The following is a 57,671-nucleotide window of genomic DNA, read 5'->3' on the forward strand; positions in this document are numbered from 1 at the left end:
TTCAGAAGCATGTTTTTGTAATTTAGTAGCCACGGCCAAAATCCTTTTTATTTATTATCGGTATCCAAAGAAAAATAAATTGCGCCATCATGGTGAAACACAAGATTGGTATCGGCTATGATAATTGGATCTGACGCCCCCAATAAAAGATAAGCTCCCTCAGCTAGACACTGACTTAATTTTTTCATGATTTTAACAACCAAATCATTCTCAAAATAAATTAGCACATTACGACATAATATTAAATCGACCTGATAAGTACCATTAATAATGGAAGGATAACTATTATCACTTAAATTGAGGTATTTAAAACGTACCATGTCCCGAATTGTAGAAGAAAGAACGTAAGTACGCTTCTCTTTGGTAAAATAATTTTGCAAATACACCTCAGGAATGGAACGCATTGACCATTGCCCATAAATGCCAGTCATTGCTTTTTCGAGTGCTGCCAAATTAATATCAGTGCCTAATAACTGTAAATCCCAATGAGCAATATTAGGAATTAGCTTCAAAAGAAGCATGGCAATAGTATAGATTTCCTCACCTGATGAACACCCTGCACTCCAAATCTTTAAGGTACGTGTATCTTGTTTTTGTTGGATCAGATTAGGTAAAAGTTCTTTTTCTAATAATTGCATTTGCGTTTTATCACGAAAAAAATAACTTTCCCCAACAGTAATTTCTGCAACTAAGTCCGCTAATAATGAGGAACTACTTGAACAATGTTTCAACTTATCTAAATATTCGTCGGGCGAGAAATTAAATTTAGTGCACGTCGCGGCAATAATCTTCGGTAAATCCCTGGCTTGATTGATATGTGTCACCAGGCCAAATCGTTCATGAATTAATTTAATAAAAGCAGGTTCAAGAGTTTTTATTTTATCTATCAAGTTAGTCATGATCTGGAGAAACCTGGCCCATTTCTTCCGTCAGTTTCAATGCAAAGAGCGATGCAACATCCATCAGCAATGAAACCCCATTATTAATTGTTACCGCACCGTAAAATGGTGAATGACTGCGAGTAAATTCTTCGTGTATTTCAATTTTGTTTTTATCAATCTCACCAAGCCCAATCATTCTATCAACAATAAGACCAAGACGATGTGTTCCATCAGAACACAACAAAATAGGTATGCTCAAAGGATAAGTCTCCTCGCGAGTTAATCCAGCGCAAATCCGCAAATCAACAACAGGAATGCATTTTCCATGTAAATTCATCAACCCTACAAGATAAATCGGACTTCCAGGAATAGTTTCCAAGAGAGGCAAAGGAAATATTTTTTCCACATACTGCAAATCCAAGCAGCATCGTATGTCTTGTAATAAAAAATGCAAAACTTTAATACAACTCATTTCCTTACCAACCATTTTGCACCGTATAAATTAGATTTCTTATCGTTATAGTTATAGGCTGAATCGGTTAGGCATACAAGATAATTTTTAAGCACGTACCTGTCCTAAAATCGTAAGTAATAAATGGCGCTTGTGCGGCTGATAACGATGCTCATAAAGATAGATACCTTGCCATGTACCTAATGCTAATTTTCCATCATGCACGGGGATGGTAAGACTGGTTTGGGTCAAAACTGTACGAACATGTGCGGGCATATCGTCCTTACCTTCAATCACATGCTTGAATAAAGGATCTCCATCAGGAACCAAGCGCACTAAAAAATTTTCCAAGTCCGTACGAACCTGTTGATCATAATTTTCACAAATTATTAATGAAGCACTAGTATGCTGAAGAAACAACTGACATAAGCCTTGCTGGACTGTTGTGTTCGCTACAATAGCGGCAACTTCCGTAGTGATATCGGTAGTCCCTCTGCCGGAAGTATCCAAGTAAATCGAATGTTGTTCAAGATTCATTAATTTACCTCGCTAATCAAGAGTAAATCTTGAGAAGTGTTTATCTTATTCAAATCCCGAATAAAGTGTTCATTGATCTGATAAAGCAAAGAGTCATTAGGAAGCATTTGGATATACCCCAGATCTTCTAATTGATTTAAAAGAGGCATAATTTCTTCAGATAAATCATAACGTAAGCGAGGAATGGAGGAATTCATAATTGCCATTTTGTCTACAACAAAGAACTCTCTAATCTGTGCATTCACAGGGTCATTAATATCTTTTTTAAATTGCTCCATAAAATGAGAATGAGCCTGAAACAACTCATTTAATGCCGTTTGTTTTTCATTTTTCTTTATCGAACTTGTACCGCTACCACCTAAAAATAATTGCACACAATATTGGCCTATCGCACCAATCATGCAACCCATAACTAGTCCGGCTGAAAAAGAAGAAGTCATGATTACTGTTTTCCTTCGAACGTTAACTTACACTATAATAATTTAAAATAGGTGCCGATTAAATAAGTGAGGATACCAAATGAGTATCGAACGATTTATCCAGGCCCAGCAAGGACAAGACTTTTTCCCTACCTATCTAGAGGCATATAAAGAAATTGCCCAGGGTCGCAAAACCAGTCATTGGATATGGTACATATTCCCTCAGCTGCAATCCCTAGGACATAGTTCAACTGCAAAGCACTATGGCATTGTGGATTTGCATGAAGCCTGTAACTATTTACAAAATACCATACTTTTTGAGCACTATAATGAAATTATCCATTTGGTTTTAAAACAATTACAAACAATACCCCTGAGAACCTTAATGGGGGGCAGCATTGATACTTATAAATTAGTTTCTAGCGTCACTCTCTTTCGAAAGGCAGCGTTCTTACTTAGTGAGGAAGGAGAAACAGGCCAGGATTATAATGAATTAATTCGCTGCTGCGATTTGGTTTTGCGCAAAACAGCAGATCAAGGCTATCCACCCTGTCAACATACTTTGGAATTTACCTAGATATAAAGAATTATTCGCCGGTTGGGTGATAAACCCAACCGACAATCCGATTACGTCCCTTTCGTCAATTGCATAAACTGCTCCAACTCACACACAGTTCCACCACAAGCGGGGATGTTAACCGGCTTGCCGTTATAAGTAACCCTAACCGTATGAGAGCCTGCATCACTTTCATAAAGCGAAAAATTAAGATTAGAGGCGTACGGAGGAGCCTGCTCTAAGGGTGCTCCTAAAAAGCTTAATGAGCTGGCAATAGTCGTATCATGAGCCGACAATAAGACATATTTTAGCTTGGATTGATTTTGACTGCCCTTATTAAGATAATTAGCAATATTCGCCATTATCTTACTACTATAAACACGAGCAACCTGTAGGGGGCGCTCTTGCGCCATAAAAGCCCAGTTACATGCATTAATAATGTCATTAACGTCTTGGGAACTTAATCCTTCAGGCATTGGTGCATGATGTATTTGATGAATATATAAGGTGTCACCAAGTAATCCCAAATCCTGCAACTTATTAATTTGCATCCCCGTTAAAGCACTCCAACGCGGATATCTATCTTTCAGTTCATTATTTTTTTGTTGCCACTCTTTAGTTGGATAAACATACTGTTGCATTAACTTCTCATGCACACGAGGGCTTACAGGTTGTACAATAACATCATCAAATTTATATGGTGCACTAAAAACCGGTATGGGTTGAAAAGAATGAGGTAACGCAGGCAGGGCAGATTCTGAAGTATTAGGCCCTGTTCCTGGGGGATACAATCCCATCAACAAGGACTGAGCGCTCATGAGTGTACGATCATAATCAGTTGAGCGAACATACATAGTCCCCGCTTCATAATGTTCTGGTAATAGATGTGTCTGCTCGACGTACTTTTTACGAAATTCCGTACCCAAATTATGTTCTTGTTGCATCCCGTCTGCGGTTAACTGCCCTAAGCCTGAAGTCCACTCATAATTTAAGCCTGGAATAGAAACTATTGGTGTTCTATCCCCATGGCGAATAATGTCCACGGCAAAAATAAGTGTCTCTGCTGCAAATAGCAATGAGGGGATACTGAGTAGTAGTGCGAGTGTCAGGCAACGTTTATAACCCATTTTAGCTCCTTAATTTTAATCATGGATAAAGTAAAATGGATCATACCATAAAAGAACCATAACCAAGCAAACAATATGAATTAAAAATAATCACAATGAATCATAAAAATTCAATACTATGTCTTTATTCATCTACACCCCTGCCTCACGGCATTGATTACGCGCAGTTTCCGGACAAGCAGTAGCACAATTGATAGTTTTTGCTTTTTGGCAGTGTTCCATGCAACGAGAAACTGTTTTTTTAACACATAACTCTTGTACCTCTAATTGAGATGCATTTGTGGTTAGTGCTAAGAAAACCGATGAAATCAATATACTTAGCTGATATCTCCTCATGGCAAGCCCCTTTATTAGCCAAACTTACTATAAATCTAGCATATTTTTCTTGTTCAAACTGGACAGATGGAATAAAATTCACACAATCCGTTCGCTAATAAAAAAAAGTGTCACTTAAGACTCTCTTAATCTTAATAAGTTACACTGCAGCCACAAAAAATGTAGATACTTTAATTATGCAGAGAAACAACCTAAGCCCCCAAAAATTGACCTTACAGCAAAGCACGAAACATTATTGTCTTTTTAAATCTTATAGCATACATCCTGATTATCTATTGTTATTAACTTCCAGCAAAAGGGCATTCTCATGAAAAGCCAATTATACTCGATCTTAAGTAAGTATCCCTTTGTTCATATTGATAAAGTTGGGGAGCTTACGATACTTGTTCCATTAACAGGAGCCAGGACCGTTTCTGCTGATTTCGTAGCCGGTGCAGGAAAAGCAACTTCACTTTATCTTTTCGGTGATAATACCTGTAGGTCAGACATAGAAAGGAAGGAGTTCTTTAATCCACCACACCAAAGCAACAAGAGGAGTTTTGATACCTTATTTTCTGAGCTTATTACTGAATTGAATAGCTTAATGCGCCTACAAAGAGTGCAAAAAGACAAAGAAGTAATTCAAACAATCATAGATTCATTAAAAGAGCAAAAAAAGGCAGCAGATAAACATAAAGAACAGAATCCAGACACCAATAAAATGCGCACAGATCTATGTGTAAGTATGCAAGGCTTTGTTGCTAAAGGTGAGTTTATTGTTAGATCAGAAGATGGTGTTAGACATCTCAATTTACCCAATATATTAAATTTAATCAACAAGGACGCGGACAAGGAGAAAATGGTTCCTGCAAGTTTTGCTCGAGACCCTAATATTTTCAATATCTTAAATGCTATTCCCCATGCTAAAGACAAAAATGCCTTAGAAAAGAGTATTTGCACAATCATAAAAGACAAAGGCCTCAATGCTTGTCAACATGAATTAACTCAAAGCCCCACCCAATTTTTTAAAGAACTGTATGCCGAATTAAAAATAACGAGCTATCCCGAATTAATCACTCAACCTGAAAATTTTTATGAGGTCTTAACAGAGAACTTGCATTTGCTTAATGGCAGGTATGAAAACTACAGCTCATATACTTTAAACGAATTAGTCGATACGATTAAGAGCATTTTTAAACAAACCCTACTCTTTGATCAATCCGATGAGGCTCAAGAAAAAAGTTTCTCCGTGATTTATCAGCAAACACTCTCATCATTTGAAACAATAAATAGAGCGAATGCAGAAAAAACAACTTCATTCAAATTATTTAGCCTTCAAACCTTTCTTTTTTTATGCGCCCTTCAGCTACGGTTGAAAAATCTAGATAAGGCAAAAGAATTTCTTTCCGCACTCCAAGATCCCAAAAAAGCTAAAGCATTAATTACGCAATTGTGTACCAAAGAATCTGAGTTTAAGCAGATGCTGGAAACAAAATATGGTATTTCTACTGAAGAATATGGAGCACTTATTGACTCAGCCTTTGAAATAATCTCTGACCATGTTGATGCACCACATTTTGATGAGCTCCGAGTATCCTGTCTTGCAGAAGAATTGGAAAACACTCATTACCTAGTCTTAGGAGGACGTCTTTGCTGGAGTACCGCGGAAATTACCGAAGATGGAACCATCAATAGTGAACAACAAAAAAAGCGTAAATTTAAGGCTAATTTCGAACAATTTTTCAATCATAAAGAAGCTTATCTTGAGCGCCGCGAACACCTCACATTACTCGATGAGCTGTTGAATGGAGAGGCCGGATTTGACGAAATCGCTCTACAGTCGCTAGAATATAACGCCCAGTATTTCTCTTACTCTCAAAAGATAAGTCTTTTAGAAACTGCTATTAATAAGAAAAAATATAAATGCGCTGAATTTTTAGTTAATAATGGCGCTCATAATGAAAAACTATTTAAGCTAGCCTTTGATCAAAATCCTCCACATATGCCGTTAATTGGAAGTTTTGCTCGTGCTAATAATAACTACCTGGGGCATTTTGCCACTGCAGACCAACTAGCCAAAGCCATCCGTGAAGATCGACTAGAGTTCGTTAAAATTATTTTCATGCTAGCACCTAACTTATTGGAAACCAGAATCGGGAATGGATGTACTCCACTCCTATATGCTTGCCAGGAAGGCCGAACAAATTTAGTAGACTATTTCCTGTCGATAGGAGCTAATTTTCTTGCGACTTCTACCGTATTCCTCTCCACTATCAGAAACTATGCTACAAAGCATAGTAATGATAAAAGACTAACTAGCTTACTTAGTGATTATCACTTACGAGTAAGGGAGCAACTTAATTCAGGTGAAAGTTTTCCATTGCTTTCTACTCCTGAATATTTCTTAGAGGCTCTAAATCGAGAGGAAATCCAATTAGTCGATGTATTGCTAGAATTTTTTCCTAATTTGAGAAATGAAATTACACTCGAAACGTTAATTAAAGCCGTGACGAATAAATCGCTTTCACGAGTTCGGGCAATATTAGAATTAAAACCTGAGCTAATTAATGAGAGGGATCAACATGGGAAAACTGCATTATTTCATGCCTGCCAATTAAATAATGTACCGATTGCCCAGCATTTAATGGAAAAGAGGGCAAACCTTTTTATATCGGATAATCAAGGCAAATTACCTCGTGATGCGACAGCAGAAACCAGATTACGCGATTTATTTATCCCCTATTACAGATTACTGCCCCGATACTCTGAACATCACCAGGCTATATTCACGCATGATAACTTAAGATCGGCAATTTTCCAAAATGACTTCAGCTTAGCAGATTGCATCCTTCAACTGTATCCCGAGTTTATCAACGATATCACACATCATGATCTATTTGATGCCATACGACTTAGATCGCTTGATGCGGTGAAATACATTCTAAATCGTAAAGCTGATTTGTTAGACTATAAAGATCCAAGAAATAAAACACCTTTTTATTATGCCTGTGAAACTAATTGTTCAGAAATAGCTGAATATTTAATGATGCTTGGTGCGAATGTCCATGCAGGGGAGATTATTACAGTTAAACCTAGTGCAACCAGCTATTCAGCTTATACGATACGGAGAGCCCAGGACCTCAATATGTGGCCAAAAATCAAACACCTCTTCGATACTTATATTGACCGATTACCCAATGTTCCAGTTAAGAACATTAATGCAGGCCATATTATCGATGCGATTGATGCGCGAGATTTATCCTTTGTTACCTATTATTTGAATCGCTCTCCTAAATTAAAAGAAGGGCTTAATGATGTGGACTTACAACATATAGAACAACAAAGAACGCAGGCAAAATTACACAATCGCTATATGCAATTAATCCATGTATTAAATAGAAAACGCGATCAATTCTCGTATTCAAATCGAGGCGATAGCCCTTATCAAACCATGGAGAAACTCAGCCAGAAATTAAATAATGCTGGGACTCAATTCTTTAAAACTCATATTTCTTCGGAGACGTTGAAACAATTTGAATCCACGTGTACTGAGGCACTTGAAGTAGCAAATCATGTATTGAGTACTCATAGAGGGTGGCATGGCTTCCCTCTATGGATGAGAGCAATTATCGGGATTATTGCAACAGCAACCTTAATTCCAGCAATTACTGTTCAAGCAACTACGACAAAAGGATATGTTGGAACATTCTTTAAATCTCATGAAACAGATTCAATAACGCTTACGAAGCGATTTTCCTCTGAATTTGAATCTATTAAAACTGAGTTGCTAAACGTTATTTAACCGTGGCCTTGAGGAAGGCGTAGCCGTAATCCAGGGATCTGAGTTTTATCAAGCCTCGATCCCCGAATTACGGCCGCCCCGCTATTAGGCTCCAATTCTTAAAATATCCTAATATTTTTTTAATATAATAATAAAGTTAAATTCATTCAAAACATTCAAAGGAAAACAATGCCTAAGATTATTATTTTTACTGATTTTGATGGTACTTTAAGCGGCAGAGAAGGCGGAAAAACCGTTTTTGGATTATTTTATCAATCACTACTAAGTGGCTATGTTCCTGGAGTACAGCAAGATTATAGAGCAACACCATTAAAAGATAGTGATGCAGTACAAAGCTTATTCGAAACAAAATTTGGGCCATACAAGAAAGACTTTAATTATGATCAGCCTGAAACTGACTTGTTGCTAAGCCGTGAAGCAGTGGAGTTTCTTCACAACATGTTAAGCAATGATGACGTATCCGTACAAATCATTACCAAAAACCGTAAAGACTACATTAGAGCCCTATTGACCTATCAAGGATTTAATCCTGACGAACTCAACAAATTGGGCATCTTCGATTCGGTACGAAAAGACATGGCTGTTCAAGGATTTTTATCTAAACAAACAGAGACTCTCTCTGCTGTTTATGTACTGGATGATAGCCTGGAAGATTATAACTATATGTTAAGGGCTGTTACCTCATTTGGATTAGCTGACCATCAAATCCAAAAATATCACAAGAAGTCAGGCTGTTTTGAATGGAGTGCATATCAGCAAGACATTCATAGACTCCTTTATCCTTCACTCCTGGCCGAAGGTGAACTGGAAGTAGCTACCGAAAAAAAGGAGCAACCGCTAAGCCAACAGACCCCTAATGCTTTTGAGGAAGATGCTGAAATCATTACTAAAAACAAAGAAAAAATGCCTAAACCTTCTTTTTTTAACTCAATAAACGTTCCTAAAGGTGCTGAGCAAAATGATGCTGATCTGGGTGAAATCCCTAACACTCCTCCCCTTTAAGCAAAAGACAAGCAGCAAGCAAATAAATTGATCATCCCCGCGTAAGCGGGAATGACGGATTAACCAGAATATTCAAAAGAAACTGTATTACCTGTATGCAGCAAATTGGCTCGTATCAAGTCAGCCAAGGTTCTAGTCTCCATTTTTTTCATGACCTTAGCGCGATGAGCTTCTACTGTAGAAATAGATATATTCAGATCATACGCAATCTGCTTATTTAATTTACCCTCAATAACTAAATCCATAATCTGCTTTTCGCGTTTAGTTAAACTGTTTATCCGCTGACAGAAATCAGATTGTAATTGAAAAGTATTATTTTGATTTTTTTTCAGGCAGCTTTGTGTAGCTTCAAGTAAATGCTGGTGATTCACCGGCTTAAGAATAAAATCAGCCGCCCCCGCTTTCATCGCCCTTACTGCCATTGGAATATCACCATAACCGGTGATGATTATTACAGAGAGTTGATTTTTTGTTGTATTCAGATACTCCAATAATTCGAGACCACTTATTATGGGCATCCTCACATCAATAATCAGACAACCGTGTTGGTTAGCATCATAATTATCAAGAAAATCCTTGGCATTCTCATAGGCTTGTACTCTAAGGTTAACTGATTCAAATAACCAACGAAAAGACGCACATATTTCCGGATCATCATCCACAATAATAACCATTGGCTCATTAGTAAGCATGTTGAGAATCCTTATGAAACATGATCAGCTGAAAGCAAATACCCTTAGGTACTAATTCTGTTAATAAACTGCCACAATCAGTGGTAAAAAGAGTACGGCAATAAGTAAGCTCATTCTCCACGGTCTCTTCTTTTATTGGAAAATTACTTCTAACCATTATGCTTAATGCATTTTTTTGATAGGGTTTCGTTTGAATTAATAATTCACTTTGCTCTATGCCATTTTTTCCCACAGTATCAATACATTGTTTCAATAAGCGAAATAAAACACATTTAAACTGAAATTTATTCATATTAAAATCGGGAGCACACTCATGGAAATCTAAAGTCAGTTTGATGTTATGATGTTTTATTTCAAAAAAAAATAAAGAGGTAATTTCGGTAATAATGCTAGGGATATTAATACCTTCTTCTTGAACGATTAACTGTTGCATCGAGTAAATTTTATTTTTAAATAATTCCGTATGTTCATTAATTTTTTGTAATGCACTATTCATTTGACGGGGACTAAGTTCATTTCTTTGTAACTTTATTTCACACCCACCTAGATAGGCTTTAATTACCGTTAATGGCTGATTTAACTCATGAATAAACTTCAGTAGAAGTTGGTTATGTAAGTTCTTTTGCATTAATCCATTCATCTAATTACTGTATCCTAAAATGTCCTATGAAAAGCCCGTTAAAAATTGTTATTTAGCATAAACAATATCACTCAACATACCTATATTTTGAGCCATTTTTATATGTTAATTTATTGAATGTGTATAGTTTATGCTGGTAATCCTGAATAAGCATTAAAATAAACGTTTATTAGCCTGCTAGATCTCTTGATGGCATTCCATGAATGCGAATCTAACACAAAGATAAATAATATCCAATTTGATTAGGATATTTATTTATACAACAAAAAAATATCAGTGAACACCCGAGATAATTTATATGAACCTTGATTGAGTGTGTCAACTGGGAGACTAGTTGCCAACACACCCAAACCAAGAGACAACAACTTTAAGTTTCAAATACACTTTTAACAATTGTGGTTTTCCATAGCATTTAATAGATATGTGTATTCTACTTCGAAAATGTAACGTAAATACGAAGATAACTACATAGACATCATACGCTGCCAAAAACGCAAATCCCTACACATCAAAATAAATTGAGCAACCCTTTCCTCTCTATCCAACTCGATAAATCCTGCATCCGGTTTAATAATATGAAACATCCGCTTAAAACCTGCAGCAAATGAAGGTAAATAGCCTATGTATTTACAGTGAAAATAGGCATCCCATATAAACTCAAACAATTTAGGATGAAGCAATTCTGAATCCCGAAGGAAAATCGCTATGGAATCAAATAAAGCGGAAGGTGTGCCCTCAATTTGGGTATGAAGAACCACTGGCTCCTGATTATTCAACATAATTTCACCCTCATAGCATCCAATTAGAGTATAAGAGGCTTTTTCGTTTTCAATTTCTGCAAGCAAATGTTTTAAAATTAATGCATTTGCTCCCTCTTCAATAAGTATCCCCATTTTTCTTCCAGAAAAATTTTTAGCCGTTTGCGATAAAGGACGAGCTACTTTTGTAGGCTTAAGATCATTTTGAATTGATTTTGCAATGTCATGCGCTAGAGGAGAGTTCTTAATACCAAATTTTTTTGCTACATCATTAAATGATTCATAAGCAGTAAAATACCCATGTATATCAAAACCATGCGTATGTGTATCACCCTTGGGTTGAATAGGGAGATATTCCTCTTGAGGTTGTTTTTCTTCTTTAGGTTGATTATTAGCATGATTCTGACTACTTTTTTTCATAAGACCAACTCCCTATGGAGATGAAAAAACAGTGATGCTTTTTGAACAATATTAATCATTTTAATTCGGCCTACATCCTTTAACAATCCCGAATTAGGACAGTATAATTAATGGAAATCCACAAAAAATACGGCCTGATTACAACCTAACACCTATAAAGGAAGATTTTTCTTATCACCTGGAAGGGGGGGATACATGTTTAAAAAAATAGGCAACTAAAAGAACAAACAACAACACTAAAGAAAAATAGAGCAGAACTTCCGCAAGAAGAATAAGTGTAGGATTAGTCCCTTTATATAAATAGATCGCCAGAAGTAGTATCACAACAAAAAAAATAAATGCCCCTATTAACATACTTTATTCCTTTAATTGAACATCCTTTTTTAATTTACAATTTAGGCAAAAATAAACTAGATGGCAAATGCCATTTTTAAATAGCAATGAGACTAGGCTCATGGCCCAACATGAAGCTCTGGTATAACAGGCAGCGCTGTTGGGCCATGGGCCCAACCTACAATTTATTAATAAAATCTTTAAGTTAATGACAATAATAAGATATCTCTAAGCAGCCCTCTTATTGTGTGCAATCAGCTTTAACAGCGCCTGAGCTGCCGCCGTAGACGATGCAGGATTCTGCCCAGTGATGAGAAGACCATCAACAATTACAAAACTCTGCCAATCAGGGGCTTTTTCAAACAGACCACCAAGTCGCTTCAGTTCATCTTCAACGAGAAATGGCACCATATCAGTGAGCTCCACCGCAGCCTCTTCGCTATTAGAAAAACCCGTTATCCGCTTACCTTTTACAAGTGGGGCACCTTTATAAGTTACTCGATGCAATACACCAGGTGAATGGCATACCAGGGCAATAGGCTTGCCTGAATTATAAAAGGACTCGATTAACCTGATAGAAACTAAGCTTTCAGCAAGATCCCACAAAGGACCGTGACCACCCACATAAAATATCGTGTCAAAATCATCAGCATTCATATCGGCAAGCTTAGCTGTCTGAGAAAGTGCTTTTTTCGCCTGCTCATCCTTTTTAAAACGCTCCATAGCAGGTGTTTGATTTTCAGGTAAATCACTCTTCGGATCAACAGGAGGCTGCCCCCCCATAGGTGAGGCTAAGGTTAACTCAACCCCTGCATCCGCAAAAACAAAATAAGGTGCGGCAAACTCTTCAAGCCAGAAACCTGTCTTGCGCCCAGTATTACCCAATTGGTCATGAGAAGTTAACACCATCAATATTTTCATTTTCGTTCTCCTTCCGTATCTTAACGAATGTGAACTTGATTCTACTGATTGTGAACGGTGATAAAAATTATGATTATAGGGATATGATTTCTTAAACGTTCAGGTGCAGTCTTTTTTTATTCTTTTTTAGAATCCTATTTATTAATTTTAGTTCAAGTTAATAGGGTTTACTAACCCCTACTTTAAAACCAACAAATTTGGATAGAAATTCCTAGTAAATTGCTGGGCTTAAACAGCCCAGCCTACAACTGATAAAAATTTATCCACCTCGGCCGATAGAAAATTTGGCTCAAAATGAATTTGCACAGATGCAAACCCGGAAAAATTTGCAGAAGCTCTGGAGTTCAGCAGCATTTAAGGTTGTGAGTCTGTCGCAGCTCTTAGTGAAACTAAGCTAATTTAAGTGGGGATGACTTTATTTTTGCGACAAAGCCTAGAATCCAGCAATGCTTCACTGTACAATTAACAAACTATACTATCAAACGATACTCTATTTATGTTTATTTACGTTGAAGGATTTATTGATATCCCCACGGTCCAAAAAGCGGCAAAAGAGAATAATTTAGATCCTAAAAAAGTGGTTTTCCTATTTCCAGGAAACTCTAGCCATCATCTTAAAGGCACTAATCTTTACACAATCAAAGGTGGTGCAGGTTTGGCCATTCCCGCCCAGAACTTAGGAAGTTTAGGTTATCCCGTTCTTAGCCTACCGACCACGAACATGGAAAAATGGTCTACAGACTTAAAACAACAACAAACTGTAAACGGTGCTCTCGCCGATTTATATCGTGCCGTAGGTGCTGGATATCACTTGTTACTGCCAGTTAGATCACATCACAATACCACTTATTTTGATTCCGGTTTAGCAGATACTGATGGCCTCGCAGAACCCAGTTTTTGGGGATTAAATCTTAAGACACCCAATAAACCCCTAGCCACCCATTACATCCAAGAACTGGATACATTGGCAGAGTTCATAAAATTGCCAGAGGAAGAGCGTATTAAAGCAGCGCAAGCAGACAGCTTAAATCCTTTCTTTGCGGCCTATTTAGAGGGACTGCAAATGCAAGAGGATGATCCTTGGCTGCAATTACCCGTCTCTACAAAAAAGCAACTACCAACAGTACAACCTAAGCCGCCCCAAACTACCCCCGTAGCAAAAAAAGAAGAGGTTGTTACTGTAAGATCAAATGAGAATCCCCAACAGAAAGAGAAAATTATCCCAACGTCTTCGAAGCAAATCCACACTGCAACAGAAAACTCCAGTACCGATTCTAAAGACAATACTACCCTCGAACTTCTGATGTATGGTGCCCTCTTTACCGCGGGTTTCGGAAGCCTTGCAATAGCCGTCCTCGCATGGCCCGTTATTGTCCCCGCATTGATAGCTGCAGAGATTATTTCTGCAAGCGCAGCTACAGCTGTTGCAGCTACGATTACGGCCTCCGGAGTAGCAATTGCTGGTGGTGTTACCGCATTCACCTTTTTTAAACCATCAATTGCAGATCATTCCGGGTGCGGAGAGGACGCTGAAAATACCCTTATACCTATTCGATGAATTATTGCAGCTAAGCTGCAATAATGCTTACTGTAGTTCTAACCACAATAACACCCTACTCCCTTTCATATCTGATTTTCTACATGAGCTACTAGGTGATATAAGAAAAACTAATGATTATGTATTGCAGGGTACTGCCCCTGCTGGTCATATTATTGGACCCCGTAAACAAATGGATAATGTGACCAAGGCTTCTGGTGTTCATTTTACTGTGCATGATTTAAGAAGAACTTTTATTAAAATTGCTGAAAGTTTAGATATATCTTCTTATTCGGTTAAAAGGTTAATGAACCATAAAATGTTCTAATGATGTCACTGCAGGATATATCATTAATGATTTGGAACGGTTGAGAAAACCAATGCAATTACTTACCGATTATTTTTTAAGGTTCATGGGCATTACTCGATCTGTTGATAAGCTAGCTCTAGGAACTTCTATAGACAAGCCTATCTCTATTTAAATACTCTCCTTCTATTTCAGAGCTATCCAAAGCATCCGTACACATTAAATCGATAAATAAATTTTGCTTACCTTCTTGAGAAATGTGTTGCGAAGAACCAATAATAATCCCAGCTCTCTCAGTAAAAGACTGCTCATACACAACTAATTTATCTAAGTCCCAAGTAAAATTAGGCTAATTCTCAAGCGGCCAATTCCATTTCATGATTAATAATCTAACATTTTATTAATCACTGCCTAATTGTAAATAAGGCTAGCAACCTGGCATTTATCTTCTGACGAAAAGTTAGCAAAAAGCAAGCTGACCCTAGGCATTCTATTTAAAAAAATATTGCGTTATATTTAAGATAAAAATTTATTAACCACCCTTATAAAATAAGGGCAATATATTTGAAAGGAAAAAAATGCCTATATTTTTCCATTGGTTGAATTAAATTGTCTGCATCAATACCGAGGGTTTGTTATCCCTAAGTGCCCCACCAGTGCCCCAAGAAATGATTATTTCAATTAAAACTCAATACCACTACGCGGAATCGAACCGAAGACCTTTTGATTACGAATTAGAAAATAGCGGTTTTTAGCTGTTTCGACACGATATGATTTTCTTTTAAACTCCCTTTATTTATTTGATATTAAAGCCATATTAGGTTATAAGTTCTTTTAATGAATTTGACCTGATTCTTCGACACATATTCGACACGATACGACACGCTCAATTTAAATAGTGAGAACTATATGCGAATCAACAAAACAAATATCGAGAACTTAGCTATTCCCCAACCGATTAAAACAGGGCAAAGTGCTCAAAAGAAATATTACGATGACAACCTCAAAGGATTTGGCGTACGTGTCACCTCAGGAGGCACTAAAGCATTTTTTGTTGAAAAGCTCATCAATAGAAAACTTAATCGAATAACTATTGGTCGTTACCCCGAAATTAGTCCCGATATGGCGCGAAAGAAAGCGACAGAACTACTCGGACAAATTGCCATGGGTAAAGATCCAGTTGCTGAGAAAAAAGCGCAATCCATGCGTGAAATTACTTTAAACGAAGTTTTTGAAGAATACTTACAAACCCGGAAAACCTTAAAACCCAAAACCATTAATAATTACACTCATATGATTGATAAGGCATTCCCTACTTGGAAAAATAAGCCTATTTTGTCAATTACAAAAGATCGCATTAGCAAGCATCATGAAAAATTAGGAACAGAACATGGTGAAGCCTATGCCAACCTTGCAATGCGTGTTTTACGTGCCCTCTTCAATTTTGCTGCTGGTCAATATGAAGATGCACAAGGCAAATCACTAATAATGGAGAATCCTGTAAGACGCCTGTCCCAAACTCGTGCATGGTATCGTGTAGAACGTCGTCAAACCTATATTAAACCCCATGAACTGGAAGCTTGGTATACAGGACTTAACAAAATAGAAAATAGTACTCTCAGAGATTATTTGCTCTTGATTTTACTAACAGGTCTTCGCAGAGAGGAGGCAGCTACTCTAAAATGGGAAAATGTCGATTTAGCAGCAAAAACTTTTACTATCCTTAAAACAAAGAATAATGAATCACATACTCTACCCCTTTCAGATTTTCTCTATGATTTATTGATTACCCGTCATGAGAAGAAAATTAATGATTATGTCTTTCCGGGAACTGGTGCTGCCGGTCACATTATCGAACCACGTAAACAAATGGCTCATGTAACCAAGGCTTCTGGTGTTCATTTTACAGTACATGATTTGAGACGAACCTTTATAACTATTGCCGAAAGTTTAGATATCTCTTCTTATTCACTTAAGCGGCTAATGAATCATAAAATGTCTAATGATGTCACTGCAGGATATATTATTACTGATGTAGAGCGTCTTAGAAAACCTATGCAACTGATTACCAATTATTTTTTGGAGTGTATGTGCTGTGTTAAGTCAGCTGATATAATCCAGCCTACAGAAATGGAGTCTTAAAATGAGTTTATCCACTACATCTGAATTGCTTACAGCGATTCGCACCATATTGAACCAGGCACGAACTCAGCTGCAAAATACCGTTAACAATACAATGGTACAAGTTTATTGGAATGTAGGTCGTCTAATTGTTGAGCATGAGCAACTGGGAGAAAATCGAGCTGCTTATGGTAAACAGCAATTAAAGTCACTTGCTAATCAACTACAAACTGAATTTGGAAAGGGTTTTATTGAACGTAACTTGAGACATATGCGTGCATTTTATCTGGCCTATCCAATTTGGAACGCAGTGCGTTCCGAATTAAGTTGGACTCATTATCGCATTTTGTTACGTGTTGAAAATGAAGCTGCCCGTAATTGGTATTTACAAGAAAGTATTGATCATAGCTGGAGCTCTCGAGCTTTAGAACGGCAAATCGATAAATTATATTATGAGCGCTTACTATCAAGTAAAGTTAAACAACCGGTCATTGACGAGGCTAATACTCATATTGAGCCTTTAAAAAATGATCCAAAGAATTATCTACGTGATCCTTATATTCTAGAGTTTTTAAATCTACCCCATGCCTCAGCATTAGAGAGTAATCTAGAACAAGCCCTTATCAATAATCTACAACAATTTTTACTAGAACTTGGCAAAGGCTTTGCGTTTGTAGAACGTCAACAACGGATTGCTACAGAAGATCAGGATTTTTATATTGATTTAGTATTTTACAACTTTAAACTCAAATGTTTCCTACTTATCGACTTAAAAATTGGCAAACTTACTCATCAAGATGTAGGACAAATGGATACTTACGTCAGAATTTACGATCAGCATCGCAAAGGCTCTGATGATAACCCTACGATAGGATTAATTTTATGCAGTGAAAAAAGTGAAGCTGTTGCTAAATATTCTGTATTAACGGAAAGCAAACAACTTTTTGCATCGAAATACTTACACTACTTACCTACTGAAGAAGAGCTGCGTGCTGAATTAGAGCGTGAGCGTGCAATTTTAAGTGAGCTGCCTAATCATGATGCGGAAAAAAACTAAACGTACTCCAATGATGAATTGTTATCTTTCATCAAGGTAACCTGAGGTGTCGACATTTTGTCGATAACTCAACTAAGTAGAAGCTTACAGCAAGTTACGAAAGGATCTAGGGAGTAGATCTTGTTTTGCAATTTTAAACAAAAGGTAAAAGGTAAGGTCTGACCTTATTACTTCAAAATTATAAAAATTTGCTTTTAAAAGCACCTTTCTCACTATAATTAATACTAATCTATACTTAACTTAATGGTAAAGATTGAATGGAGCGAACATGACGAACTTCAAAAAAAATAAAGATAAATCACCCAAAAAACATGCGAGCAATAAACTTTTGGGCTTAATTGACAATATTATAGATGAAAAAAAGAAAACTCATCGTGCCACTGATAAATATGATGAATTAATCAAGTTAATGGAATCAAAAGAAAAATTTGAAAATATATAAACTATGAAAAAGAAAATTCCCTCTGGCTACATTTTTAAAAGTAAGCCCTCTGAGTTTTTGGAACAAGGAGACATAATTCATTTTAATGATGAGCTAAAAAATGAATTCCTTTCTCACTTCAATATTAAATACGATCTCGAGTTTTTAATGGTCACGAGCCAAACATGTGATTTAGTTAAAGAAAGACCAAAAGTTAACCACATCAATCTTTGTATTTTAAGACCTTTAGCTAATTTCTTAAAAAGGGAAGTTGACAATCTAAAACCTAAGCAAATAGACGATACAAATATTATTAAACTAAACGATTATAACGCTCTTCGAAATAAAATTTATGACTTGATCAACAATGCCAATACTAAAGCACACCTATATTTACCTTGTAAACAACCTCTGCATTCAGAAATGATTGCTGTACTAAATTTTAGCTATCCTCTTAGAGTTGAACACTATGACTTAATAGCCACAAATAAAATCCTCTCTCTAAAAAAAGATTATCAGGCCAAACTTGGCAGTCTATTATCCACTTTATATAATCGTGTTGCGGCTACAGAGTTAGTGGAATATAGTTCTTGGAATAAAAAAGAATTATTGAAATCAATTGATTATAAACTACAGTCTGAAAAAATTATTGGGATCTCCCCAGAGGCTAAAAAAGAATTAGACTCTATAACACTTTTTCATGGCCAGGACATAATAAAACTTGTTCAGTCATTGGAAGATGACGTAACCACTCGAAAAGACAGGCAAGAACTTGTAGATGCATACAAGAAACTTAAACCTTTTTTAATTAATGAAATCGAAGAAATTAAAAAAGTAAAAAATTTCGACTCTTTAAATTCCACCCAAATTATAGCTAATCTAAAAACACGCTTTAATAACCTACTAAAAGACATTTAATTTTAATATTTATATATGTCGCCTATTTGAAGCAAATATTCATAATAAATTATATGTTGTTGAAAATATTTAAACCAAATTTTTCAACATTGCAAAGCAATGTATATTGCGCCCTTGGAAAATTCTTTTCTTCGGGATAATTTAAAATTGAGTATAAAAGATTTATTGCGAAAAATCTTAATTTGAAGTTTATAAATAAGATTAGGAACTTTCAGTAGTCAAGTAATCCTTGACTACTCAATAGCAAAATAGAATAACGTTAAAATTTTATGAAAAAGAAATCCTAGGCCACTTGTATTGCAAATTTAATATAAACGAAATGAACAATCCGAAATCCATAGAGATGGAGACAGTTAGCTTTTATGCAGTCTTTTTTCCATTTCTTCTAAGACAGCATTTGAACGAGAATGGTCGATTGTTAGAGTCAAGCCTTTATCTTTCGCTTTAATGCCTTCCACTCCACAAGAAGTTCTCGTTGAACGAGCATTTAGGCGCTTAGCTTGCTCCTTATCCTGTAGATGAGGATTTGTTTCTGATAATCTTTTCATATCTTTAATTATATCAAATTTCCTCAAAACCGAATCCAAAAATGAACAATCCGGAATTTCCGGAAAGTTCATTTTCACTTATTATTTATGAGAGCATTTAAATTTGGCACGCACTGCGTACCAAATTCAATTATCTCCAACAGACTAGCGCAAAAAAACAACCATCTTAAAGCTATGTGCTTGAGTAAACTCAAAATCAAGTGTTCTCATCTTCTTCCAAATCATCAATCATTGATTTAAAAGATGCATACTTCTTTCCACCGCCACTTTCTAACTCCTCTATAGCCTCAAGGGTTAGATTATTGGGAATTTCTTTATCCTGAAGGTCAGGATTAAAATCTGATGTAGTTTTCATGTGTAAATTATACTCCATTTTCTCTGCAATTTGAGTAGCGATAATAATTTCAGTGGTACATGTGGAACAGATGGGACACCTTGATCTCACTGAGTTATACAAGTTCCACCATCAAAATCACTGATGGTACACGTGGGACAAATACCCCATATTTGTTCACTCTAGTTACAATTTCTTTGAATTTGTTTTCAATTGTTGACTTTAATTTTCAAACCACGTAATAATCTGTTCGTTGTTTTAAATAGCTTTATGAAAATGGCTATAAAGCTATATGGATTTTTGGATAGAAAGTACCAGTTCACTGGAATTTTTAAATTGGATTTATGGAAAAAGCCTCTTTGGCGGCATTTTTAATGTCGAATGAAAATTCTTTTAAGAAAGGTATCACTATGTCTAAAAATAATGTATCGCGCTTGCAACTCATCAATGAATTCGAATCTGCTCCAGAATCTACCCTATTTAATCAAAATACACTTGCCGCCGTCTTAGATTGCTCAGTTCAATTACTTGAACGTAACCGTTGGGCTGGTCAGGGGGTACCCTACTTAAAAATTGGTCGTACCGTTCGCTATCGCAAATTGGATATTCTTAATTATCTTCAACACCAATGTGTTCATAACACCCTTCAAGAAGCGGTTTAGCCTTTCTTGCTTTGGTCTTATTGAATAATTGGAAGGTGGTGGCTCACCTTCCAGCGTCAGTTGTTGGAGTGAATGAAAATGAATTCAGAACAAATATATCATGTTGATTTTAAACAGTCTAAACGCATTAAATCGTTTCAATATGCAGGTGGACTATTCCAGTTAACCTCAGATGGTGTGATTTTTGTTGGCAAGGATAAAGATAATAATGAGCTACCTCCTCGATGGATTTGCTCTTCTTTGTCTGTGGTCGCTAAAACTCGTGATGCCAATAGTGGAGAATGGGGTCGATTACTTGAGTGGGTTGATGATGATGGGATCAAGCATCAATGGGCTATGCCTTTGGCTTTATTACAAGGAGATTCCAGTGATGTACGTCGAGAACTAGCGCGATTGGGATTAACTATCTCACCAAGTAAAACTGCTCGTGATTTATTAGCTTCCTATATCCAAGTATTTCCAGTTGAAGAGCGTGCTCGTTGTGTTGATAAATTGGGTTGGTATAAAGACGTTTTTGTTACTGCTAATGAAGCCATTGGGCAATCTAGCGATCAAATTGTTTTTCAAAATGCTAATAGTCTCGAACCCGCCCTGTCTGTTGCGGGTAATGTTGAGGATTGGCGGAACTCTATCTCACGACTGGCTGATGGTAATTCTCGCTTGGTATTTGCTATTTCCGCAGCCTTTGCACCAAGCCTTGCTAATCTTGTTGGTGAAGACTCGGGTGGTTTTCATTTCAGAGGCGCCTCATCATCAGGCAAGACAACAGCTTTAAAAGTAGCGGCTTCTGTTTGGGGTAAGCCGGACAGTTATATTCGTTTGTGGCGAAGTACAGCAAATGGATTAGAAGGATTGGCAGCCCTTCACAATGATGGATTATTAATCCTCGATGAGCTGAGTCAGATGGATCCTAAAGAAGCTGGAGAATGTGCATATCTACTTGCCAATGGTCAAGGTAAAACACGAGCCTCTCGCTGTGGCACCGCAAGACAATCCATGCGTTGGTCATTACTCTTCTTATCGGCTGGTGAGGAGTCATTAACTTCATTAATGGCAAAAGCAGGACAACGATGTAATGCAGGCCAAGAAATTCGATTAGCAGATATTGAAGCGGATGCTGATGCTCAGATGGGGTTATTTGAGCAGTTGCATGATCATATAAACCCAGCTTCTATGTCACTCTCGTTAAAAAAAGCCGTCAGTCAATATCATGGTGCTGTTGGCATAGCATGGCTTCATAAAATTGTGAAGCATCGCACTGAATTAATCCCCCTACTCACTAATAAAATTCAGCAATTTGTAGCTAAAGTCACTAACCCAGAACACTCTGGTCAAATTCAACGAGTAGCCAGACGTTTTGCATTGGTTGCCATGGCTGGTGAAATAGCGACTCATTATGAACTGACTGGGTGGAAGCGTGGTGCAGCATGTAATGCGGCAGAAAAATGCTTTAACGCTTGGCTTGAAAATTTTGGAGAGCACGGTAATAGAGAAGACCGAGCCATACTGTCGCAAGTTCGTGCGTTCTTTGAGAAAGAAGGAGCAAGTAGGTTTGAAAATGAAAATCACCCCAATAGTGAACGTCTTTATAATCGGGCTGGCTTTTATCGAACTGATGCTGAAGGTTTTCGAATCTTTATGGTTTTATCCGAGGTCTATAGGAAGGAGATTTGCCAAGGGTTTGAACCTAAAATGGTGAATAAAGTCCTTATTAATGCAGGTTGGATAGTGCCTGGCAATGACGGTAACGCCTCACAAAAACGAAGGATTAAAGGAGTTGGCATTCCTAGATGTTATGTTTTTACTGAGAAAGTATGGTCTGACGACTATTAATTGTCCCACTGGTTCCACCGTCGATTTTGATAGTGGAACGCCGCTTACCCAGTAACCACAAGGGTGTACCACTTGTCCCATTTGTACCAGCCTTTTTATAAAATAGTTTGTAAAAATATCTATTATATTCAACGTTATTTAAATACAGTATATAGGATTTTATCTGTTTTCTCTGAAGGAAAACGAAATTTGATTTCAGGACGTTTTTAAGCTTAAAGGAATTTGCTCCCATTTAGTTTGACTCTTTTGGTGCATAACTCCCTTTAATTTTACTGTCGCATTGTTCTGAGGTGTTATTTCGATAATAAATGGAAAGCCAGGTAAAGTTCCTCTATCTATCCCTAGGTTTTTTCCATTATAGACTTGTCCGTTATCAAGTTTAATCTCTTGAAACTTACCATCCATATACATGGAACCTCTATATTTAATTGATATTTCGTTTTCTTGATTTTCAACAAGAACAAAAAAAGAAGAAATCGGTTCTAAAAAGTGCTCAGCATGGCACTCGATAATGGTTTTTTCTTCCTCTTTATAGAAGTATGCTCGTAAATTTGAAAAGTGCTGAGGCCCGGGTTGGAAGGTATTTCTCCCTTCAGCTACATCCACAATTTGCCGAAGTGCTATTTCTAAACCTTGCCCAAATAAATCTATATATAAGCTTTGCATTAAAATTGGGGGCATTAGACATGAATCTAATTTAACTGGAATTATTTTTATGTCTGTTCCTGTTGATTTCATAATAGCATTTTGCCACTCAAGCTTTACCATATTACTCAGCAGACTATTTTTTGACACAAAAAATAAAAAAAGCTGACATGCACCTAATGCTTGATTCATTTTATCTATGATTCCATCTCCAGGCTGTATCGACCAAGAGTCATAAAATACCTTATCTTCACCAAATATCTCACGTAGCCTTAAGGCTATTGGTTCGATAATTGTCTTATCCATATGGTTATGAGAAATGAATATCATAAGATGACCGTGAGAACATAAATAACATTAAATAATTATAAACTATAAAAACTCATATTTGATAAAATTATCGTTTTGATCATTCGACATATATTCGACACACAACCAAAATAAAATTTCAAAGTTACGTAACTTATTGATTATACTATGCCGTTGCTCGGAACCAAACCACAGACCTTTTGATTACGAATCAACTGACCGCCAAGTAAATTGCGCCAGCAATATCAAAAAGTATAATGTAGGTCAGAAGAGATGTAATAAGTCATTTTCATTGTTGTGTAATGACCCATTTTTTCCTATAATCGCTTGCGTTTTTGTCAAAAATAGTTAAAAATGCTCAAAAATACTACATTGAGTTGCGCTTTCGCTTGCTTTGGTGCGATTTAGGTATTTATTGTAAACTATTTTTCTCGTTTTAAGAGAGAATGGTTTTAAATTTTTTGAGATGAATATACCATTAGTTCATCAGAGTTAACCTAACATAGTGTGAGAAATAAACAGCCCGTGGATAATAGTATTTCAAAAGTAACTAAGCCTATTAAAGATAGTGGTTACAACCGTGGATTGAAGGATCGACATGTTCAATTGATTGCCCTTGGGGGTATTATTGGGTCCGGCTATTTCTTAGGTACAGGCGAGGTTATTAACCTAGTTGGTCCTGCGGTTTTTATAGCCTATGTACTCGGTGGCTTAATCATTTTCTTAACTATGCTTTGTATGGGTGAGCTGGCTGTTGCTATCCCCATTTCAGGTTCATTTGTAACCTACACGGCTGATTTTATATCCCCTTCTGTGGCTTGCGGCGTGGGTTGGTCCTATTGGATTAGTTGGGTAGCCTATATTCCTGCGGAGTGTGTCGCGGGGGGTATCATCATGGAGATGTTTACCGGAGTCAATGGTTATGTTTGGGCTATTTGCTTTGGCCTCTTAATTACCTACATTAACCTCGCTAAAGTCGATACCTTTGGAGAAATTGAATTTTGGCTGGCCTTGATTAAAATTCTCGCTTTGCTGGGATTTGTTATTTTAGCTATTTTAATTTTCTTTGGCCTTGTTCATGGCAGTGAGCCTGCTGGCGTTATTGGTACTCGATACATCTTAGGTGAAGGAGGGATGCTTCCGAATGGGGTGATGCCTTTATTGACTGCCATGGTACTTTTGCTGGTAAATTATCAGGGCTCAGAAATCATTGGTCTTGCTGCGGGTGAGTCTGAAAATCCTGCGCGAATGATTCCTCATGCGATTCGTAATGTTACCTTTAGAATCCTCTTTATCTACATTATTCCTATATTTTGTCTGGTATTAATTTTCCCTTGGCAAAAAGCAGGTTTAGCTAATTCCGTATTTGCTGATGCACTTAACTTGTATGACTTAAAATGGGCGGGTACGGTCACAAGCTTTGTTACCCTTACCGCTACCCTATCTTGCGCTAACTCAGGCTTTTATGGCACAGTTCGCGCCTTGAATGCGCTTGCTCGTGACGGGATGGCGCCTCATACTTTTGCTAAGTTCAATCAGAACTCTGTTCCACAAAATGCAGTAATCGCAACTTTGGTTATGGTGTGGGTATTGCTAGGTGTTGGTTTCTTCTTTGGGCAAACAACACTCTATATTTCCCTACTTTTAGTCTCTGGCTTTACTGGAACTTTGGCGTGGATTTCTTTATGTCTTTCACAAATTAGATTCCGAAGCCGGTTGTATCAAGCCGGGTATACTACTGAGAATCTTCGTTATGTAACTCCTTATTCTCCTTATACTGGCATTTGTGCAATTGTCTTAATGTGTATTGCTTTATTTTTCTTGGTGCTTAATAAGGATCCTGCTTATAGATTAGCATTTTATATTGGAGTGATAAGCTTTATTGTTCCCATGATTATTTATAAGCTATTTGATTTATCTAAGAAACGACGTAAGGCCTTACATCTTAAGACGCGGGTAAAATTTCAAGATTTATTCCCGCCGGTATAATTTCCCTTGATATTTAGCTTAGCCTGGTTGCTTACATCCAGGCTACGTCGTTTTGATTTAAGCTCGTTTAATGCAATTTTTCGCCGTTGGGTACTTGGGGGTCAGTGGTTATTAAGCAAATAGCGCCGTTAGCGTCGGAGAAACCAACTAGAAGAAATTGCGATACAAACCCTGCTACATTTTTCTCACCTAAATTGACACAACCTACTACGGAACGTCCTATCAGGGTTTCAGGAGCATAATGTACTGTAATTTGTGCTGAGGTCTGTAATATTCCAATCTCATTGCCAAAATCAACCCATACTTTATAAGCAGGTTTTATAGCACGCGGAAAAGCCTCAACCTTAACAATCGTACCAGAACGTAGGTCTACTTTCGCAAAATCATCATAGGTTATTATCATATTACAAATCTCTCTTTATACAATCGATATCGGCAAGTCGGTCGTATGGAACTCCGGCACTAAGCTCTTCAATAAAACGTATAACTCCCCAGTATGGTATTCGGCACAGGCATGATTCAATAAACACATTGTTTCTGTTAGCTCGTCCCAATTCAACTCTCGATATTTAGCTTTAAATAATTTCTCATGCTCCGTTGGTGCAAGCTGTTCTGATTCATGGAATAATTCTTCAAAGAGCTTTTCACCTGGACGTAGGCCGGTGTATTCAATTTGGATGTCTTTTCCTGGCTCTTTTCCTGCTAAACGAATCATTTGTTCGGCCAAGTAACTGATTTTAACTGGTTCGCCCATATCCAATACAAAAATCTCGCCACCGGAGCCATTAACCATAGCTTGTAAAATTAGCTGGCAAGCCTCAGGAATCGTCATAAAATAACGTTGCATGTCAGGATGTGTTACCGTTATTGGCCCACCAACTTTTAATTGTTTTTGGAACAAAGGCACCACACTGCCTGCTGAGCCTAAAACGTTCCCAAAGCGCACAGTGATAAATTGCGTTTTTACACGGCGATTCATATTCTGACAGTAAATTTCAGCGACGCGTTTGGTGGTTCCCATGATATTGGTTGGATTAACGGCCTTATCCGAAGAAATCAAAATAAATTTTTCCACACCACTGACTTCGCTCGCTTTAGCGACAATTTGTGTGCCCAGCACATTGTTCAGCACAGCAACGCGTATTTGATCTTGCAACAGCGGAACGTGTTTATAAGCAGCCGCATGGAAAACGATCTCTGGCTTAAATTCAGCAAATACATTTTTAATCGCTACTTCGTCAGTAATGCTTACTAAATAAAGCTTCAACGGAATACTCGGGAACTTATCTTTTAATTCCTGCTCAATTTGATACAAACTAAATTCGCTGTTTTCTACGATGGCGATACTCGCAGGTTTAAGAGCCATAATTTGCCGGCAAAGCTCGGAACCAATAGAGCCTCCTCCCCCGGTCACCAACACGCTTTTTCCTGCAATACCTGCGGTTAATTTATCCCATTCCAGATAAACTTCATCTCGCCCTAATAAATCCTCAATATTTACCGGTCGTAATGCATTAACTTCCACCCTGCCAGAAGCCAGGGCGGTAATACTAGGTAAGGTCCTAAAAGGAACGTTACAATTCTCACAATAATTGACAATACGTCGCATCGCCGCAGAACGTGCTGAAGGGATCGCGATAAACACTAAATCAATTGAAAACTCGTTGACACGGTCAGCAAGCTGGCTAATCGTACCTATCACGGGAATACCATGAACCTCCAAACCACGCTTTCCAGCATTGTCATCAACAAAGCCTACCGGTTGATAATTTTGACTGCGTTTTAAATCACGCGCTAAACTTTCACCAGCCAAGCCAGCACCTACGATTAAAACACGCTTAATGTCCGTTAAAGTATGCCCTCTTGCCTTTTTATCCCAATATAGGCGGGTAATTAATCGACCCGCACAAAGCAGAGTAGTCAAAATCATAAAATACAGCGGCAAAATGGAGCGCGGTAAATGATGTACAATTGAACTGAGATAGAAAACAGGAATAACCAACATGACGGTGCTGATAGCGGCTTTTATTATTCGCATCACGTCGTTTAATGAGGAAAAGCGCCATAAGCCCCGATAGGTTTTGAAATAAAAATAACAGGCAGTCTGAATTCCTGTTAATAAGGCCAAAGCCATATATGAATGTGTAGAGGTTAACATTTTGGGGAATGGCTGCATGTTATAACGTAGCCAATAAGCAGCATACCATGCCACGGGAATTGCCAAAATATCATAGGAAATGACAGGCAATTTGAATAAGAATTTTCTCATAAAGAATATTAATTTTTGCATCATAAACTATAAGGCACTCAATCCATTTCGAGGTAGAGATAGTACACTATGTTGTTGATTATAACATCAGAAATTGTATGAAATTTAGATAAATTATTTCCTTGTGTCTCAGCAAGCTCTATTTATGATGAGAAAATAATTCATATCGATAGGTAGACTTAAGGTCATTGGTATTAAAAGATTGACGTAATGTGTAGTCATTCTGTTTTTTAAGAGCTGATGCTAAACACAGGTCACTTGGAGTATAAATTACCCTTCCCTGCTCAACTAGCGAAGTTAAGATAATGATATCCGGTTTCCTCTGCATTATTTCTCGGCAAAACTGCTCATATCGTTGTTTCGCGAAAGAATGCCCCATAGCCAAGTTGTTCAAACAATAGGAGTCAATGAAGTTCAAATCACTGTAATAAGGAATCATCCCGCTGTCGGCCAAAACCACATCCCATCCTGGTTTGGTGTTTGCCTTTAACCACTGTATTACTTCTTCTCGCAATCGCTCTCCTTTTTGGGGGTTTTGACTGAAATAGCGATAATCCAACAAGGACATTTTTGGAATAAACATAAGAGCTATTCCCAAAAATAAAACATTTAAAGCTAATGAGCTATTCTGCACATATTGCGAAGCAATCCAATTAACACCTTGCAATGCCAGCGGAAGCAACAAAGCAAGCGCGGGTAAAAAAAGCCGATTATCAAAAGCAACTATGGGATCTGCATCGGCCAACATCAACAAATAAGCAAGGCTGGGTAGCCATAAAAAATAATACCGCTTATCAGGTATTTTGATGCATGCTATTAAAGCTAATAAAGCAAAAGGCCAAATCAGTTTTAGGTAATTGAAATCTAAAGAGAGACTAAAGGCTTTTGTCACCCCTTTACAATATACGGAGTTGGGAAACAAATAGCCAAAATAGAAAAAACGCCAACTAAAGTAGGGTATAAAAAAAATAGCTAAGGTAAGTGTAAATAGAATAATACCGCGCCAATAAGATATCCCTCCTTCCTGAGGCCGATCCCAACACAAAAGAATAAAGAATAAAACCATTAAGGCAGGTGCTTCGGGACGTGTTAATCCTGCTAAAGTAAGACATAATCCTGCCAAAATAAAGGCATAGCCTTGGGGTTCGCCTCTTGTTTTGGGATAATGCTGATACCCCATCCCTCGAAAACAAAAATACACGGAACCACAAATAAATGCCTGATAAAGGGCTGTTTCCAAACCACTTACAGCCCAAATAATCTGTCCTTTATAAAATAGCAAAGCAATACACGGCAGGAGTGCACTTCTTTGCTCAAACCAAAAGCGCGTTATTAAATAAAGGAAAAAACAGGTGAAAAAAAGCCCTAACACACCAGCGGCTTTTAAAACAATAACGGGATCCACTTTTAACGATAAGGCAAAAGCTGCTAGGACTACAAAACTAAAATTCGAATAACCTTCTACCGGTGGTGCATGTACATTCCACAATAATCCATTCCCTAATGCCCAGTTTTTGGCGTAGCGTAAGGAAATGTACATGTCATCAATGGTAAAAGGCCATATTGCCTGAACCTGAAACAAAAACAAATAGATCGCCAGTACCGCAATAATGCTGTCATACCAGCGAAAATGATATTTCATTGAGTTAGAGCCAAAAAAGTCAATACAACAAAACACCACAGGTTTATACGTGATAATCGGTCATGTATAAAAACAATTATCGGATCATCATTTTCAATATCTAGAGTTGCAAGCCAGCCAAAACGCCATAAAGCAATCGCGGCAAAAGGTACCGTTAACATAAAGTAAAATGACTCATCTCGTGCATAAATGATATAGAAAATATAAGTACTAAATGTCGCAATACCCGCAGCAACAATCAAAATATGGAGCATCATTGGATTATATTTTTTTAATACGGACCGGGTTGCATTCTTTAATCCTAAGCGCATCTCGAGTCGGCGCTTATTTAATGCAATATAAAGGCTAAGCAAGGTGGCCGCGATAACAAGCCAAGTGGATATAGAAAGGCCTATACCAATTGTTCCTGCTAATACACGCAACATGAAGCCCGCAGCAATACACAACACATCACAGATGGGAATAAGCTTGAATATATGGTTATACGCAAGATTAATCACCAAGTAAAAACAAAGGATCAGGGCTAATTTTTTTGAAATCAACCAACCTAAAGCAAGACCGGTAACCAGTAGTAAAAACAGAGTGATGATGGCCTCAGTTACTGAAACTTTTTCACTGGCTAATGGGCGATGACGCTTATGAGGATGTAAGCTATCCTCGGTACGATCCTCAATATCGTTATAAATATAAACTGCACTGGAAATCAAACAAAAAGCTAAAGAAGCCAATAGTGCAGGCACAAAATATCCAGGGATTGGCGTATAGCAAAACCCTACCATTACAAAAACTGCTTTAGACCAATGAGATACACGAAGCAGCAAGAAGAAATTTTTTAGTCGTTCTGTGAAACTTACCTTTACCGTGTCATTCATCAATTCAATCACCTTTATTTAGGCCAAAACTTAATAAAACTCATGTACTGCCACAATGTGTCAGTAATACAAAGGATACTAAAAGTATCATAATCTAGAAAAAAATCATCATTTCAATAAGTTAATTGTTAAATAAAAAGTAGTCTACACTATTTCAATAAAAAACAATCAAATAACATTGCATTTAGACAATGACAAAGTAAGATAAATATACAACAGGATAAACGCTGTTTGCTTTGGCAAGCTTAAGGCGAACATCTAAGGACGGGAGACATCATGCAATTCATTCTAGTAGCGGGAAGCATAGAAAAATTCAAGAATTTGCGTAAAGATTACGAAGAAAGACGGCAAATCAATTTAGATAAAGCCCCCACATCATGGCTTACCTTTTTTGGGGCTACTGATGTTCAAACCAGAAATAGACAAATCTCATTTCTTGAGAAAACAATCGCGGTTCTAGAACATTTTCTTCATAAAGATGAAAAATTTACAACACAGCATGAATTTCAAGCCAATCTAATGGCTTCACGAATTGTGATCGCAGCAGCCCTCTGTGTGCAAGAAGAAATTAGACAGACTTATCTGCAACATCAAATTGGCAAATGTGAGGAAAAATCTGCCCTTTACCAATTAATCAATGAATATCTAGGGCTTACCCCTGAAAACTTCCTGGATGAAGAAGACAAGCAAAGTTGCTATGAGACGGCTAACAAATTAATTACAACACAAGATGCACTGACGCATCTCAATCATGAGCTACAGCAACTAAAGCATCCAGGGTTTACTGAATCCGAATGGAAATTATTCTCTGACTTCATTGCCCAGCAGCAAAAAAAGAAAACAACACCCAGACCTCCACCAAGCTATCTTCCTGTGGGCAACACTTTTGCGCCAGTTTTTGGGGAAACCTTCTATTATGTTGGTTTAACTATAGGTTGGGTAGTAGCAGGAGCCGTGAGTAGTTCATCGGCAGCAATAACGCCTCGTCTTGAGGTTACCTCTTGGGTTAGTAGCGCCCTATTATTCATAGGCCCAACTAATATTGCGGGGGTCGCTTTATTAGCGCCAACAATTGCATCCAGACTTATCTCTACATTTTGTAACTTCAGTTTTTCAAGTATGTCCGGAACGGCTGGGCGGCTGATTGGTCAATACACGGGTCAAGTGGCCGGTTTGCCCTTTGATATTGCTTATAATCTCCTTAGAGCTACAGGCTCATTCTTAGCCAACTATTCTTCTCAGCCACCAAGCCTTGCCCCATTAGACGGTATTTGCATTGCTAAGGGAGTCCCTGCTGTGCATGGTCATCCAATTCAGCTTAATGTGGTTCCTCAACAGTTGATGCCTGAACCAAGATTACAAATTACTGAAAATGGGGAAATTACTGTAGATGGTAAGCTTGTTGATCCAAGTATTGATGATCAAATGTCATTGGTTATTAAGGAGCTCAATGAAAAACTAAAAGCAAATGCTAATGGCCCGAAAATAGAAGAGCTTGATGAAACTGCTCCCGAGGGGGCGTCTTTGCTAACCCCTTAAAATCTAAATAGCCCGCTTGACCTCGGTATTCATAAGGGCAACGTGTGAGACTCAATAAATCTGGATACCGTGGTCAAACTAAGATTAAGATTCTATTTACGGTTTAAGAGTATTTTCGGGAGGAAAACCTGGTTGCGAGCAACCAGGATGCGATTTGTTAAGGACGATCATCCAGTTCTTTGCGTTGGCTTGGCATAAAGTCTTTTCTATCTAATCCCATCGCTACAGCTAATGCTCCAGCTACATAGATAGATGAGTAGGTTCCAATAAGGATACCTATAATTAATGCCAATGAGAATCCATGAATTGCTTCTCCACCATAAACGAATAGAGCAACCACCACGAAAAGAGTTAACAATGAGGTCATAATTGTTCTAGACAAGGTCTGGTTAATGGATATGTTCATGATTTCTATCGGGGTGCCACGACGAATTTTAATAAAATTCTCACGAACCCGGTCAAATACTACGATAGTATCATTTAACGAATAACCAATAACCGCTAATAGACCGGCTAATGCCTTCAAGTCAAACTCAATACCAAAAAAGGCAAAGATGCCCAGAATTAGCACAGGGTCATGGATCAGAGCAACAGCAGAACTTACCGCCAGGCGATATTCAAAACGCATTGCGATATAAATCATAGTTGCCAATAAAGAAACGACAACCGCCAACGCTCCTTTAGTTGCTAACTCCTGCCCTACCTGCGGTCCAACGAAATCAACTCGTTGTTTCACGGCCCCAGGTAAAGCACTCATTACTTGATTAACCATATGAGTTTGATCAATATCTTCTCTAGGAGCAATACTAATCAGCACGTCTCTAGAAGTACCATAACTGACTACCTGAGCTTCTTTAAAGCCGGCATTACTTAAGCTACTTCTAATTTCAGAGAGATCAGCCGCCTGCGGATACGAGACTTCAATCTGAGTTCCGCCAGTAAAATCAAGCCCCCATTTTAGGCCATGAATTAACAAAGCTCCGATTGAAACAACAAAAATTAATATAGAGAACAGCGCCGTCCAACGACGAGCGCCCATAAAGTCCACTTTTGAATTTGGATTAAAAAATTCCATCTGAGCCTCGCCTTAAATACCTATGGATAATTTTTTCACGGTACGGCCACCATAATACCAATTGACGATCGCACGAGTGAATGTAATACCTGTTAGCATGGACGTTAATAACCCTAAGGAAAGAGTTACGGCAAATCCACGTACAGGGCCGGTACCTACTGCAAACAGAATGATGGCTACAATCAAGGTAGTCACGTTCGCATCAAGAATGGTCGAAAAAGCACGCTCATAACCTGCATAAATTGCTGCTTGAGGTGATAATCCATGACGCAACTCTTCGCGAATACGTTCGTAAATCAACACGTTGGCGTCAACGGCCATACCTACGGTAAGTACTATCCCCGCTATTCCGGGAAGAGTTAAGGTTGCATCAATTATTGATAACAAGGCGCATAATAAAATCAAATTAAGTACTAGGGCCAGATTAGCAATCAGTCCAAAGAATCGGTAGTAGACTAACATCAGGACTAAAATTAATCCCATACCTACTGCTAAAGAAACCATACCACGATGAATATTTTCTTTACCTAAAGTAGGTCCTACAGTTCGCTCTTCAATAGGATAAATCGCTGCTGGAAGTGCCCCTGCTCTTAGTAATAACGCCAGGTTGCTTGCTTCTTTCGCATCAGTTAATCCAGTGATCTGGAAATTATTACCTAAAGCATTTTGAATCACTGGTGCACTAATTACACGCTCTTCTTTATGAGTAACGCGGCTTTCAACACCATTAATTAATTGCATGTCATTCTTGGTTTCTACGTAGACAATCGCCATACGCTTACCAATGTTTTCACGAGTTACTTTAGTGAATAAGCTTTCGCCGCCACCGCCTAATTGAATCTGTACGGCTGGAGTAGCCGTTTGTTGATCATAGCTGGATACTGCGGAAGTAATAGAATCTCCACTTAAAACAACCTGTCTTTTTAAGAGAATAGGATGTCCATCCATCATGTACAACTTATCGCTTACAGGCACAGAACCAGTTTGTTTGGCAATTTGCGGATCATTTTCCTGATCAACCAAATAGAATTGTAAGGTTGCAGTACCCCCAAGGATTTGTTTCGCACGAGCAGCATCCTGAATTCCAGGTAAGTCAACTGCGACACGAGTAGCACCTTGTTGTTGAACAACTGCCTCACCCACTCCTAATTCATTTACCCGATTACGCAAAATACTCATAGTTTGTTCAATCGTATTTTGACGCATGGTATTTAGTTCAGCAGGAGGAATGGAAGCAACCAGCTCGTTTTCTGCCTTGCTTTTAACAAAAAGCACATCAGGCATTTTGTCTCTTAGCGCAGTAAGAGCTTTTTCCATAGATTCTTGATCACGGAAACGTAAGTTAACTCCTTTCTCAGCAACATAACGAATACCCGAATAGCGCACGCCAATTTCACGTAGAGCTTGACCGATATTTTTCATGATGCCTTCATAGCGACGGCTAATCACACTATCAACATCAACTTCTAATAAGAAGTGCACCCCACCACGTAAGTCTAAACCTTGTTTCATTGGTTCAGCACGAATAGAACGCAACCAAGCTGGAGTTGATGATGCTAGGTTTAATGCAACCGTGTATTGATTACCTAAAGCATTCTTAATCGCATCACGCGCTAATAACTGAGCGTCAGTAGATGTGAAGATAACTTCTACACCATCATTAGTCGCATTAATCGCACTAAATGCTAACTTATCTTTTTGAAGAACCGCTTCGATCTGACCTTTTAGCACATCATAATCAACTGGCGTTTCAGCTGAAATTTGTACCACAGGATGTTCTGAGTACAAATTAGGTAAAGCATAGATGAACCCAATGACTGCAATAATTATCAGCATTAGGTTTTTCCATAGAGGATATTTATTTTGCATATTTCCGTGTCCCTATGACTGGCTTAAAGCGACTTTATAGTGCCCTTTGGCAATACAGCTACAACAGCACCTTTTTGTAAGTTGATTTCTATCCCTTCGGCAAGACTCACTTTAATGTATTGCTCATCAAGGTTAACTACACGGGCCAAAATACCGCCAGAAGTAACAATTTCATCCCCTTTCTTTAGGCGACTTATCAAATCACGATGTTCCTTAGCTCTTTTATTCTGTGGTCTAATCAACATGAAATAGAACAACACAAAGATAGCGGCGATCATAATGAGTGAAAAGGTTCCATCAGCTTGAGCAGATGGTGTTGTGCCTGCAGCGGCCATAGCATCGCTAATAAAAAAACTCATATTATCTCCTTAAAACTGCTATTAATTTAATCGCGTGACATCATATAGGGAATTGATTAGAAGGTAAATGAATCGATGCGGAATTCCCCTGCTAATTTTGCAGATTTTTAGTTTTATCTCAAGGTGATGGAGCTGCAATAGAGCACCAGCCTCGAAATTCATCTTAACAGTTTACGACGAAGGACCTCAAGATAACATGTCTAATAACTGTTTTGTTGCTATTTGTGGATCAGCTGCTTGCGTAATAGCCGAAATAAGAGCAATTCCACATACCCCTGTAGCTGCAACATCTGCTATTCTCTCGTGGTTTATTCCTCCAATCGCAACTAAAGGGTAGCTCAATGTGCGCTTCCAACGGTATAAGTTTTCAATGCCTTGAGCCGCATAATCCAAATCCTTACTTTGGGTTGGATAAACAGGACCAATTGCAATATAAGAAGGATGAATTGCATGAGCACGGGCCACTTCATGATAACAATAGGTACTTACACCTAATAAAACTCCTTTAGCGTGAATGGCCTCCAAATCCGCGGTCTCCAAATCAGCCTGTCCTAAATGAATTGCCTGCGCATCAAGCTTTAATGCTAGATCCCAATGATCATTAATAAATAGAATTGCCTGATGTTCCTTTGCTAAAATAATGCTACGTTTCATCTCTTTTTCAATACCGTACGTTCGTTCTTTAATACGTAATTGGATGGTTTTTACTCCCGCGTTCAATAAAGTCTCTACCCAATCAGCGCTGTCGACAACGGGATAAAGCCCTAAATAAGGGGATGTTTTAAATGGCTTTGGTGCAGAATAGATCGGGTGTGCGGCGATATAGGGCAAATCTAGTTCTATCTCGGGAAAACTACCATAATAAAGCTCTGTTTTAGCCAAACGTATTGCCTGATTGACATACATCTTAGCAATAACCAACGCATCTTCTATAGTATAACCAAGCACTAATGCCGAGGTAATTGCTGTTGAAAAAGTGCTACCCGCCTCAGAATAATTAGCCTCTGCATAACGTTGTTGGGTCAGCCAAAAAGAACGAGAACCATTACTCCAATAATCATGAATCCATAACGGCTCATGTTGCTGCTCGGCTTTAATAAGTACGCTGTTCACTCCAAGAGCAATTAATTGTTCAGCCGCCTTTTCGCATGCATCCTGGGAATTGATTGTGCAATTTAAAATGAGTTCTGCTTCATGAACATTCAAGATCCAGAGATCGACCTTAGAAGCGATTTTATGAATGCTCTGTACGGGGAAAGAGCAATCCACAACTAAAAACCCAGAGTATGGGAGTAAAAAATGAGAGACCCGAGCTAGTTCATCTGTCGATGTAAACGCTCCTATTTTAATAGCATCAGGAATTGCATCAATCTCAGCAAGAGCAAGGCCTAGACCTTGTATTGTTTGCACATCTGCAGCATTTCCTGCAATCACCCCAACGGTTTTCATCCTGCCTCCTGAAATGTAAAGACCACACAATATATAACAATCTGAAAAGAAAATTTACAATTATAATGAAAAATGATTAGGTATTGAATATAATGGCGCCCGGTTAAAATAATTAATATACATAAGGAGAGAATATGCCCCGCGTTCACGTTCACAGTAATAACAGGTATCACGGCCATCATCATGGGCATCATAGTCATCAAGCTGACACTGGTGTTTTTTTAATGTTTGCGGGTCTTTTGCTTGGTTCCCCATTTCTTTTCATACTTGGATACTTTGAATATATGACTGCGCCAATGCTTGTTGCTACGAGCAGTACCGCATTCTTAGGCTTATCAACTCTAAGCCTTAGTGCTCTAATCGTTTATGGTTCTATTGGTGTTGCCTATATGTTTTCTGGTGCTAGAGAATGTTATAGCAGCGACCATGGTCCATTAGACCTATTAAAATCACGCTTTACTAACAACGGATTAATCAGTACTTTAGGCGCAATTCTTTGGTCTCCGTTCTTATTTGTTGGTGGAGTAGCAGGAGCAACTGCTAAGAACGTAGTTAATGCGTTTAGTTCCAAGCCTTCTAGCAAAGGTAATGATTCTGGCTCAAGTACAGCCTCTTTAGATGATGATGAAGAATCAGAAGAAGAAAAGAACTTGTCATCCTCTTCTCATTCCCATCGCTCTGAGCATTCTCATCGCTCTGGGCATTCTCAACACTCCCATGACTCTGAGCATAGTTCAGATGAGGAAGACCTTTTTGAATCTCCTCAATCTCCGTCTGATTCGCAAAAGAAGGACGAAGTTCAGACGCCACTCCGAGCAAGTACTGAAAGTGTTACTCATTCAGATGAATCAGTACTACCAATTGACATGCATTTGACACGAAGCAAAAGCCTAGAGAGCTTGCCCTCTTATAACAAAATGGCAACAGGGCTCAATGTAAAACCATCCTCCCTAGATGATTCACATAGGGATGAGGTGCTAGTCACAGCCCCCAATCTGTTCCGTCAACCTCGACAAGATCTACCAGCACAAGCTCTAATGGAGCAGGGTGAAGGACTCAAAATATAATAATAGTTCCAATATTCTCAGCGTAGAAATTTTTCTACGCTGAACGTTCCTCAAGATCGTAATGTGGATAGCAAGTGTCCCGGGTAAAGCAATAAATTAATCGCATCGAAAATATTCGTTACTACAATATCGGCAGCCACAAGGGCCTCTTTTGCAGCCCCTTCCGGCCCCAATATAATGACCCCTACCACCGTTTCCTTCATGAGCTGTTGATCATTTCTGCCATTGCCTATAGAAATAGTAGTTCTTGGATTTAATTTTTTTAGGTACTCTTTTTTCGCTAAACCTTGCTCTAATTGCGAAGTGATGAATACTGTACAAGGTATATCTTTTAGCTCGTTTTTCGCTGTTCCTAAACTGTCACCGGTCACCACGTGAATATTAATTTTTTCGGATAAAGTAATAAGCTGCTCTGCAACACCTTTGATTAAAATACCATCAACAGCCAAGGTCCCGTTATAATCAAAGATAACGTCAGTGAGCGTTAAGTCCTCAAAGCCTAAGATGTTAACATTTATCATCGACATTCCTTTATTGTTGACACATCTATAAGCTTAATTGGTTTTTATTAATTCGCCATCCAAAACACATTATGTTGGATTAAAAATCGCTGGCACAGCAAAGGAGTATGTTCTATTAAATGATGAAAATAAGCCTTGGTAAAGTGTTGAGTACAAACCGGGCACGTACAGGATGCATCAATTATCTCAAATTGCATTTCTGCAGCTTTATTAGTTAGATCAATCTCACCTTGCTGGCTATAAACCTTGCCTTGAAAGGCTGCTTTGACTGGCTCATCTGTTTCAATAAACTCAACACCTTGTGTGCGCAAATGTAGTATTGATTCTGCGTTAAAATCACCTATCACATAACGTGGTACATGGGCCCATTGTGCTAATATAGAATCATTAGCATCATTGAAATAGACACCATATTCTTGAGTTAGATGGTGTTGACTCAATTCTTCCGCATTGAAAAATGGCATAATAGACTCATTCAACATCATCCAAATTTGCGGACAATCCTGGAGAATTTTTTTAGGTAAAATTACAGCATCAGGATTTAAATGCTGGATGAGTTCCAGCAACTCCACTGCGGTGACTTTTATTTTGGAACCATCAAAAGGAGATTTCAGAAGATAAATTCCTTCTCGATTTGCTTTAAGTGAGCTGGCATTTAAGATAATTGCACCAGACCAACCCAAATATTTAGGCAAAGAAGATATTTTCTTTAGCAATGGAATACCAGGCTTATAGAGTAAAAACTCTAAAGAGAATGATAAGGTACTTACTTTTGCTTCGTGCCAATTCTCCGCAGTTAAACATAATCCTGCTTCTGAAGTCCCTACTGGTATGTAATTTTGCGTTGTTGCCAACATTCACTATCTCCCTTTAGAGCAATAAACTGGTATCACCATAACTAAAAAATCGATAACCTTTAGCAATTGCTTCCTGATAAAGTGCCATTGCTTCTTTATGACCGATAAAGGCGGAAACTAGCATTAATAAAGTAGATTCAGGCAAGTGGAAGTTTGTCATCAAGCCATCGCACACTTTAAATTCATATCCTGGATATATGAAAATATCGGTATCTCTACTGCACGGGGCTAGCGTCCCATTTTGTGCTGCACTTTCCAAACTACGCAATGCCGTAGTGCCAACTGCAATCACGCGATTGCCTGCAGCTTTAGTTGCCTCCACCGCGGCGCAAAGTTCTGGAGTAATTGTAAAATGCTCGCTATGCATTTTATGCTCTTTAATATCATCACAACGCACGGGCCTAAAAGTACCGGCACCTACGTGTAAGGTAACATAAGCGACCTGTACACCACGAGCCTGTAAGCTGCCTAAAACGGCATCATCAAAATGCAATCCTGCTGTTGGTGCTGCCACCGATCCCTCAAATTGTGCATATACAGTTTGATAACGATCTTCATCTAAAACTTCATCACTTCGCGTAATGTATGGCGGTAAAGGGATGTGCCCTACTCCATGCAATAGTGCCAACACATCCATATTTGCTTTACAAACAAATAAGTCATCATTTCGATCAATTACTTCAAGCTGTCGTTCTTGATCTAAATAAATTACAGCACCAGGCTTTAATGCTTTACTGGCTTTAATATGGGCAAGAAAAGTAAATTCGCCGGTAATCCGTTCTACCAGTAACTCTACTTTACCACCCGTCGCCTTCTGTCCATAAAGACGTGCAGGAATAACTTTAGAGTTATTCATTACTAAAAGATCACCCGGCTTAAGAAAATCAGCGATTGCTTTAAATTGATGATGACCGTACTCACCACTTTGGCGATTATACGTTAATAGCCGAGAATCACTCCGATTAGCTAAGGGATATTGAGCAATAAGCTCTTGTGGTAAATCAAAGTAGAAGTCCTGCTTATTCATGGTGCAACCTGAAAATAAATTGGCGCCATTATACACTGAATGTAACTTGAAGTGGAATCCCAGACCTGAAGCCCGTATTAGACAAGTCTTAATACGGGTGTGAGTGCCATAAGCTCCTATTTTACGACTTCGTCTAATGCAGACTACGATTTTTTTAGATCTTCACCGTAACGGCATCAACCTCTGGAGCATGGAGTTTAGCCATTGCTTTTTCTAGCGCAGGAATCTTTAAACATACTTCCCCGGACTTATTAATCCAATGCAATTCAGAAAGCACTTCGCGAATATCACTCCCATTCTTCGTAAAGGCATGTTGCAAAATCTCATCAAGTGTTGCCGTTTGATATGGAAGGCTTGCTTTTTTATGTCCAAAAAAGCCTGAGTTCGATTTTGCTAATTTATCTGCATAACGAGTACAAAAAGCCTTATGTAATTGAGCAGAGGAAATATCCATCGTTAGCTCTTTAGCCTTCTTGTCTTCTGGTTCACTAAATGCAAATTCAGGATTATATTTTTTATAAAATTCATTTCCTAACATAGCATGCACATCCGAAGTTGGATGAATGTCATCCCAAAATGTATAGTCTTTTGCTGGGGCTGTTCCATTAGGCAATATTTTAAAATCTGGTGATGTGGTAAAAGGTTGTTTTAATTTATTGGGATCAAAGCCATAATCTTCTGGACTATTGTAGGCCTGAACAAAAAAGCTATTGATATCAAAAACATCAAAATAACAATGAGGGAACATGGTCTTAAATTTTTCACAAGCTTTAGCTAGTTCCTGATTAAAATAATCAACACATTTATGGGCATTAGCACGATCCTTTTCGCCTGAATCACCCGTTTTATTTTGAAAACGTGGGGTTAATGAGAGGTCGGGTAAGTTAAATAATACAAAGTTGCGATATCCCTTTTGCAAAAGAATTTCAACATTTTTAACACGCTCTTTAATTGCTCTATCTACTTCAGCAATTGAAGGTTCTGCATTCACTGTGATTAAATCATTCGCTCCAGACCATTCAATAACTAAAGTTTGCTCTTTCTGTCGATCTGTTACCTGGTTTTCTTCGTCATAGGCTAATAACTTTTCACGCTTTTTTTCTAGGGTAGATAAAATAATACGGCTAAAAAAACGAGTAATACTACTGCTTGGTTTCCAGGCGTAATCATAAGCGCTTAAACCACCTTCATCATAGGAGCGAATAAAATCCCGCCCTTCAAATGTTACATAAAGATCGTTATCCAGATTGTAATCATAACGAAGATTATCTATCACCCCTTTTTCTTTAGCGATTATTGCATCCCCAATATCATCATTGCTGTAGCCATATTTCGCTTTAAGTTCTTTAATTATAAAATCATTAGCAAAAAAAGAACTAATTACATCAGCCCAAACATAGCCATTTGTAAATCTACCCTTTGGAGAAGTTCCTACCAAACCAGCAAACCATCTCATAGGAATACACCCTAATATTTCAGCGTTATCTGCAGTTCCCCTATCACTTAAACTGTCTCCCATCATTACGATATGCGAAATCTTTTTCTGCTTCATAATTACCGTCCTTAATTGTGGGTAATACAAGCTCACTGAATAAGGTACAAAACGCGTATAGCGACCAACTGCATCCAGATTTTCGGCTAACCCTGGTTTTATAAAATTATCCAAAATAAATAACGCCTGGATTTAATATGGTTTACGAATTATGAGTATGCAAGGAACTATGCGGATATTTTTTTTATAAATTGCTGTATTATCAAGGTGTTATATGCAAATTAAGAACAAAATGGCAAATATTTAATACATTGGTGGTTTTATTTTCACACTCAATTAAAGTCTTATTAATTTTTTTAAAAGTACTGGTACATTCATCAAAGTTTAAGGTGCAGGGTGTAATTCGAGGAGGCTTTCTTCTTGTTTTTGTGGTTCTTCGGTTTGACTTTTAATCAACACGAGAAACGGAATGAATGCTAAGGCAAATGTAATAGAAAGCTGATAAAGCCCTACCCAACCTATGGCCATTTGAATGGACGCGGCTACTGGTCCTGAAATAATTCGGGGGATTGTTGATAAGGCTACCAGCATAGAAAACTGTGTTCCCGTATATTGTTTATTTACTAATCGCATAAATAAAGCGACTAAGGCTGTAGATCCCATGCCTGCGGCAAAATTATCAAAAAAGACAGCTACTGATAATAAAACTACGTTTTTACCAACCATTGCTAAAGCCACAAACAAAATATTCGTCAATGCTTGCAATAAACCAAAAGCAAACAAAGAACGATACAAAGAGCAACGTGTTAATATAAGGCCTGCAAGTAAGCCGCCTAATAAAATGGACCCAACCCCAAGCATCTTATTAATATAACCAATGGTATCTAAAGAAAATCCTAAGCCTTGAATCAAAAACGGCATAACAATACCACTAGTCGTGGTGGTAAACGCCTCGCCCAACTTATAGCAAAATACAAAACATAAAAGGTAAATGATGCCGGGGCGCGCTAGTAATTCTTTAACTGGATCAATAAACGATTGTACAAAAGGAACTTTCTCTTTCGGTGTAGTACTTGGCTCCTTACTGAATAGCACAGCCAACATGCCGACACTCATCAACAGTCCCATAAAGCGATAAGTAAAAGCCCAACCTAATTTTTGCGCCATGACTAAAGCAAAACCGCCTGAAATTAATAAAGCCAGCCTATAACCAAACACCGCTAAAGACGCCCCTAAAGCATGCTCAGGCACGGGAAGATACTCCGCTCGATGGGCATCAATAGCAACATCTTGTGTTGCGGAAAAACACGCGAGAATAAAAGCTAAAATGGCCAACAGCTTTGGATACTGCTCTGGAGTGTACCAAGCCATCAAATTAAATCCCACCAGCAACAAACATTGCATGGTTAGAATCCAGCTTCGTCGTTTACCAATAGAAAACAAGGAATAACGGTCTAAAATCGGGCCCCAAAAAATACGATATGCATAGGGCAAACTAATTAAGCTTAAAGTTCCGGTGACAAACACAGACATTCCATTGGATGCATACCAGGCTTGCAAAGTACTGCTGATTAATGCCATCGGCAAACCAGAAGAAAAACCTAGAATGAAAATGATCAACAGACGCTTGTTCATTATTCAAATCACTTGAAGCATAAATAAGGAGTGGAAACTCACCCTGGACAGAAAGTCCAGGGTGGACAAAGATATTAAGCAGCTGCTTTTTTAACAGAGATCAAATGAATTTTGAAAATCAAAGTCTCGTTAGGACCAATAGGACCACCAACACTACGTGGGCCGTAAGCTAGATCCGCAGGAACAAAAATTTCCCAAGTAGAACCAGCAGGCATTAATTGTAATGCTTCAGTCCAGCCTGGAATAACTTGTGATACTTGGAACGTAGCTGGCTTGCCAGTCTTTTGCGTGCTATCAAATACAGTACCGTCAATTAAAGTACCGGTGTACTCAACAGTTACAGTATCTGATTTTCCTGGCTTAGCACCAGTACCTGCTTCAAGGATTTTATATTGTAAGCCGCTTGGTAATACTACTACCCCGGTTTTTGCTTTATTAGTGCTTAAAAACGCTTCGCCTTTAGATTTGTTTTCTTCAGCTTTTTTGTTAAATTCTGCGCTGCGCTTTGCCATTAAATCTTTTTGAAATTTGTTTAAAACATCTTTCATTTGCTGTTCAGTTAAAATCAATTGACCGCCAGACATTCCATCTTGCATTCCTTTTGCTAATGCTTCAGGATTGATATCGATGCCTTGACTTTTAAAATTTTTCCCTAAATCAGCACCAATACTGTAAGACAATTTGTCTTTATCTGTAACTAATGCATCAGCAGCCATTGCAGTAGACATTGCAAGCCCTAAAACGGCTGCAGTGACCAATCTCATCTTCATAAAGAATCCCCTTTTAGTCTTTTGCTTTATAGTACATATCTTTTTCAATAATTGAGAAGATATAAAACCTTGAAAAAATCCTCGTTTATTCTGCCTAAAAACACATTAAATTACCAGTAATATATAATTTAATTAGAAATAGACAAAGAGGTAATATCCTTCTACACTTGCGTCTATTTAAAACAAGAGATAGAAAACTCATGAACATTAGTGTATTTGATTTATTTTCTATTGGCATTGGCCCATCAAGCTCGCATACGGTAGGCCCTATGCTTGCTGCGAATGCGTTTTTAGTTTTGCTGGAAAAAAAGCAATTAATCAATACTATTCAACGAGTTAAAATTGAACTCTATGGCTCACTCGCATTAACCGGAAAAGGGCATGGCACAGATAAAGCTATTTTAAATGGCTTAGAAAATAAATCCCCAGAAACCGTAGTACCTGAATCCATGGTACCTCGTATGCATGACATTCTTACCTCTCATACACTGAATCTAGCAGGCCAAAAAAACATTACATTTAATGAGAAAACTGATTTCCTATTTCTGCAAAAAGAGCTTTTACCCCTGCATACTAATGGCTTACGTTTTTCCGCTTTTGATGCTCAAGATAATTTATTGATTGCTCAAGTATATTATTCAATTGGTGGCGGGTTTATTACCACCGAAGAAGATTTTCATAAAGCTACTGAGGATGCAAATCCACCTCCCTACCCTTTTTCTACAGCGAGTGAATTATTAAAATTATGTGAAGACAATAAGTTAACCATTGCTGAACTCATGTTCCAAAATGAGCTGACTTGGCGTAACACAGAAGAAATTCATCAAGGAATTTTAGACATTGCCAAAGTAATGGATGAATGCATAGCGAATGGTTGTCAGCATGAAGGCATTTTGCCCGGCGGCCTCAACTTAAAAAGACGCGCCCCCGCACTTTACAAAAAATTAATGGAGCAACAAGGGGTTAAGAGTGTATTCGAAAATTCAGATATCATGAATCAACTTAATTTATATGCTATGGCAGTTAATGAAGAAAATGCTGCCGGTGGACGCATTGTTACCGCTCCAACTAATGGAGCAGCAGGTATTATTCCTGCCGTGTTAAAGTATTGCCAACAAGCGCATGATCGCATGAGTAATGAGGATATCTATATTTATTTTCTTACCGCAGCAGCCATTGGCATACTGTATAAGAAAGGAGCCTCTATTTCGGGGGCTGAAGTTGGATGTCAAGGTGAGGTAGGTGTTGCCTCTTCGATGGCAGCAGCAGGGCTTACTGCTGTGTTAGGTGGTAGTGTGGCTCAAGTTGAAAATGCGGCAGAAATTGCCATGGAGCATCATTTAGGCATGACCTGTGATCCAGTTTTAGGTTTGGTGCAGATACCTTGTATTGAGCGTAATGCCATGGGGTCGGTCAAAGCGGTGAATGCGACACGTATGGCTTTAATTGGAGATGGGCAACATCATATCTCACTGGATAAAGTAATAAAAACGATGAAACAAACTGGAATGGATATGCAAAGCATCTATAAAGAAACTTCTATGGGTGGTTTGGCTGTTAATTTGCCGGAATGTTAAGACTCAAACTCACAGCCCCTGCTATCTGATTTAGTAGCCGTTTAAAGAAAACCTGGTTGCTTGCAACCAGGCTAAGTAAACTCCATAAACCGAATTCCAGAGTCAAATCGCGGAATTCGAAATAAAAGTTTATACACTTAATGTGGATGCCTCAATTACTTCAGAGCCTAAACAGCTAATGTGCTCTGCATTTTGCATAATCGCACCATAAACCTTTTGCAAACGACACAAATGCCAACTTGGGAAAAAACCTATTCTTAAATGAGAACTTGTTGTTGCAGCTACTTCATTTTTTAAACTCGCATATAAAGCCTCGAAGCGATCTCCTTGCTTTCCATCCTGCAGATCTAATTCCGCAATCTTCTGTGTAAGGCGTGTAATTGAGTCCTTGCGATCTTGATGATGTGTTCCATGCTCCAAGTAAAGTGTGCATTCTTGTACAAGCTGATTTTTTAAAATCAGGTATTTCATGGTATCCAAACTTAATGGAGTATTAATACAATCCCTGTGGGCAATAAGCGATACCAGCTTGTCAGACTGATGAAGAATAGGAGTAAATGGAGTATGTGTACGAGAAGAACAATACCATCCAAAGCAATTAAACTCACGCGGTGTTCCTAGCTCATTCTGCTCTGTTTTAATGAGCTGTACCAATGAAGCATAGCGCTGCCCATTTTCATCACTACTAATTTGCTCTATTTTTTGTAAGAATTGAGCTAAGTCCTCATTGTCTCCGGTTGCAAACGACTTTACTACTTGTTCAATACGTTTTTTTAAGAGCAAATAATGGAATGTATCTGTAGTACCTTGTTCAATTTTCTTTTTGACCTCAGCTATTTTTTGCTCAAAAGCTATTTTTTGTTGTCTTAACTTTAAAATAAACTTGGCTGTACTTTGAGTAATGTAATCTGCAGTATCATAGTCCGAGGGAATTTTTTTATTCAGTGTGGTAAAAGTATTATCCAGTATTTTCTGCTGCTTTAAAAACTCACTCCACTTTTTTTCCCAAGAAAAAGTCATACTATTCCTTTCTTGAAAACACAGCTCTAATCTTTTGTCTGCCTCTTTATATTGCTGTAAAAGAGCACTTATATCCTGTTGAAGCAACTCATTTAATTTACCAGATCCTTGTTGTTTAAAAATCAACAATCTAGATCTATGAGCTTCAAGATTTCGTCTCATACTATCTATAGACTCATAAGCAGTAGTAGAAGCACCAAACGCCTGATTTTTTAATTCGCTCTCTACAATGATTTTTGCAGTGCCCTTTAACTGTCTCAACCACTCTAACTTATCGCCAATATGCTCATTTAATGACCTCTGCTCACTAATTTGATGAAGAGCATCTGTTTCCTTAGCACCTTCCATTTCATTTAGAACTAAGCATTCATTAAGATGAATAAGGTCCCGAATATTAATTCGTACCCAGGCTTTATAATAATCAATTTGCTCTTTGACTTTTTTCATAGCCAAACCTAGTTCATCCCACTGTTGAGCTACGTTATCCGCTATTGATATGTCTCTAAATTTCTTAAGTTGTAGCTCTTTAATTTGGGCAATTAGCCCACTAATCTTCTCTGCTTTCGTAACGAACTCAATTAGAGGACCGACGCGTACTGATATATTCTCACGGTTTGCTAACAATTCATTTATCACAATAAGCATCGGAGATACTTTCGCATAAATATCTTCCCAAAACTTCCCAATCAATATGTGTAGCTGTTTTTGAGCCTGATATTGTTTGGTCTCACCCGTATATCCGCCCAGATGCTCTACGATGGTTTCTTCTGTAATGTAGGGTGGTTCTATCTGAACAATGTCCAGTACTTCATTGAGCTCCAAGTCAAACTCGTTGATTGCTTGATATAAATTTGTGAAAGCCTCCTCATGGACTATCTCGGAATTGTTAACTTGCAGTAATAAGTTTTCTAATGATTGCAGTCTATCCTTGTAATTAAAACCAATAAAACGCTGATAATGCAAAAGTAAATTTTGTGCCTCATTAAAGCACTTTAATAAAGGATTAGCCGCGGCCTCCTCAAAAGATATATCACTAAGTTCTTGTAATCTTTTATTACATCGATCGCATGCTGCCTGTATTTTATCCTTATTCAATAAATCAAGATCAGACAATCCAAGCATAAATAATGCTTTTTTTATCGGTTGATTTGCAAACTCTGTCTTTATTAGTATTTGTCGATCAGACTCGAAAGTGGCCGCCTTTTTCCCACTTAGTTCCCAAGACCAAATAATTGCTCGAGTTGGATTAAATTTTGTATCTATAGTAAGAGGAGCTAAAAATAGGTTACAACACTCTAATGATTGAGGATCAGCTAATAAACCTTTTTCACCAAATAGCTTTGCTAATTGTAGATAAGCTGCTTTTTTTCTTGATAAATCTTCTGAATATACAGCCACTAAAGCCAAGCAAATACCTGCTTTATATGCTAATTTTTTGTCTACTTTACTCGTCGCATCGAGGAGTAAGGTCTCAGCATATTGCAGTAAGGCATCTGTATCCAAATGGGTAATTACCTCTTGGGTATTCAAGGTAATAAATTGGCTTATATTTTTATAATTATCCTCTAATCCCCCCTTCAGTGTCCCACTGAAGTAACTAAGGTAACCAAAATAGCTGCTGTAGCAATTGCTTTTTAAACTTGTGTTGAGATCGGGTAAGTCTTCAGGTTTTGCCCAGGGATTTTCTGCTTGTAACAAAATTGCCGCAATCAATGAATCATTCATTTTATTAAGCCTCAGAGTTTTTAAATACCAGGTCCATTGACATTCGAGCTCTGGAGTGAGTTATGGTTGGTTTGGCCCTCACGCCTCTAAGACGCAACCAGCTCTACGCACAATAAAAAATATATCATTCAGATGTATAAGGGTCAATCATAATGGCCATCTTAAGTCTGCTGTGTTTTTAAAGACCAGGCAACAGGCACATTACGGTTAAAAAAAGAATCGCTAATGGCATAATTAACTACTGCAGCAAGCTCATCATTGATGTAAAGCAAGGGAGTACGCTCGCGCTGCCATGGCGGTACATTCCATTCCTGGAATAACTTCTTCAATTGTTTGGTTTGGCCATGCAAGAAAAATGTTTCCCCTCCTTGTCGAAAGCGAATAGATATTTTAGCTTTTGGAGGCACTACTAGCCCCTGCTTAGCTGGCTCGGCGATCACACAAAAACCATCGATTCCCAACATTAGTGGAGAAGGAAATTCCACCCATTCGCTGTAATTGGGTAAACATGGTGTGTCTTTTTTATCTAAATAGAGATACTGGTGATAACGACGAACCACCACCCCATCCCAATTAATTTGTGGTATTGCATCAATTCGGGCAAAAATGAGCTCATCAATCATTCGATGTAATAAAGCAGTCGAGGGAGCTTGTATTTGCCTTTTCTTTAGCCACGTCCTGAGTACATTAACACTACGTGCAAAATCTAATTGGAGAAGTGGTGTGATGCATAAGGAATCGCTTGCAGAAGATAGTTCAGGACAATCCTGTAAGGCCAAAGCATCCAAATTACTTTTGGCCTGCTGGCAATGCAGCGCTGTGCGAGCAATATTTCCCCCGGCCCCTGGCCATTTGTCTGTGAGCAAAGGCAGGATTTTTTGGCGTAAATAATTACGCGAGTAACTAATGTCCTGATTACTTTCATCATCAATCCAAGACAATTGCTGATACTCTGCATACTCCTCCAGCTGAACACGAGAAGTATTTAGGAATGGTCTGGCTATAGCAGCTTTACCTAAAACTCCTAGTTCGGCCATTGCAGCCAAGCCATCAACTCCAGCACCACGTAATAATTGCAGAAGCACCGTTTCCGCCTGATCATCTTGGTGATGACCTAAAACCAAGCAGTCTTTTTCCGTTAATAAAGCAGAAAACACCGCATATCGAGCAACTCGCGCTCCTTCTTCAATATTTGCACTTCGGTCAAATTGAACTGTCTCGGAAATAAAGTTAATACCTAAATTACCGCAAAATTGTTCACAATGCTGCTGCCAAGATAAGGCATTAGAACTTATTCCATGATTAATATGCACCGCGAGTAATTTGGGGTATAGAAAAGAATGTGAAGCAAGTGCGTGTAACAGCACCGTTGAATCAAGCCCACCACTGAAGCCTATAACTAATTTTTCAAATTGATTAAGGCGAGCGAACCAATCGGTATTTAATAATTGGGTTGGACTACGATTCATTACTCTACCATTAAATAAATATGGGTTTGCTTATTGCGTCAGGATTTTTGTCACTTGATCTTCCAAGTTACTATACATCGGGCTGGGGAATTTCGTCATCGCACTCGCAATGACGAAATTTTTATTTAAATTTGCATACTTCTTAACTCACAGCCCCCATAGCCATAAATTTTTGGTACCTTTTTTCAATAAGCTTATCTACAGGCATTTTCTTTAGTGCTTGCAATTCAGTTACCAATATTTCTTTTAAACGTGCAGACATTTCATCTACATTGCGATGAGCGCCGCCTAGAGGCTCAGGAACTACCCCATCAACTAATAGATTTTCATTTATTTTATCTGCGGTAATTCGCATTGCCCGAGCAGCATCAGGGGCTTTTGCTGCATCTTTCCAAAGAATAGATGCACATCCCTCTGGAGAAATTACTGAGTAAATGCCGAATTGCAACATTAATACCTTATCACCAACCCCAATAGCTAAAGCACCACCAGAACCAGCCTCACCTGTAACGATACAAATAATAGGTGTTTTTAATCGTGACATTACAAATAAATTGCGTGCGATTGCTTCGGACTGGTTACGCTCTTCCGCACCAATTCCAGGATAAGCCCCCGCAGTATCGATAAAAGTAATCACCGGTAATTTGAATTTTTCAGCCATATGCATTAAACGCAATGCCTTTCTATATTCCTCCGGACGCGCCATACCAAAATTACGGTACACTTTTTCTTTAGTACGTTTTCCTTTTTGATGTCCAAGCACCATCACTGGCTCACCATTTAAGCGGGCTAACCCACCAATAATCGCAGGAGCAGCAGAGTGGCTACGATCACCATGTAACTCTTGGAAATCAGTAAAAATACGCTCAATATAATCAGTGGTTTGAGGGCGCAAAGGATGGCGAGCCATTTGGGCAATTTGCCAAGGCTCTAAGCCAGAAAAAACTTGTGCAGTTAATTCAGAACATTTAACCTCAAGGCGAGCGATTTCTTCGCTAAGGTTTACCTCATTGTCATTACCTACCATCCGTAGTGCTTCAATTTTCTGATTCAACTCTTCAATTGGTTGTTCAAAGTCCAAAAATTGTCGGCTCATTCAATACTCTTTGGTAAATTAAAATATCATGGTATATGATAACCTATAATTACTAATTGATGCCAGATTCGACAAAAATATGATTACTACAGGGTTTGCTGATTTAGATACGGATAATTGCATATTACATGAAAACCGAATTGACCTTTGGCAGTTTTCTTTAGCCGAAGACTTACCTAATGCAGCAGAAATATTAAATGAAGAAGAGCAAGCCCGTGCTGCCCGATTTTATTTCAGCAAACATCAACGGCGTTTTTCTACCGGACGAGTAACATTAAGGATTATTTTAGCTCGGTATTTGAACACCAGCCCTGAGCACTTAGAATTCACATATAACTATCATGGTAAACCTAAGGTAATCAACGCTGCACGATTACAGTTTAATCTTAGCCATACTGCTGATTTAGCGTTACTCGCAGTTGGAAAAGGCTTTCCCATGGGCATTGATGTTGAAAAATATTCTGCCCGTCCTTATGAAGGAATTGCAAGGAATTCCTTTTCCGATCAAGAGTTTGCAGAATTTAGTAAGGTTCCCCGCTCATTAAAGCCGGCCGTGTTCTTCCATATCTGGTCGCAAAAAGAAGCGTTTATTAAAGCCTGCGGATTAGGGCTTGCATACCCAACCAAAGATTTTAACGTTCCCACATCCATACCCACTCAGCAATTGGTAGATGACCCATTAAATAATATGACTTGGCAATTACGTTCATTCATGCCTGAGATAGGTTATAGTGCAGCTCTATGCTATCACCCCACAATTAGAGAAATCAGACATGGAATAATTCAGATACAACCCAATACTCCCACTCTAAGATTTTAATTGTATGATGCAATTTACTACGGCACAAAACACCTTATTGTCTATTTTAGGTGACGGCGCGTGTCATAGTGGTTCGGCCCTAGGGAAAGCTCTAGGTATTACCCGCTCTGCTATTTGGAAGCAGATTAATCAACTTATCGACTTTGGCATTCCCATTAAGAGTATACCGCAACAAGGCTACCAACTTCCGAATCCGCTCATTTTGTTAAATGAGCAACGCATTAGCGAGCATTTGCAAGCAAAACAACTTAACAGCTCGTTTAAAATGCATTTATTTACTTCCGTCGATTCTACGAATCGTTTTTTAAAAGACTTACCCCCTAGCAATCAACTGGAGCTATGTTGCGCGGAAGTTCAGACCCAAGGTAGAGGGCGTTTTGGAAGGCAATGGCACTCCCCTTTTGGCGAAAATATTTATTGCTCGAGTCGTTGGAATCTGAATTATGATCTAAGCAAACTTTCAGGTTTAAGCCTAATCACCAGCCTGGCCATATTAAATACCTTAAATGAGTTTCACTTAGCAACCGATGTAAAAATTAAATGGCCTAATGATATTTATTGGGCTGATAAGAAGCTATGTGGCAGTTTAATTGAAATTTTGGCTGAATCGAATGGCAACGCCCAAGTTATTATTGGCATTGGCTTGAATGTTAACACCGACACAGAAAAGCACTCTCTTCCTGATAAACCCTGGTGCTCCCTCTATGAAATGACCCAGCACTATTTTGACCGTAACCTATTAATTTCTGGGCTCATTAAAAATCTAGAACGTTACCTAAATAAATTTATTCAAACCGACTTAAATGCCTTTATGGAGGAGTGGAATCAATCCGATTACTTGGCAGGTAAGTACATTCACATTACTCAAGCACAGGGGGTTTTGGCCGGCAAAGCTTGTGGAATTAACTCTATGGGGCAACTGATACTCGAAGACGATTTTGGTATAAAGCATCTGCTTTCATCTGGAGACACTACGTTACAAAGAAGGGAATGAAGGAAAAAATAAGGTTCGTCCCGAGCATTTTTAGGTGCTCGGAACTGGATGACTGCGAGGAAATTGATTTATACCGTTGTTTCAGAATCGTCTGATTGTTTTTCTTGTTGTATACGTAAATAAATTTCTTCGCGGTGTACAGATACATCTTTTGGCGCATTAATACCCAAACGAACTTGGTTACCTTTTACACCTAAAACAGTAATATTAACGTCATCACCGATAATTAGTGTTTCGCCTATGCGACGAGTCAAAATTAACATAACAAAATCTCCCTAACAAAGTAGTCACTCGCTTCTCCATAGTACATCCATGGTTGTTCTTTGCAACTACAAGATAACTAAAAATAAAGCAATATTCAATTCACGGGTATTATTGTACACCTTTATTATTAACAAAGTATTAAGGAAAGCTTTAATCCATCTTACTTTATAAATGGAAAATTGGAATTTTTCAATAAATTCAAGAGCTAAACTCAGAACGAAACATAGGAAAAATTTTTTCAATTAAACAATAAACAAGTACAACAAGGCCTATCTGCAATAATATAACATAAAAGGGTATAAAGATGTCCATATTAAGCAGAATAACTAAAATAAAAAAAGAAGTATTCAAAACTAATTGCCCTAACAATATGATCGGAACAGTAATACCTGACTGTCTTAATCGTTGATAAGCATGTTTTCTATGTGGCGTTGACCATTTTTCTTTGCGAAGTATGCGACGGATCAATGTCAATGTAGCATCAAAAAGAAAGAGGCTATTTAACATAAACCAAAACAAAATTGGAATTTGAAATTTTTGCTGCCCAATAAGAGCAATACAAAAACTGATTAAACCTAATGTGGCACTTCCAACGTCCCCCATAAACAACTTGGCAGGTGGAAAATTAAACATCAAAAACCCAGCAAGCCCTGCAGCCAGAACCAAACAGAATCCTTGATAAAATGAAGCCCCATGCAATGCAAACAAAACAGCATAAGAACCGCACAAGAATAAAGCTTGAGAGGCACAAAAACCGTCAAGACCGTCCATAAAATTAAAATGATTAATTGACCAAAGAACGAGTAGGAAAATCAAAGGAATGATGAGGAAAGAGTAGGAAATTGAAAAAAAGCCAAAATCCAATTGCACTGGTTTCATAAACCATGCAACAAGAGCAGCTGCAACGCATTGAACGAGAAAGCGTGGCTTTACTGGCAAATTAAATAAATCATCCCCAAAACTCAAAGCCGCAATCATCAGAATGCTCAGCATAAAAATCAATTGCTCATGAAATGGAGTGTGGGTTAAATAGCAAAGAACCGGCATTGATATGAGAGACAACCCAATAAATATTATCCCCCCTCCTCTAACCGTAGGTTTAGAATGCATGGAGCGGTTATTAGGCTTGTCCATTAAGCGAGTATCCTGAGCCATACGGCAGAATAACTGCGTTAAAATTATTGAACACGCTAAAAAAAAGATACTAAGAGCCAAATTCACATTGATACCATTTCACAGTTTCTCTTAACCCCTCAGTAGCAGTTACTGGAGGAACCCAATTCAATTGCGATTTTATTTTATTGTTACTTACTTCTAACGAGCCAAACAAGCGCCTATTAATATTTTTCTTACCGCACAAAGCAAATGAAAACGACATTAAACTCACGGGAACAGGCAGTAATCTAGAGGCCTTGCCCATTTCTTTACCTATAGTGCTCATCATTTGGGTTAGTGATAGTGAGTCATCATCGGCCACTAAGTAGGTTTGGTTGGCAGCATTAGGATGAGTGACTACCGTACACAAAGCGGAAACCAAATTCTCAATATAAACTAAGCTACGGCTATTTTTTACTCGGCCAAAAGGCAACGGTAGTCCTTTACGTACCAAGTGTAACATTTTCAAAAAATTGGCCTTAACTTCAGGACCATAAATAAGCGGGGGTCTAATAATGACAACTTCTAAGCCAGTATTTTGACTAATGGCTTGCAAATATTGTTCTGCATACAACTTGCTTTGTCCATATGGATCGTCAGGTTGAGCAATACTCTCCTCAGTAAAGGGGGTATTTTTTAAGGTGAACTCACCATTTACTTTAATAGAGCTCAAAAAAACAAACCGTTTCACATGGTGTTGAGCAGCCTGATTTGCAAGGTTTCTTGTGGCAATGCTATTAATTTTGCAATAGTCATCCCTCGCTGAGGCAGATGTTTCTTTCATTACATGCACCCGAGCCGCAAGATGAATTACCACATCAATATCGACAAGTGCTTCACTCCAATCCGGATCATCTTCTAATTTATTAACGACAACTTGTTCGGTCTTCAGCCAATCCACTTTTTTGGATACAGCGCAACGTACTTTATGCCCAGCAGAAATAAGCGCTGGTACTAAACGTTTGCCCACAAAGCCAGTAGCTCCAGTAACTAATATCTTAGACATAATTTACCCTAACCATAAATTAATGGACTTAACCGCAACCGCACACTCTATACCACCCTCATAAATAATTACAAGAAAAATAACAATAATTTTTCATCATACAGCAGTCGCAAAACGCCCTAATTTAGGGATATACTTACCAGTATCATTTTTAAATTTGGAATTTTGCATGTCCTTGAAGGCCATGTATAACGAAATCGCTGAGAATTATGCCACTGCTAATCGCTTTGGAGCAATTAGCAAGAGTCATCAAGTAGCCATAGAACAGATGCAGAAATTTTATCTGGGGATGAAACCTCATTATAAAGTTCTTGATCTAGGGGTTGGTGATGGTGCATTTTTAAAAAAACTACAACATGCCATGCCGTTAGCAGAATTTACCGGCATTGATGTTTCTTCAGAAATGTTGCGACGTGCCAAAGAAATACTGCCTTTAGTTACCATTGAATGCAGTGCCGCGCATGCAAGTAAATTCTTGCCCGCACACAGTCAGGATTTAATTTTAGCTCATTTTATTAATGCCTATATACCCATTAATATTTTGTTTAATGAAGCTAAAATGCTAGCCCGGGCAAATGGTCACTTTTCAATGATCACCACAACCTATGATTCATTTCCTATAGCACAACAACAATTAGCAGAGTTTATCTCACAAGATTCAATTTTAAGCAGTGTAGTTGGCCATTATTATAAATCGATCGTAAAAAATACCACTGTGGCAGCGAATAATGATGAATTAATGTTAGCCTTTAAAGAGCACCAATTTCAAGTTATTGATCATCAGCGCTTGGAAATTCCTATTACATTGAATAATATTGATGAACTGGCTCTTTTCGGCATTGAGGGAACCTGGTTTCTGAATAGTTTATCCATTCGTATGTTGCCTAAAAACTTTCTCCTGCAGCGACTTAAACGCCTTTTTAGTAAAATATTCACTTTTCCTTATCATGATACCCACATAATAGATGTAGTTCTCGCAAAGAAGTGATAATCTGGATTTAGTACGTGTTCACAAGGTATGTACATTTTGTCATTGCATGCCTTAACGAAACAATCCATTTATGATGATTACTCTTTCTGGATTGCTTCACTTCATTCGCAATGACGATGTCAGCTGGGCTGTTCAGTTGACCTCATTAGATGAACACTTACAAAGGATGACGTAACCTTATTGCTGTACATGATTAATTATCAATGATGAGGTGGGAAATGATTTCTCAAGAAGTAAAAGACTGCTTACCTGAATTAGATCTGCGACAGAAGCAAACCAATAATATCGTTTTTATTACCTTCTGGAGCCAATTCTCTGTTTATGCATTAAATACCATTTTAATTCTATTTCTGACTCGCCCTCTACTGTCTAAAGGACTAGGTTATAGCCAAGCCAAAGCTTACGCCTTTATTGGGGTTGCCCATGCCGCAGGTTATTTAATGCCAATGTTAGGTGGGTATATGGCAGATACAGTTGTTGGGGTAAGACGCTCGATACTTCTTGGTAGCGTAATGCTAGCCTTTGCTTACTTGCTCATGATGCTTAGTGGCTATACGGTAAACACCTTGGGCGATCAATTATTTATTGCCGCTTATGCTTTTATTCCAGCAACAAACTCATTATTAATGGGCACCTCCTCCAGTATGGTTTCTCATATTTATGCAGATAATGCCATCAAGGCAAAATCTGCAATGACTTATTATTACATTGCTATTAACGTAGGAGCTCTACTCGCTACATTAATCGCACCTGCTTTACTAGAAAGCCGTTTTGGTCCTCTTTCTATTCTGACCATTGCCTTTATAGGAAAATCCATTGCGGCGTTAAACTTCGCCAATCGCTATTTTATTTATGATAATGTGGTTTGGGGAAAAGATTTATGTAAATTATCGCGCTCCGGAATACTTCGCCTTATCGCCTATATTGTAGTTATATACCTGCTAACCCTCTATGCGTTTTCGCATGTTTATATCGCCAGCACGTTAATTGCGGTAGGTAGTAGCATGGGTATATTGTGGTTTTTGAAAAAGACTATCCGTCTTAGTGGCCCCACCCGTGATAAACAGATGATTGCTATTTTACTGGTTGTTGAGGCTATCGTATTTTTTGTTATTTATAACCAAATGAATAGCACGCTCATTCTTTTTGCCCAAAATAATTCAGACCATAATTTATGGGGCATCACTGTTTCACCTGCTCATTACCAAATATTAAATCCCCTTTTAATTTTGGCAATCGGGAGCCAACTTCCCCGTTTCTATAAGATGGTCCCCCGATTTACAATTCCCTACCAATTTGCAGCCGGTGTTTTTCTTGCAGGACTTGCCTTATTAGTCATGACATTTTCAGCGCATAGAGCAGTAGATGGAATAGTAAATGGTAATTATATAGCCCTAACCTACATTTTAATTTCCATTGCCGAATTATGGGTCAGTGCTATTGGTTTAAGTATGATTGGTTTGTATTGCGATCAAAAATCCATCGCCTTTGCTATGGGGGTTTGGTATCTAGCCAGCTCCCTTGCTCATGCCATATCTGGCCGGCTGGCAGGTTGGGTGGCAATCCCGGTAACAAT

Annotated in this window: 53 protein-coding genes and 1 pseudogene (2 of these 54 running past the window's edge); 19 read left to right on the forward strand and 35 right to left on the reverse strand. The window is 38.2% G+C overall.

All coding sequences use genetic code 11. The features are described from left to right. The 5 genes from E1P08_RS12590 to E1P08_RS12610 form a co-directional block, all read right to left on the reverse strand. On the reverse strand, positions 1–33 hold the start of the coding sequence (locus E1P08_RS12590; protein ID WP_133137364.1) for a chemotaxis protein CheW. It extends 555 nt beyond the left edge of the window; 33 of the gene's 588 nt are visible here — the first part of the coding sequence; its start codon is at positions 31–33; its stop codon lies beyond the left edge, outside the window. Positions 34–47: 14 nt separating this feature from the next. Further along, the gene (locus E1P08_RS12595; protein WP_133137365.1) at positions 48–899 is read right to left on the reverse strand and encodes a CheR family methyltransferase; all 852 of its coding nucleotides are present in this window, start codon (positions 897–899) and stop codon (positions 48–50) included. Further along, a complete protein-coding gene (locus E1P08_RS12600) occupies positions 892–1,353 on the reverse strand; it encodes a chemotaxis protein CheW (protein ID WP_242602453.1) in 462 nt (153 codons plus the stop codon). The genes E1P08_RS12595 and E1P08_RS12600 overlap by 8 nt, the downstream gene beginning before the upstream one ends. 87 nt (positions 1,354–1,440) lie before the next feature. Continuing rightward, on the reverse strand, positions 1,441–1,869 hold the full coding sequence (locus E1P08_RS12605) for a secondary thiamine-phosphate synthase enzyme YjbQ (protein ID WP_133137367.1): 429 nt from the start codon (positions 1,867–1,869) through the stop codon (positions 1,441–1,443). Next, positions 1,869–2,309, reverse strand: coding sequence for a hypothetical protein (locus tag E1P08_RS12610; protein ID WP_133137368.1), 441 nt, complete (start codon positions 2,307–2,309; stop codon positions 1,869–1,871). Before E1P08_RS12610 ends, E1P08_RS12605 begins: the two co-directional genes overlap by 1 nt. Positions 2,310–2,388: 79 nt before the next feature. Between E1P08_RS12610 and E1P08_RS12615 the strand changes: the two genes are divergently transcribed. Further along, positions 2,389–2,865, forward strand: a complete 477-nt coding sequence (locus tag E1P08_RS12615) for a DUF1810 family protein (RefSeq protein ID WP_133137369.1) — start codon at positions 2,389–2,391, stop codon at positions 2,863–2,865. Positions 2,866–2,915: 50 nt separating this feature from the next. Here the strand turns inward: E1P08_RS12615 and E1P08_RS12620 are convergent, their stop codons facing one another. Then, positions 2,916–3,971: a histidine phosphatase family protein gene (locus E1P08_RS12620; RefSeq protein ID WP_133137370.1), complete on the reverse strand. Its 1,056-nt coding sequence runs from the start codon at positions 3,969–3,971 to the stop codon at positions 2,916–2,918. Between the two features lie 132 nt (positions 3,972–4,103). Continuing rightward, positions 4,104–4,307: a hypothetical protein gene (locus E1P08_RS12625; RefSeq protein ID WP_133137371.1), complete on the reverse strand. Its 204-nt coding sequence runs from the start codon at positions 4,305–4,307 to the stop codon at positions 4,104–4,106. A gap of 307 nt (positions 4,308–4,614) precedes the next feature. On the opposite strand from E1P08_RS12625, the gene ankF reads away from it, so the two are divergent. Then, positions 4,615–8,088: a Dot/Icm T4SS effector AnkF/LegA14/Ceg31 gene (gene ankF, locus E1P08_RS12630; RefSeq protein ID WP_133137372.1), complete on the forward strand. Its 3,474-nt coding sequence runs from the start codon at positions 4,615–4,617 to the stop codon at positions 8,086–8,088. Between the two features lie 168 nt (positions 8,089–8,256). Beyond that, positions 8,257–9,090 carry a hypothetical protein gene (locus E1P08_RS12635; RefSeq protein WP_133137373.1) on the forward strand — a complete coding sequence of 278 codons (834 nt, stop codon included), beginning with the start codon at positions 8,257–8,259 and terminating at the stop codon, positions 9,088–9,090. A gap of 59 nt (positions 9,091–9,149) precedes the next feature. On the opposite strand, the gene E1P08_RS12640 is transcribed toward E1P08_RS12635, so the two are convergent. From E1P08_RS12640 to E1P08_RS12660, 4 genes are all read right to left on the reverse strand, one after another. Further along, positions 9,150–9,782, reverse strand: a complete 633-nt coding sequence (locus tag E1P08_RS12640; RefSeq protein WP_133137374.1) for a response regulator transcription factor — start codon at positions 9,780–9,782, stop codon at positions 9,150–9,152. Then, positions 9,772–10,422: a sensor histidine kinase gene (locus E1P08_RS12645; RefSeq protein ID WP_133137375.1), complete on the reverse strand. Its 651-nt coding sequence runs from the start codon at positions 10,420–10,422 to the stop codon at positions 9,772–9,774. Before E1P08_RS12645 ends, E1P08_RS12640 begins: the two co-directional genes overlap by 11 nt. 464 nt (positions 10,423–10,886) lie before the next feature. Further along, positions 10,887–11,600 carry a type 1 glutamine amidotransferase family protein gene (locus E1P08_RS12650; protein ID WP_133137376.1) on the reverse strand — a complete coding sequence of 238 codons (714 nt, stop codon included), beginning with the start codon at positions 11,598–11,600 and terminating at the stop codon, positions 10,887–10,889. Positions 11,601–12,161: 561 nt separating this feature from the next. Next, complete coding sequence (locus E1P08_RS12660; protein ID WP_133137377.1) at positions 12,162–12,854, reverse strand: type 1 glutamine amidotransferase domain-containing protein; 693 nt, start codon at positions 12,852–12,854, stop codon at positions 12,162–12,164. Positions 12,855–13,350: 496 nt separating this feature from the next. On the opposite strand from E1P08_RS12660, the gene E1P08_RS12665 reads away from it, so the two are divergent. Then, on the forward strand, positions 13,351–14,412 hold the full coding sequence (locus tag E1P08_RS12665) for a hypothetical protein (protein ID WP_133137378.1): 1,062 nt from the start codon (positions 13,351–13,353) through the stop codon (positions 14,410–14,412). A gap of 34 nt (positions 14,413–14,446) precedes the next feature. Continuing rightward, positions 14,447–14,873 (forward strand): annotated as a pseudogene (locus E1P08_RS17495) (site-specific integrase); the annotation flags it as partial. Here the strand turns inward: E1P08_RS17495 and E1P08_RS17500 are convergent. Continuing rightward, a complete protein-coding gene (locus tag E1P08_RS17500) occupies positions 14,838–15,014 on the reverse strand; it encodes a DUF4172 domain-containing protein (RefSeq protein ID WP_242602454.1) in 177 nt (58 codons plus the stop codon). The pseudogene E1P08_RS17495 and the gene E1P08_RS17500 overlap by 36 nt on opposite strands. 593 nt (positions 15,015–15,607) lie before the next feature. Here E1P08_RS17500 and E1P08_RS12675 point away from each other — a divergent pair. The 4 genes from E1P08_RS12675 to E1P08_RS12685 all read left to right on the forward strand — a co-directional run bounded on the left by E1P08_RS12675 (position 15,608) and on the right by E1P08_RS12685 (position 19,215). Continuing rightward, positions 15,608–16,840, forward strand: a complete 1,233-nt coding sequence (locus E1P08_RS12675; RefSeq protein ID WP_133137379.1) for a tyrosine-type recombinase/integrase — start codon at positions 15,608–15,610, stop codon at positions 16,838–16,840. 1 nt (position 16,841) lies between these two features. After that, positions 16,842–17,876, forward strand: a complete 1,035-nt coding sequence (locus E1P08_RS12680; RefSeq protein WP_133137380.1) for a PDDEXK nuclease domain-containing protein — start codon at positions 16,842–16,844, stop codon at positions 17,874–17,876. A 268-nt stretch (positions 17,877–18,144) separates the two neighbouring features. Beyond that, complete coding sequence (locus E1P08_RS17210) at positions 18,145–18,318, forward strand: hypothetical protein (RefSeq protein WP_165485171.1); 174 nt, start codon at positions 18,145–18,147, stop codon at positions 18,316–18,318. 3 nt (positions 18,319–18,321) lie between these two features. Beyond that, complete coding sequence (locus tag E1P08_RS12685; RefSeq protein ID WP_133137381.1) at positions 18,322–19,215, forward strand: hypothetical protein; 894 nt, start codon at positions 18,322–18,324, stop codon at positions 19,213–19,215. A 353-nt stretch (positions 19,216–19,568) separates the two neighbouring features. On the opposite strand, the gene E1P08_RS12690 is transcribed toward E1P08_RS12685, so the two are convergent. Together E1P08_RS12690 and E1P08_RS12695 are read right to left on the reverse strand one after the other, a co-directional pair. After that, positions 19,569–19,835, reverse strand: coding sequence for a hypothetical protein (locus E1P08_RS12690; protein ID WP_133137382.1), 267 nt, complete (start codon positions 19,833–19,835; stop codon positions 19,569–19,571). Positions 19,836–19,959: 124 nt separating this feature from the next. After that, entirely contained in the window at positions 19,960–20,118 is a 159-nt protein-coding gene (locus E1P08_RS12695; RefSeq protein WP_165485172.1) for a hypothetical protein, read from the reverse strand. Positions 20,119–20,507: 389 nt separating this feature from the next. Between E1P08_RS12695 and E1P08_RS12700 the strand changes: the two genes are divergently transcribed. Continuing rightward, on the forward strand, positions 20,508–20,759 hold the full coding sequence (locus tag E1P08_RS12700; RefSeq protein ID WP_061692146.1) for a hypothetical protein: 252 nt from the start codon (positions 20,508–20,510) through the stop codon (positions 20,757–20,759). A 78-nt stretch (positions 20,760–20,837) separates the two neighbouring features. Further along, the gene (locus E1P08_RS12705) at positions 20,838–22,592 is read left to right on the forward strand and encodes a DUF927 domain-containing protein (protein ID WP_133137426.1); all 1,755 of its coding nucleotides are present in this window, start codon (positions 20,838–20,840) and stop codon (positions 22,590–22,592) included. Positions 22,593–22,787: 195 nt separating this feature from the next. Here E1P08_RS12705 and E1P08_RS12710 read toward each other — a convergent pair whose 3' ends face one another. Next, positions 22,788–23,567 carry a toll/interleukin-1 receptor domain-containing protein gene (locus E1P08_RS12710; RefSeq protein ID WP_133137384.1) on the reverse strand — a complete coding sequence of 260 codons (780 nt, stop codon included), beginning with the start codon at positions 23,565–23,567 and terminating at the stop codon, positions 22,788–22,790. 504 nt (positions 23,568–24,071) lie between these two features. On the opposite strand from E1P08_RS12710, the gene E1P08_RS12715 reads away from it, so the two are divergent. Then, entirely contained in the window at positions 24,072–25,535 is a 1,464-nt protein-coding gene (locus E1P08_RS12715; RefSeq protein WP_242602455.1) for an amino acid permease, read from the forward strand. 67 nt (positions 25,536–25,602) lie between these two features. Here the strand turns inward: E1P08_RS12715 and E1P08_RS12720 are convergent, their stop codons facing one another. The 4 genes from E1P08_RS12720 to E1P08_RS12735 all read right to left on the reverse strand — a co-directional run bounded on the left by E1P08_RS12720 (position 25,603) and on the right by E1P08_RS12735 (position 30,318). Then, positions 25,603–25,938, reverse strand: a complete 336-nt coding sequence (locus tag E1P08_RS12720; protein WP_133137386.1) for a tRNA-binding protein — start codon at positions 25,936–25,938, stop codon at positions 25,603–25,605. Between the two features lie 15 nt (positions 25,939–25,953). After that, the gene (locus E1P08_RS12725) at positions 25,954–27,825 is read right to left on the reverse strand and encodes a polysaccharide biosynthesis protein (protein ID WP_242602461.1); all 1,872 of its coding nucleotides are present in this window, start codon (positions 27,823–27,825) and stop codon (positions 25,954–25,956) included. Positions 27,826–27,943: 118 nt separating this feature from the next. Next, positions 27,944–29,446 carry a protein LphB gene (locus tag E1P08_RS12730; RefSeq protein WP_133137388.1) on the reverse strand — a complete coding sequence of 501 codons (1,503 nt, stop codon included), beginning with the start codon at positions 29,444–29,446 and terminating at the stop codon, positions 27,944–27,946. After that, positions 29,443–30,318 carry a decaprenyl-phosphate phosphoribosyltransferase gene (locus E1P08_RS12735; RefSeq protein WP_423202231.1) on the reverse strand — a complete coding sequence of 292 codons (876 nt, stop codon included), beginning with the start codon at positions 30,316–30,318 and terminating at the stop codon, positions 29,443–29,445. Before E1P08_RS12735 ends, E1P08_RS12730 begins: the two co-directional genes overlap by 4 nt. A 276-nt stretch (positions 30,319–30,594) precedes the next feature. On the opposite strand from E1P08_RS12735, the gene E1P08_RS12740 reads away from it, so the two are divergent. Next, on the forward strand, positions 30,595–31,857 hold the full coding sequence (locus E1P08_RS12740) for a hypothetical protein (RefSeq protein WP_133137390.1): 1,263 nt from the start codon (positions 30,595–30,597) through the stop codon (positions 31,855–31,857). Positions 31,858–32,014: 157 nt separating this feature from the next. Here the strand turns inward: E1P08_RS12740 and secF are convergent, their stop codons facing one another. The 4 genes from secF to thiE form a co-directional block, all read right to left on the reverse strand. Then, positions 32,015–32,932 (reverse strand): protein translocase subunit SecF, encoded by a 918-nt coding sequence (gene secF / locus E1P08_RS12745; protein ID WP_133137391.1) that lies wholly within the window; start codon positions 32,930–32,932, stop codon positions 32,015–32,017. Positions 32,933–32,944: 12 nt separating this feature from the next. Beyond that, entirely contained in the window at positions 32,945–34,801 is a 1,857-nt protein-coding gene (gene secD, locus E1P08_RS12750) for a protein translocase subunit SecD (protein ID WP_133137392.1), read from the reverse strand. 23 nt (positions 34,802–34,824) lie between these two features. Next, entirely contained in the window at positions 34,825–35,160 is a 336-nt protein-coding gene (yajC, locus tag E1P08_RS12755) for a preprotein translocase subunit YajC (RefSeq protein WP_133137393.1), read from the reverse strand. A gap of 186 nt (positions 35,161–35,346) precedes the next feature. Further along, positions 35,347–36,609, reverse strand: a complete 1,263-nt coding sequence (gene thiE / locus E1P08_RS12760; RefSeq protein WP_133137394.1) for a thiamine phosphate synthase — start codon at positions 36,607–36,609, stop codon at positions 35,347–35,349. A gap of 134 nt (positions 36,610–36,743) precedes the next feature. Here thiE and E1P08_RS12765 point away from each other — a divergent pair, with 134 nt between their 5' ends. After that, entirely contained in the window at positions 36,744–37,676 is a 933-nt protein-coding gene (locus tag E1P08_RS12765; protein ID WP_133137395.1) for a hypothetical protein, read from the forward strand. 50 nt (positions 37,677–37,726) lie between these two features. Here E1P08_RS12765 and E1P08_RS12770 read toward each other — a convergent pair whose 3' ends face one another. The 6 genes from E1P08_RS12770 to bamJ all read right to left on the reverse strand — a co-directional run bounded on the left by E1P08_RS12770 (position 37,727) and on the right by bamJ (position 43,978). Continuing rightward, positions 37,727–38,197: an HAD family hydrolase gene (locus E1P08_RS12770; protein WP_133137396.1), complete on the reverse strand. Its 471-nt coding sequence runs from the start codon at positions 38,195–38,197 to the stop codon at positions 37,727–37,729. 47 nt (positions 38,198–38,244) lie between these two features. Next, on the reverse strand, positions 38,245–39,054 hold the full coding sequence (locus tag E1P08_RS12775) for a tRNA-guanine transglycosylase (RefSeq protein ID WP_133137397.1): 810 nt from the start codon (positions 39,052–39,054) through the stop codon (positions 38,245–38,247). A 13-nt stretch (positions 39,055–39,067) separates the two neighbouring features. Beyond that, complete coding sequence (gene queA / locus E1P08_RS12780) at positions 39,068–40,081, reverse strand: tRNA preQ1(34) S-adenosylmethionine ribosyltransferase-isomerase QueA (RefSeq protein WP_133137398.1); 1,014 nt, start codon at positions 40,079–40,081, stop codon at positions 39,068–39,070. 154 nt (positions 40,082–40,235) lie between these two features. Beyond that, positions 40,236–41,747, reverse strand: a complete 1,512-nt coding sequence (locus E1P08_RS12785) for an SGNH/GDSL hydrolase family protein (RefSeq protein WP_242602456.1) — start codon at positions 41,745–41,747, stop codon at positions 40,236–40,238. 210 nt (positions 41,748–41,957) lie between these two features. Further along, positions 41,958–43,208, reverse strand: coding sequence for an AmpG family muropeptide MFS transporter (locus E1P08_RS12790; RefSeq protein ID WP_133137399.1), 1,251 nt, complete (start codon positions 43,206–43,208; stop codon positions 41,958–41,960). A 74-nt stretch (positions 43,209–43,282) separates the two neighbouring features. Continuing rightward, entirely contained in the window at positions 43,283–43,978 is a 696-nt protein-coding gene (gene bamJ, locus E1P08_RS12795) for a BamJ family beta-barrel-assembly machinery protein (protein WP_133137400.1), read from the reverse strand. A 200-nt stretch (positions 43,979–44,178) separates the two neighbouring features. Here bamJ and E1P08_RS12800 point away from each other — a divergent pair, with 200 nt between their 5' ends. Further along, positions 44,179–45,555 (forward strand): L-serine ammonia-lyase, encoded by a 1,377-nt coding sequence (locus E1P08_RS12800; protein ID WP_133137401.1) that lies wholly within the window; start codon positions 44,179–44,181, stop codon positions 45,553–45,555. A gap of 129 nt (positions 45,556–45,684) precedes the next feature. Here E1P08_RS12800 and E1P08_RS12805 read toward each other — a convergent pair whose 3' ends face one another. The 3 genes from E1P08_RS12805 to E1P08_RS12815 all read right to left on the reverse strand — a co-directional run bounded on the left by E1P08_RS12805 (position 45,685) and on the right by E1P08_RS12815 (position 50,865). Beyond that, complete coding sequence (locus E1P08_RS12805; RefSeq protein WP_133137402.1) at positions 45,685–48,300, reverse strand: hypothetical protein; 2,616 nt, start codon at positions 48,298–48,300, stop codon at positions 45,685–45,687. A gap of 161 nt (positions 48,301–48,461) precedes the next feature. Continuing rightward, on the reverse strand, positions 48,462–49,769 hold the full coding sequence (tilS, locus tag E1P08_RS12810; RefSeq protein ID WP_133137403.1) for a tRNA lysidine(34) synthetase TilS: 1,308 nt from the start codon (positions 49,767–49,769) through the stop codon (positions 48,462–48,464). 142 nt (positions 49,770–49,911) lie between these two features. After that, positions 49,912–50,865 (reverse strand): acetyl-CoA carboxylase carboxyltransferase subunit alpha, encoded by a 954-nt coding sequence (locus E1P08_RS12815; protein ID WP_133137404.1) that lies wholly within the window; start codon positions 50,863–50,865, stop codon positions 49,912–49,914. A 79-nt stretch (positions 50,866–50,944) separates the two neighbouring features. On the opposite strand from E1P08_RS12815, the gene E1P08_RS12820 reads away from it, so the two are divergent. Together E1P08_RS12820 and E1P08_RS12825 are read left to right on the forward strand one after the other, a co-directional pair. After that, entirely contained in the window at positions 50,945–51,685 is a 741-nt protein-coding gene (locus E1P08_RS12820; protein WP_133137405.1) for a 4'-phosphopantetheinyl transferase family protein, read from the forward strand. A gap of 4 nt (positions 51,686–51,689) precedes the next feature. Then, entirely contained in the window at positions 51,690–52,679 is a 990-nt protein-coding gene (locus E1P08_RS12825; RefSeq protein WP_207387369.1) for a biotin--[acetyl-CoA-carboxylase] ligase, read from the forward strand. A 68-nt stretch (positions 52,680–52,747) separates the two neighbouring features. Here the strand turns inward: E1P08_RS12825 and csrA are convergent, their stop codons facing one another. The 3 genes from csrA to E1P08_RS12840 form a co-directional block, all read right to left on the reverse strand. Next, on the reverse strand, positions 52,748–52,942 hold the full coding sequence (gene csrA / locus E1P08_RS12830; RefSeq protein WP_006869248.1) for a carbon storage regulator CsrA: 195 nt from the start codon (positions 52,940–52,942) through the stop codon (positions 52,748–52,750). 199 nt (positions 52,943–53,141) lie between these two features. Continuing rightward, complete coding sequence (locus E1P08_RS12835; protein ID WP_133137406.1) at positions 53,142–54,164, reverse strand: MraY family glycosyltransferase; 1,023 nt, start codon at positions 54,162–54,164, stop codon at positions 53,142–53,144. Further along, positions 54,148–55,104, reverse strand: a complete 957-nt coding sequence (locus E1P08_RS12840; protein ID WP_133137407.1) for a UDP-glucose 4-epimerase family protein — start codon at positions 55,102–55,104, stop codon at positions 54,148–54,150. Before E1P08_RS12840 ends, E1P08_RS12835 begins: the two co-directional genes overlap by 17 nt. A 169-nt stretch (positions 55,105–55,273) precedes the next feature. On the opposite strand from E1P08_RS12840, the gene E1P08_RS12845 reads away from it, so the two are divergent. Together E1P08_RS12845 and E1P08_RS12850 are read left to right on the forward strand one after the other, a co-directional pair. Next, positions 55,274–56,092, forward strand: coding sequence for a class I SAM-dependent methyltransferase (locus E1P08_RS12845; protein ID WP_133137408.1), 819 nt, complete (start codon positions 55,274–55,276; stop codon positions 56,090–56,092). Positions 56,093–56,313: 221 nt separating this feature from the next. Beyond that, positions 56,314–57,671: the 5' portion of a peptide MFS transporter gene (locus tag E1P08_RS12850; RefSeq protein ID WP_133137409.1), read on the forward strand. It continues 145 nt past the right edge of the window; the window shows 1,358 of its 1,503 coding nt (coding positions 1–1,358); it begins with the start codon at positions 56,314–56,316; the stop codon falls past the right edge of the window.

Source organism: Legionella rowbothamii (assembly GCF_900639985.1).
GTDB lineage: Bacteria > Pseudomonadota > Gammaproteobacteria > Legionellales > Legionellaceae > Legionella > Legionella rowbothamii.

Bases quoted from the DNA above. Each gene is read 5' to 3' on its own strand.
- E1P08_RS12690 (WP_133137382.1), bottom strand. From the start codon at position 19,835: ATGAACTTTCCGGAAATTCCGGATTGTTCATTTTTGGATTCGGTTTTG.
- E1P08_RS12615 (WP_133137369.1), top strand. From the start codon at position 2,389: ATGAGTATCGAACGATTTATCCAGGCCCAGCAAGGACAAGACTTTTTC.
- queA (WP_133137398.1), bottom strand. From the start codon at position 40,081: ATGAATAAGCAGGACTTCTACTTTGATTTACCACAAGAGCTTATTGCT.
- E1P08_RS12740 (WP_133137390.1), top strand. From the start codon at position 30,595: ATGCAATTCATTCTAGTAGCGGGAAGCATAGAAAAATTCAAGAATTTG.
- E1P08_RS12765 (WP_133137395.1), top strand. From the start codon at position 36,744: ATGCCCCGCGTTCACGTTCACAGTAATAACAGGTATCACGGCCATCAT.
- E1P08_RS12610 (WP_133137368.1), bottom strand. From the start codon at position 2,309: ATGACTTCTTCTTTTTCAGCCGGACTAGTTATGGGTTGCATGATTGGT.
- E1P08_RS12790 (WP_133137399.1), bottom strand. From the start codon at position 43,208: ATGAACAAGCGTCTGTTGATCATTTTCATTCTAGGTTTTTCTTCTGGT.
- secF (WP_133137391.1), bottom strand. From the start codon at position 32,932: ATGGAATTTTTTAATCCAAATTCAAAAGTGGACTTTATGGGCGCTCGT.
- yajC (WP_133137393.1), bottom strand. From the start codon at position 35,160: ATGAGTTTTTTTATTAGCGATGCTATGGCCGCTGCAGGCACAACACCA.
- E1P08_RS12710 (WP_133137384.1), bottom strand. From the start codon at position 23,567: ATGATATTCATTTCTCATAACCATATGGATAAGACAATTATCGAACCA.
- E1P08_RS12680 (WP_133137380.1), top strand. From the start codon at position 16,842: ATGAGTTTATCCACTACATCTGAATTGCTTACAGCGATTCGCACCATA.
- E1P08_RS12820 (WP_133137405.1), top strand. From the start codon at position 50,945: ATGATTACTACAGGGTTTGCTGATTTAGATACGGATAATTGCATATTA.
- bamJ (WP_133137400.1), bottom strand. From the start codon at position 43,978: ATGAAGATGAGATTGGTCACTGCAGCCGTTTTAGGGCTTGCAATGTCT.
- secD (WP_133137392.1), bottom strand. From the start codon at position 34,801: ATGCAAAATAAATATCCTCTATGGAAAAACCTAATGCTGATAATTATT.
- E1P08_RS12645 (WP_133137375.1), bottom strand. From the start codon at position 10,422: ATGAATGGATTAATGCAAAAGAACTTACATAACCAACTTCTACTGAAG.
- E1P08_RS12825 (WP_207387369.1), top strand. From the start codon at position 51,690: ATGATGCAATTTACTACGGCACAAAACACCTTATTGTCTATTTTAGGT.
- ankF (WP_133137372.1), top strand. From the start codon at position 4,615: ATGAAAAGCCAATTATACTCGATCTTAAGTAAGTATCCCTTTGTTCAT.
- E1P08_RS12685 (WP_133137381.1), top strand. From the start codon at position 18,322: ATGAAAAAGAAAATTCCCTCTGGCTACATTTTTAAAAGTAAGCCCTCT.
- E1P08_RS12705 (WP_133137426.1), top strand. From the start codon at position 20,838: ATGAATTCAGAACAAATATATCATGTTGATTTTAAACAGTCTAAACGC.
- E1P08_RS12805 (WP_133137402.1), bottom strand. From the start codon at position 48,300: ATGAATGATTCATTGATTGCGGCAATTTTGTTACAAGCAGAAAATCCC.
- E1P08_RS12600 (WP_242602453.1), bottom strand. From the start codon at position 1,353: ATGAGTTGTATTAAAGTTTTGCATTTTTTATTACAAGACATACGATGC.
- E1P08_RS12650 (WP_133137376.1), bottom strand. From the start codon at position 11,600: ATGAAAAAAAGTAGTCAGAATCATGCTAATAATCAACCTAAAGAAGAA.
- E1P08_RS12730 (WP_133137388.1), bottom strand. From the start codon at position 29,446: ATGAAATATCATTTTCGCTGGTATGACAGCATTATTGCGGTACTGGCG.
- E1P08_RS12840 (WP_133137407.1), bottom strand. From the start codon at position 55,104: ATGTCTAAGATATTAGTTACTGGAGCTACTGGCTTTGTGGGCAAACGT.
- E1P08_RS12675 (WP_133137379.1), top strand. From the start codon at position 15,608: ATGCGAATCAACAAAACAAATATCGAGAACTTAGCTATTCCCCAACCG.
- E1P08_RS12725 (WP_242602461.1), bottom strand. From the start codon at position 27,825: ATGCAAAAATTAATATTCTTTATGAGAAAATTCTTATTCAAATTGCCT.
- E1P08_RS12775 (WP_133137397.1), bottom strand. From the start codon at position 39,054: ATGTTGGCAACAACGCAAAATTACATACCAGTAGGGACTTCAGAAGCA.
- E1P08_RS12800 (WP_133137401.1), top strand. From the start codon at position 44,179: ATGAACATTAGTGTATTTGATTTATTTTCTATTGGCATTGGCCCATCA.
- csrA (WP_006869248.1), bottom strand. From the start codon at position 52,942: ATGTTAATTTTGACTCGTCGCATAGGCGAAACACTAATTATCGGTGAT.
- E1P08_RS17210 (WP_165485171.1), top strand. From the start codon at position 18,145: ATGACGAACTTCAAAAAAAATAAAGATAAATCACCCAAAAAACATGCG.
- thiE (WP_133137394.1), bottom strand. From the start codon at position 36,609: ATGAAAACCGTTGGGGTGATTGCAGGAAATGCTGCAGATGTGCAAACA.
- E1P08_RS12695 (WP_165485172.1), bottom strand. From the start codon at position 20,118: ATGAAAACTACATCAGATTTTAATCCTGACCTTCAGGATAAAGAAATT.
- E1P08_RS12660 (WP_133137377.1), bottom strand. From the start codon at position 12,854: ATGAAAATATTGATGGTGTTAACTTCTCATGACCAATTGGGTAATACT.
- E1P08_RS12700 (WP_061692146.1), top strand. From the start codon at position 20,508: ATGTCTAAAAATAATGTATCGCGCTTGCAACTCATCAATGAATTCGAA.
- E1P08_RS12815 (WP_133137404.1), bottom strand. From the start codon at position 50,865: ATGAGCCGACAATTTTTGGACTTTGAACAACCAATTGAAGAGTTGAAT.
- E1P08_RS12595 (WP_133137365.1), bottom strand. From the start codon at position 899: ATGACTAACTTGATAGATAAAATAAAAACTCTTGAACCTGCTTTTATT.
- E1P08_RS12770 (WP_133137396.1), bottom strand. From the start codon at position 38,197: ATGATAAATGTTAACATCTTAGGCTTTGAGGACTTAACGCTCACTGAC.
- E1P08_RS12735 (WP_423202231.1), bottom strand. From the start codon at position 30,318: ATGAATGACACGGTAAAGGTAAGTTTCACAGAACGACTAAAAAATTTC.
- E1P08_RS12620 (WP_133137370.1), bottom strand. From the start codon at position 3,971: ATGGGTTATAAACGTTGCCTGACACTCGCACTACTACTCAGTATCCCC.
- E1P08_RS12720 (WP_133137386.1), bottom strand. From the start codon at position 25,938: ATGATAATAACCTATGATGATTTTGCGAAAGTAGACCTACGTTCTGGT.
- tilS (WP_133137403.1), bottom strand. From the start codon at position 49,769: ATGAATCGTAGTCCAACCCAATTATTAAATACCGATTGGTTCGCTCGC.
- E1P08_RS12635 (WP_133137373.1), top strand. From the start codon at position 8,257: ATGCCTAAGATTATTATTTTTACTGATTTTGATGGTACTTTAAGCGGC.
- E1P08_RS12845 (WP_133137408.1), top strand. From the start codon at position 55,274: ATGTCCTTGAAGGCCATGTATAACGAAATCGCTGAGAATTATGCCACT.
- E1P08_RS12625 (WP_133137371.1), bottom strand. From the start codon at position 4,307: ATGAGGAGATATCAGCTAAGTATATTGATTTCATCGGTTTTCTTAGCA.
- E1P08_RS12640 (WP_133137374.1), bottom strand. From the start codon at position 9,782: ATGCTTACTAATGAGCCAATGGTTATTATTGTGGATGATGATCCGGAA.
- E1P08_RS12605 (WP_133137367.1), bottom strand. From the start codon at position 1,869: ATGAATCTTGAACAACATTCGATTTACTTGGATACTTCCGGCAGAGGG.
- E1P08_RS12665 (WP_133137378.1), top strand. From the start codon at position 13,351: ATGTTTATTTACGTTGAAGGATTTATTGATATCCCCACGGTCCAAAAA.